At 37.5% G+C, this 57671-nt stretch carries 53 protein-coding genes and 2 pseudogenes (2 of these 55 only partly in view); 36 read left to right on the top strand and 19 right to left on the bottom strand.

Annotation, left to right across the window (positions count from 1 at the left end):
* The 5 genes from CVT17_RS01690 to CVT17_RS01710 form a co-directional block, all read right to left on the bottom strand.
* A protein-coding gene (locus tag CVT17_RS01690) for an ABC transporter substrate-binding protein (protein ID WP_107858458.1) crosses the window boundary here: on the bottom strand, positions 1–126 show its 5' end (the start). It extends 840 nt beyond the left edge of the window; only the first 126 of its 966 coding nucleotides appear in the window; it begins with the start codon at positions 124–126; its stop codon lies off the left edge, out of view.
* A gap of 11 nt (positions 127–137) precedes the next feature.
* On the bottom strand, positions 138–1988 hold the full coding sequence (locus CVT17_RS01695) for a TonB-dependent receptor domain-containing protein (protein WP_107858459.1): 1851 nt from the start codon (positions 1986–1988) through the stop codon (positions 138–140).
* 241 nt (positions 1989–2229) lie between these two features.
* Entirely contained in the window at positions 2230–2691 is a 462-nt protein-coding gene (locus tag CVT17_RS01700) for a molybdate transport repressor (protein WP_107769764.1), read from the bottom strand.
* An 11-nt stretch (positions 2692–2702) separates the two neighbouring features.
* Entirely contained in the window at positions 2703–3137 is a 435-nt protein-coding gene (locus CVT17_RS01705; RefSeq protein WP_072593913.1) for a molybdopterin synthase catalytic subunit, read from the bottom strand.
* A gap of 1 nt (position 3138) precedes the next feature.
* Complete coding sequence (locus tag CVT17_RS01710) at positions 3139–3360, bottom strand: MoaD/ThiS family protein (protein WP_103588836.1); 222 nt, start codon at positions 3358–3360, stop codon at positions 3139–3141.
* An 83-nt stretch (positions 3361–3443) separates the two neighbouring features.
* Here CVT17_RS01710 and nspC point away from each other — a divergent pair, with 83 nt between their 5' ends.
* Positions 3444–4583 carry a carboxynorspermidine decarboxylase gene (gene nspC / locus CVT17_RS01715; protein ID WP_107775836.1) on the top strand — a complete coding sequence of 380 codons (1140 nt, stop codon included), beginning with the start codon at positions 3444–3446 and terminating at the stop codon, positions 4581–4583.
* 67 nt (positions 4584–4650) lie between these two features.
* On the opposite strand, the gene CVT17_RS09310 is transcribed toward nspC, so the two are convergent.
* Both CVT17_RS09310 and CVT17_RS09425 read right to left on the bottom strand, forming a co-directional pair.
* Complete coding sequence (locus CVT17_RS09310) at positions 4651–4794, bottom strand: hypothetical protein (RefSeq protein ID WP_230853306.1); 144 nt, start codon at positions 4792–4794, stop codon at positions 4651–4653.
* 140 nt (positions 4795–4934) lie between these two features.
* A complete protein-coding gene (locus CVT17_RS09425) occupies positions 4935–5066 on the bottom strand; it encodes a hypothetical protein (protein ID WP_265094455.1) in 132 nt (43 codons plus the stop codon).
* A 290-nt stretch (positions 5067–5356) separates the two neighbouring features.
* Between CVT17_RS09425 and CVT17_RS01725 the strand changes: the two genes are divergently transcribed.
* The 9 genes from CVT17_RS01725 to CVT17_RS01765 all read left to right on the top strand — a co-directional run bounded on the left by CVT17_RS01725 (position 5357) and on the right by CVT17_RS01765 (position 16138).
* Complete coding sequence (locus CVT17_RS01725; RefSeq protein ID WP_021090567.1) at positions 5357–6304, top strand: formate dehydrogenase subunit gamma; 948 nt, start codon at positions 5357–5359, stop codon at positions 6302–6304.
* 151 nt (positions 6305–6455) lie between these two features.
* Positions 6456–7055 (top strand): sulfurtransferase-like selenium metabolism protein YedF, encoded by a 600-nt coding sequence (yedF, locus tag CVT17_RS01730; protein ID WP_084041655.1) that lies wholly within the window; start codon positions 6456–6458, stop codon positions 7053–7055.
* Entirely contained in the window at positions 7052–8074 is a 1023-nt protein-coding gene (gene selD / locus CVT17_RS01735) for a selenide, water dikinase SelD (protein ID WP_431188774.1), read from the top strand. Before yedF ends, selD begins: the two co-directional genes overlap by 4 nt.
* Positions 8075–8166: 92 nt before the next feature.
* On the top strand, positions 8167–8796 hold the full coding sequence (locus CVT17_RS01740; RefSeq protein ID WP_107858460.1) for an NAD(P)H-dependent oxidoreductase: 630 nt from the start codon (positions 8167–8169) through the stop codon (positions 8794–8796).
* 146 nt (positions 8797–8942) lie between these two features.
* Positions 8943–13037, top strand: coding sequence for a diguanylate cyclase domain-containing protein (locus tag CVT17_RS01745; protein WP_107858461.1), 4095 nt, complete (start codon positions 8943–8945; stop codon positions 13035–13037).
* Complete coding sequence (locus CVT17_RS01750; protein WP_107858462.1) at positions 13037–13903, top strand: ATP phosphoribosyltransferase regulatory subunit; 867 nt, start codon at positions 13037–13039, stop codon at positions 13901–13903. Before CVT17_RS01745 ends, CVT17_RS01750 begins: the two co-directional genes overlap by 1 nt.
* Before the next feature lie 2 nt (positions 13904–13905).
* A complete protein-coding gene (locus CVT17_RS01755; protein ID WP_084041659.1) occupies positions 13906–15156 on the top strand; it encodes an adenylosuccinate synthase in 1251 nt (416 codons plus the stop codon).
* A complete protein-coding gene (locus tag CVT17_RS01760) occupies positions 15153–15575 on the top strand; it encodes a flagellar export protein FliJ (RefSeq protein WP_107858463.1) in 423 nt (140 codons plus the stop codon). The genes CVT17_RS01755 and CVT17_RS01760 overlap by 4 nt, the downstream gene beginning before the upstream one ends.
* Positions 15575–16138, top strand: coding sequence for a MotE family protein (locus CVT17_RS01765; RefSeq protein WP_107858464.1), 564 nt, complete (start codon positions 15575–15577; stop codon positions 16136–16138). The genes CVT17_RS01760 and CVT17_RS01765 overlap by 1 nt, the downstream gene beginning before the upstream one ends.
* 119 nt (positions 16139–16257) lie before the next feature.
* Here the strand turns inward: CVT17_RS01765 and CVT17_RS01770 are convergent, their stop codons facing one another.
* Positions 16258–17259 carry a TerC/Alx family metal homeostasis membrane protein gene (locus tag CVT17_RS01770; protein ID WP_107858465.1) on the bottom strand — a complete coding sequence of 334 codons (1002 nt, stop codon included), beginning with the start codon at positions 17257–17259 and terminating at the stop codon, positions 16258–16260.
* A gap of 17 nt (positions 17260–17276) precedes the next feature.
* The gene (locus CVT17_RS01775; protein WP_107858466.1) at positions 17277–18476 is read right to left on the bottom strand and encodes a molybdopterin molybdotransferase MoeA; all 1200 of its coding nucleotides are present in this window, start codon (positions 18474–18476) and stop codon (positions 17277–17279) included.
* A 134-nt stretch (positions 18477–18610) separates the two neighbouring features.
* Between CVT17_RS01775 and yedE the strand changes: the two genes are divergently transcribed.
* Both yedE and CVT17_RS01785 read left to right on the top strand, forming a co-directional pair.
* A complete protein-coding gene (gene yedE, locus CVT17_RS01780; protein WP_103600221.1) occupies positions 18611–19669 on the top strand; it encodes a YedE family putative selenium transporter in 1059 nt (352 codons plus the stop codon).
* Positions 19670–19963: 294 nt separating this feature from the next.
* Positions 19964–22060, top strand: a complete 2097-nt coding sequence (locus CVT17_RS01785; RefSeq protein ID WP_107858467.1) for a TonB-dependent receptor — start codon at positions 19964–19966, stop codon at positions 22058–22060.
* A gap of 95 nt (positions 22061–22155) precedes the next feature.
* On the opposite strand, the gene CVT17_RS01790 is transcribed toward CVT17_RS01785, so the two are convergent.
* On the bottom strand, positions 22156–22986 hold the full coding sequence (locus tag CVT17_RS01790; RefSeq protein WP_107858468.1) for a peptidylprolyl isomerase: 831 nt from the start codon (positions 22984–22986) through the stop codon (positions 22156–22158).
* Positions 22987–23056: 70 nt separating this feature from the next.
* On the opposite strand from CVT17_RS01790, the gene gltX reads away from it, so the two are divergent.
* From gltX to CVT17_RS01820, 6 genes are all read left to right on the top strand, one after another.
* Positions 23057–24436 carry a glutamate--tRNA ligase gene (gene gltX, locus CVT17_RS01795; RefSeq protein ID WP_021090970.1) on the top strand — a complete coding sequence of 460 codons (1380 nt, stop codon included), beginning with the start codon at positions 23057–23059 and terminating at the stop codon, positions 24434–24436.
* A complete protein-coding gene (locus CVT17_RS01800) occupies positions 24433–25686 on the top strand; it encodes a malic enzyme-like NAD(P)-binding protein (RefSeq protein WP_107858469.1) in 1254 nt (417 codons plus the stop codon). The genes gltX and CVT17_RS01800 overlap by 4 nt, the downstream gene beginning before the upstream one ends.
* Before the next feature lie 83 nt (positions 25687–25769).
* On the top strand, positions 25770–26396 hold the full coding sequence (gene upp / locus CVT17_RS01805) for a uracil phosphoribosyltransferase (protein WP_107858470.1): 627 nt from the start codon (positions 25770–25772) through the stop codon (positions 26394–26396).
* A 9-nt stretch (positions 26397–26405) separates the two neighbouring features.
* The gene (locus tag CVT17_RS01810; RefSeq protein WP_107858471.1) at positions 26406–26912 is read left to right on the top strand and encodes a ribonuclease domain-containing protein; all 507 of its coding nucleotides are present in this window, start codon (positions 26406–26408) and stop codon (positions 26910–26912) included.
* Positions 26909–27181, top strand: coding sequence for a barstar family protein (locus CVT17_RS01815; protein ID WP_107858472.1), 273 nt, complete (start codon positions 26909–26911; stop codon positions 27179–27181). Before CVT17_RS01810 ends, CVT17_RS01815 begins: the two co-directional genes overlap by 4 nt.
* On the top strand, positions 27178–27858 hold the full coding sequence (locus tag CVT17_RS01820; RefSeq protein ID WP_107858473.1) for an MqnA/MqnD/SBP family protein: 681 nt from the start codon (positions 27178–27180) through the stop codon (positions 27856–27858). Before CVT17_RS01815 ends, CVT17_RS01820 begins: the two co-directional genes overlap by 4 nt.
* Positions 27859–27899: 41 nt before the next feature.
* On the opposite strand, the gene CVT17_RS01825 is transcribed toward CVT17_RS01820, so the two are convergent.
* The 3 genes from CVT17_RS01825 to CVT17_RS01835 all read right to left on the bottom strand — a co-directional run bounded on the left by CVT17_RS01825 (position 27900) and on the right by CVT17_RS01835 (position 30702).
* Positions 27900–28223 (bottom strand): DUF6803 family protein, encoded by a 324-nt coding sequence (locus CVT17_RS01825; RefSeq protein ID WP_346765812.1) that lies wholly within the window; start codon positions 28221–28223, stop codon positions 27900–27902.
* Positions 28224–28322: 99 nt separating this feature from the next.
* Entirely contained in the window at positions 28323–29036 is a 714-nt protein-coding gene (locus CVT17_RS01830) for a TorD/DmsD family molecular chaperone (protein ID WP_107858474.1), read from the bottom strand.
* The gene (locus CVT17_RS01835) at positions 29029–30702 is read right to left on the bottom strand and encodes a 4Fe-4S binding protein (protein ID WP_107858475.1); all 1674 of its coding nucleotides are present in this window, start codon (positions 30700–30702) and stop codon (positions 29029–29031) included. Before CVT17_RS01835 ends, CVT17_RS01830 begins: the two co-directional genes overlap by 8 nt.
* Before the next feature lie 154 nt (positions 30703–30856).
* Between CVT17_RS01835 and selA the strand changes: the two genes are divergently transcribed.
* The 16 genes and pseudogenes from selA (at position 30857) to CVT17_RS01915 (ending at position 48507) form a co-directional block, all read left to right on the top strand.
* Positions 30857–32182: an L-seryl-tRNA(Sec) selenium transferase gene (gene selA / locus CVT17_RS01840; protein WP_107858476.1), complete on the top strand. Its 1326-nt coding sequence runs from the start codon at positions 30857–30859 to the stop codon at positions 32180–32182.
* Positions 32179–33999 (top strand): selenocysteine-specific translation elongation factor, encoded by a 1821-nt coding sequence (gene selB / locus CVT17_RS01845; protein WP_107769752.1) that lies wholly within the window; start codon positions 32179–32181, stop codon positions 33997–33999. The genes selA and selB overlap by 4 nt, the downstream gene beginning before the upstream one ends.
* A gap of 53 nt (positions 34000–34052) precedes the next feature.
* Positions 34053–34793, top strand: a complete 741-nt coding sequence (locus CVT17_RS01850; RefSeq protein WP_103624582.1) for a thioredoxin domain-containing protein — start codon at positions 34053–34055, stop codon at positions 34791–34793.
* 302 nt (positions 34794–35095) lie between these two features.
* Positions 35096–35302 carry a twin-arginine translocation signal domain-containing protein gene (locus tag CVT17_RS01855; RefSeq protein ID WP_009294906.1) on the top strand — a complete coding sequence of 69 codons (207 nt, stop codon included), beginning with the start codon at positions 35096–35098 and terminating at the stop codon, positions 35300–35302.
* A gap of 77 nt (positions 35303–35379) precedes the next feature.
* Positions 35380–35574 (top strand): annotated as a pseudogene (locus tag CVT17_RS09505) (hypothetical protein); the annotation flags it as partial.
* A gap of 60 nt (positions 35575–35634) precedes the next feature.
* Positions 35635–38289 carry a formate dehydrogenase subunit alpha gene (locus CVT17_RS01865; protein ID WP_230853322.1) on the top strand — a complete coding sequence of 885 codons (2655 nt, stop codon included), beginning with the start codon at positions 35635–35637 and terminating at the stop codon, positions 38287–38289.
* Between the two features lie 11 nt (positions 38290–38300).
* On the top strand, positions 38301–38861 hold the full coding sequence (gene fdh3B, locus CVT17_RS01870) for a formate dehydrogenase FDH3 subunit beta (protein WP_021090689.1): 561 nt from the start codon (positions 38301–38303) through the stop codon (positions 38859–38861).
* A gap of 267 nt (positions 38862–39128) precedes the next feature.
* Positions 39129–41069 carry an FTR1 family iron permease gene (locus CVT17_RS01875; protein WP_107858477.1) on the top strand — a complete coding sequence of 647 codons (1941 nt, stop codon included), beginning with the start codon at positions 39129–39131 and terminating at the stop codon, positions 41067–41069.
* Between the two features lie 20 nt (positions 41070–41089).
* A complete protein-coding gene (locus tag CVT17_RS01880) occupies positions 41090–41611 on the top strand; it encodes an iron transporter (RefSeq protein WP_107769750.1) in 522 nt (173 codons plus the stop codon).
* A 50-nt stretch (positions 41612–41661) separates the two neighbouring features.
* A complete protein-coding gene (locus CVT17_RS01885; protein WP_107769749.1) occupies positions 41662–43041 on the top strand; it encodes a Fe-S-containing protein in 1380 nt (459 codons plus the stop codon).
* The gene (locus tag CVT17_RS01890; RefSeq protein ID WP_107858478.1) at positions 43038–44330 is read left to right on the top strand and encodes an ABC transporter permease; all 1293 of its coding nucleotides are present in this window, start codon (positions 43038–43040) and stop codon (positions 44328–44330) included. The genes CVT17_RS01885 and CVT17_RS01890 overlap by 4 nt, the downstream gene beginning before the upstream one ends.
* A complete protein-coding gene (locus CVT17_RS01895) occupies positions 44317–45459 on the top strand; it encodes an ABC transporter permease (protein ID WP_084108994.1) in 1143 nt (380 codons plus the stop codon). The genes CVT17_RS01890 and CVT17_RS01895 overlap by 14 nt, the downstream gene beginning before the upstream one ends.
* A gap of 1 nt (position 45460) precedes the next feature.
* Entirely contained in the window at positions 45461–46150 is a 690-nt protein-coding gene (locus tag CVT17_RS01900) for an ABC transporter ATP-binding protein (RefSeq protein WP_054196145.1), read from the top strand.
* On the top strand, positions 46140–46634 hold the full coding sequence (locus tag CVT17_RS01905; protein WP_107858479.1) for a TlpA family protein disulfide reductase: 495 nt from the start codon (positions 46140–46142) through the stop codon (positions 46632–46634). The genes CVT17_RS01900 and CVT17_RS01905 overlap by 11 nt, the downstream gene beginning before the upstream one ends.
* An 8-nt stretch (positions 46635–46642) precedes the next feature.
* On the top strand, positions 46643–47224 hold the full coding sequence (locus tag CVT17_RS01910; RefSeq protein WP_107858480.1) for a hypothetical protein: 582 nt from the start codon (positions 46643–46645) through the stop codon (positions 47222–47224).
* Positions 47225–47254: 30 nt separating this feature from the next.
* Positions 47255–48507: pseudogene (locus CVT17_RS01915) on the top strand (DUF2920 family protein).
* Positions 48508–48568: 61 nt separating this feature from the next.
* Here CVT17_RS01915 and CVT17_RS01920 read toward each other — a convergent pair.
* The 6 genes from CVT17_RS01920 to der all read right to left on the bottom strand — a co-directional run bounded on the left by CVT17_RS01920 (position 48569) and on the right by der (position 56025).
* Positions 48569–50935 (bottom strand): tetratricopeptide repeat protein, encoded by a 2367-nt coding sequence (locus CVT17_RS01920; RefSeq protein WP_107858481.1) that lies wholly within the window; start codon positions 50933–50935, stop codon positions 48569–48571.
* Positions 50935–52179: a serine--tRNA ligase gene (serS, locus tag CVT17_RS01925; protein ID WP_107858482.1), complete on the bottom strand. Its 1245-nt coding sequence runs from the start codon at positions 52177–52179 to the stop codon at positions 50935–50937. Before serS ends, CVT17_RS01920 begins: the two co-directional genes overlap by 1 nt.
* Positions 52180–52188: 9 nt before the next feature.
* Positions 52189–52629 (bottom strand): hypothetical protein, encoded by a 441-nt coding sequence (locus CVT17_RS01930; protein ID WP_021090475.1) that lies wholly within the window; start codon positions 52627–52629, stop codon positions 52189–52191.
* A 12-nt stretch (positions 52630–52641) separates the two neighbouring features.
* Positions 52642–53604 carry a tryptophan--tRNA ligase gene (gene trpS / locus CVT17_RS01935; protein ID WP_107858483.1) on the bottom strand — a complete coding sequence of 321 codons (963 nt, stop codon included), beginning with the start codon at positions 53602–53604 and terminating at the stop codon, positions 52642–52644.
* Positions 53605–54134: 530 nt separating this feature from the next.
* Positions 54135–54656: a shikimate kinase gene (locus tag CVT17_RS01940; RefSeq protein WP_107769744.1), complete on the bottom strand. Its 522-nt coding sequence runs from the start codon at positions 54654–54656 to the stop codon at positions 54135–54137.
* The gene (der, locus tag CVT17_RS01945) at positions 54637–56025 is read right to left on the bottom strand and encodes a ribosome biogenesis GTPase Der (protein WP_107769743.1); all 1389 of its coding nucleotides are present in this window, start codon (positions 56023–56025) and stop codon (positions 54637–54639) included. The genes CVT17_RS01940 and der overlap by 20 nt, the downstream gene beginning before the upstream one ends.
* Positions 56026–56177: 152 nt before the next feature.
* Here der and CVT17_RS01950 point away from each other — a divergent pair, with 152 nt between their 5' ends.
* Complete coding sequence (locus tag CVT17_RS01950; RefSeq protein WP_072593874.1) at positions 56178–57068, top strand: DMT family transporter; 891 nt, start codon at positions 56178–56180, stop codon at positions 57066–57068.
* 10 nt (positions 57069–57078) lie between these two features.
* Positions 57079–57671: the 5' portion of a 3-deoxy-8-phosphooctulonate synthase gene (gene kdsA / locus CVT17_RS01955; protein ID WP_107769742.1), read on the top strand. 214 nt of this gene lie beyond the right edge of the window; only the first 593 of its 807 coding nucleotides appear in the window; its start codon is at positions 57079–57081; the stop codon falls past the right edge of the window.

A 57671-nucleotide genomic window follows, 5' to 3' on the forward strand; every position in this document is an offset into this window, starting at 1 on the left:
CATGATAACGCTTGGGATCGCTGGTGCGCCCCACATAGTAAAGCTCTCTTTTGCAAATAAATTTGGCGCAAATGCGCTAACGCCTAAAGCTGTGCTAAGTCCTAAAAATTTTCTTCTATCTAACATCTTTTTCTCCTTTAAAAACTGCTGTGAAAGCTAATGAAAAATGTCCTGCCAGGGGCATGAACGACTACTGGATCAAGTGCTGCTACGTGATCACCACTAATAAATTCTGCATAATCTTTGTCAAATAAATTTGCTACACCAAATCTTATGCCAACTTTATTTTTAAACTCTACGCCACCATAAAGATCAAGCAAACCAAATCCTTTTGCGGCCTCTTTTTTGTCGATACCTAGGCCATTTTGCTTGCTAAAATCGCCTCTAGTTTGCTTTGAAACTAGCCTTAGTGCAGTGCCAAGATTATAGCTACCAAAGCTTGCATAGTCTTTGTAGTCAAATGCAAAATTTACCTCAAAAGGCCTTATTTGATAAAGCGGCCTGCCGTCGGTTTTGTTTTGTCCGTAGTTGTAGTAAAGTGAGCTTTTTAAGCCAAAATGCCTTGCAAAGCTATATTCTGAGTTTAAATTTACACTATAAAGTGTTGCATCAACGTTTCTTGAGATGACTGCGTTTTTATTTAGTTGCATCGCAGCTTTTGAGTGGCGTCTATCAAAAATAATCAAATTTTTAACGCTATCAGCGATGAAATGTCCACTAAGACTAAATGCATCTTTGTTTTGAAGCGAGTTTAGATACTCTTTGTAAAACTCGCTACCAAATTTAAAGCCAAGAACCGCTCTATTGTGTCTTTCTGGCTCTAAATTTGGATTTGCTATCCAGCCGTTATCGCCTGCGCCATAAAGTGCGTTAAAACGCTCCATATTACTTGGCAAGCGAGATAAGCTTTCAAGCTTTGCAAAGTAGCTATCCTTGTCGTTTGGTGTAAATTTATATTTTAGGCTTGCACTAAAAGCGTCTTTTTTGATCTTATCGCTTACGTCCTCACCATAAATTTGACGAAGCAGTCCGCGAGTCGTGCTAATAGCTGGATTTGGTGCAAAAAATTTAGTATCAAGTCCGTTAAGCTTACTTCTTTGCTCTTCATATTTTAAGGCAAGTGAGGCTTCATTTGCTTCATTAAATTTATAAGCAAGTGTGTCAAAAAGCATAAATTTATCATTTCTAACATCGGCAAATCTGTATCCGTTAAAGATCCAGCTGTTGCCTTGCTTCATGTATCTTTTGCCGTCATGTTTATCTTTTTCAAAGCCAGCGCCTATTTGATTGTGAAAGCTTGCAAAGTCAGCGTCATATTTTAAATTTGCCTCAAATATATTTCTCTTTAAATCCACTTTCACATTTGGAGTGGCATCTCTTAGATGAAAATTATCAGCTTTTCGCTCAACTTTTTTTAGGATAAATTCGAAATTTAGCGTATTTGAAAGATCTTCCTCGCCTAATCTAATATTTAGCTTGCCGACTTTTCTTGTCGTTTTAAAGGCATCCATCACGTGCTCTGGCTGCTTGTCTTTATCGATATTATCCCTTAAAAACGTAAGCCTAAGCTCGCTAAGATCATTTGGCACGAAGCCTAAGATAGCGCTTTGGCCTTGCCTATTGTAGCCATAGTCCCATCTTTTGCCACTTCCATCTTTATAATTATTTGCTTTGGTGAAATTTGCATTTAAAATGGTATAAAAATTTGCGCCACGATATTTAAAAAGCGATGAGTTGTAAAAGCTTTTGCCATACATTCCAGCCGAAATATGAAACATATCAGCTGAGTTATCAAGCAAATTTGTAACAAATGGATATTCGCTTCTTTGAGTGCGGTCAAATTGATTTTCCACAAAGGCGCTTTGTGCAACGTTTGGCGTGATGACTGGCGGCGGAGCAAATTCTCTAATAGGCTTTATAATGTCTAAATTTGCTTCATTTGCTAGAAGCAGTGATGAAAGAACTGCTAGGCTTAAAATGGGCCTCATGTAAACTCCTTTTAAAGATATAATTATGATTTCTTTTATCAGAATTGTAGTAGTAAAAGCCTTTATAAAAGTTGATGTAAGTCATCTTTTAAATTTTTAATCCATAATTACGAGCTTATTGTAGATAAAATGCTTAATTTTATTTTTGTAAGAGTAGCTAAATGGTGTAAATTTAATGTGAAAAATGTATAAAATTTTGATAATTGTTATATAAAAATTTTTAGATCATAGGTTGATTTAATTATGCTCTAAAATTATTAAGCCTATCTCTTAGCTCTTTTGAAATGGTAAATTTTGAGAGTTCATATTTATCAAAAATGATGATCAAATCATCACCTAGTGGTTGCACTAACCCAAAGCAAGCATCTCTATCAAGACGGTTTTTCTTAAATTTTACACTCAAAGTTTCAACTTTTTTCTTATCGCCAAAGCTTTTAATGGCGATTTCGTCGATATCCTTAAAGTAAAATTTTATGCTTTTTGAGCCTTTAGTGATGATAAATCCATCATCTTCAATACGTAAAAAGTTATTTTGTAAAATTTTTCTGATACAAAAGAACGCTGAGAGAGCGCCAATGATGATGCCAAAGAGAGACGCTGCGCCAAGAGCTAGATAAAGGTAGCCAACGATGCTAAAGGCAAAAAGTCCAAGCCCAAATGTTAGCGCCCAAAAAACATCTTTTTTACTCTCTTTTGTTATCATCATTTTTCCTTTTAAGCTAAAATTCCAGCACCATTTATCGCTTGGCTGCGCTCTTTTGCATAAATTCTCTCGCCATTTATCACGTCATATTTCCAGATCGGCGCATTTGCCTTAAAGTCCTCGACAAACTCGTTTATAAGCCTTAGCGCGACCTTTCTTTGAGGGCTCACAACGCCTGCAACATAAGAGCTCGTATGCACGGCCACATCGCCTTTTGAGTGAGCAAAGAGTACGTAGGCATTTTCTTTTTTGGCTCGCTCCTGCCAAGCATCTAGCCATTTTTTAAGTATTGGCTCATAGATATCAAAGCTAAGCGCCGAAATACCACCTTCTTCTCTTACGATTCCAACAAAAGTGATGAGCGCACCGCAGTTTTTATCCTTAAAGCGTTCATACCACTCGTTTGTGATGCTTTGAACATCCAAACTTCCATTATAAATTTGCATCTTAGCCCCCACAAACTGGCGGCAAGATAGAAATTTTATCGCCTGATTTAAGAGCGAAATTTATATCGCTTACGATCTCATCATTTACAGCCACAGCACAGATGTTTAGCCATTTTTTAAGCTCTTCTTTCTCGCTTAAAGCCTCTTTTACTTCACCTAAATTTTTTGCCTCTACTTTTATATTTTCAAGCCCGATAGGCCCAAGAAATTCGATCTCTATCACGTTTTATCCTTTGAGATTTTTGCTGATTTTACTTAAAAATAAATTTAGATATACTTATTTAAAAATTTAAAAAGCGAGCAAAAATGAACGAAATTTTAAAGAGTATAAAAACCCCAGCCTACGTCTGCGAAGAGGCAAGAGTACGTAAAAATTTAGAGCTTTTAAAATATGTCAAAGAGCAAAGCGGAGCTAAAATTTTAGTAGCACTTAAGGGCTTTGCATTTAGCGGAGTGATGGATATGGTGGGCTCGTATCTTGACGGCGCGACTTGTAGTGGGCTTCATGAGGCAAAATTTGCAAACGAATACGTAAAAGGCGAGATCCACACGTATAGCCCAGCGTTTAAAGAGGAGGATTTTGATGAAATTTTAAAAATTTCAAAGCACATTACATTTAACTCTTTTGCACAGTGGCAAAAATTTAAGGGTATTGCCCTGCAAAATGGCATTATCTGCGGCCTGCGCGTAAATCCAGAGGTCTCGCTAGCTCCAACTGATAGCTACAATCCATGCGGTAAATTTAGCAGGCTTGGCATTACAAGGGCAAATTTTAAGTCTGAGCTTCTTGATGGTATTAGTGGGCTTCATTTTCACGCACTTTGCGAGGAGAGTGCAAGTAGCTTACAGGTCGTGCTGGAGGCATTTGAGGAGAAATTTGGCGAGTTTATCCCAAAGATGAAATGGATAAATATGGGCGGCGGCCACCACATCACGAGGGCTGATTACGATGTGGAGCTGCTTATAAAAATAGTTAGGCGCTTTCGCGAGAAGTACGACGTAGAGATCTATCTGGAGCCTGGTGAGGCTGTGGGCTGGCAGACTGGCTTTTTGATAAGTAGCGTGCTTGACATCGTGCATAACGAAAAAGATATCGCCATCCTTGACACCTCAGCCGAGGCTCACATGCCTGATACTGTGCTGATGCCTTACCGCCCAGCCGTTAGGGGTGAGAGTGAGAATGGTAAATTTACTTATAGATTTGGCGGTAATACCTGCTTAGCTGGCGATATAGTGGGTCTTGAAGCGGACGATGCGGAGTATAAATTTGATAGCGAGCTACAAATAGGCGACCGCGTCATCTTTGAAGATCAAATTCACTACACCATCGTTAAAAACACGACATTTAATGGCATTAAGTTGCCTGACCTTGTCCTTTTAAAAGAAAATGGCGAAGTTAAAATGATCCGCGAATTCGGATATGAAGAGTATAAACGCAGAAACTAATCACTGGTGTTTTAGCGGCTAAATACTAAAAGTTCATTTGTATGTATGTCTATAAAATTTTTATAGATTAATATCCATAAATTTTGGCAAATTTATCTATCTTTGCACTCTTTTGCCAGTTGTATTCGGTTTCATTTGCGATACTTTGAGCTAATTCTTTACCGAAATGATCACTGATAAAGCCAATGGCCATATCCATGCCAGCAGCCACGCCTGAAGCCGTGTAAAATTTATCATCTTTTGCCTAGTTGGCATGCTCTTGTTACTCTACTGCCTCGCCTTATCCTTTCATCGACCCAAGTGATCTTTTATTTGAGGTAGCCTTTAAGCCGTCAAGCACTCCAGTGCGAGCTAGCAAGGCTGAGCCAGTGTAGAGACTAAGGCAAAAATTTGAAGCCAGAATATACTTTTTAAGATACGATATAAACTCGTTGCCATTAGATCAAGCGCCTCATAATCATTAAAAAGATAAAAGAGGTTCATTTCTCTGCTTTTTGGATAGAAATTTTAAAAATCTTTGGTGTTCTCGTTTAAATTTTAAAAGCAAAATCTGAAATAATTTTTAACTATAAAATAGGATGAATTTAGATTTAATATTCTTATAAAAATTAACAAAGCTTAAATATTTTTTATAAATTTTTTAGTAATCTTTTTTGCTAAGGTTTGCTTGTGATTAGCTCTGATATAATAGCGATCAAAATAGCGTAGCTATGCGATTTAACGTATTTAACCAATACTTAAATTGTTTAAGCTCAAACTCATAAAGGACTACAATGACGAGAATTCTTACTCTGCTTTTTACATTATTTGTAACAGCAATGGCAACTCAAGGACCAACTGGCGTCAATCAATATAATAGTGCCATTTGGGCGGCTGAAAGGATAGAAAATATCAAGCCATACGAACAAGGTTTGGGGCCGATATTTACTTTTATCCAAGGTAATGACTACTTTGCAATAGCAGCACTTTCTATCATTTTGGCTGTTATTGGAGCATTTGCATTACACTTTTTAATCATTGGACCAAAACATTTTAGTCATGATGGTAAAAAGGTGTTTGCTTTTTCATTGATCATACGTATAGCTCATGGTTTGGCAGCGATCTCATGGATCATTTTAGTGCCAACTGGTATCATCATTATGTGGGGTGCAGAGCTTGGCGGTGGAACATTTGTGCGTTTCTGTAGATACTTGCACGATACAGCAACTGTGATCTTTGCTGTTTCTGTGCTTCCTATGTTATTTACCTGGACAAAGAGAATGCTTCCGGCAATTTATGATATTAGATGGATGATGATAGTTGGTGGCTATTTATCAAAGAAAAAGAGACCTGTTCCAGCTGGTAAATTTAATGCTGGTCAAAAAGCATGGTACTGGATCGCTATCCCTGGTGGTATCGTTATGATAATTACTGGCGCGATTATGTATTTTACGGACTTCAAAGAGCCAGCGGTTGCTTCTTGGTTTGGTCTTACACAAATTGATCTTTTAAGATACAGCGTAATTATCCATAACTGTCTTGGCATCGCATGTGCAGTATTTTTCTTAGTTCATATTTATATGGCAGCTATTGCTATTCATGGTGCTATTTGGTCGATGATTACTGGATATAAAGAGGAAGAAGAAGTTTATGTTCTTCATCACTACTGGTATCAAGAGCTTGTTAGAGAGAATAAAATTCCAGTATCTGATTATGAAAAGTCTTATACAAATTTAAAATAATTAACTTTACTTTGACCTTGCTAGTAAGCGAGGTCAAAGCCCTCTTTTATCTCAAATTTATACATTAAAATTTTTAAAATAATTAATATTTTTTTGGCTATAATCCAAACTAGTTTCAAGGTTTGAAATACTAATTGCAAAAGGAAAAATCATGACAACAATTGATTGTAGAAATTTAGAGTGTCCAAAACCAGTCATAATGACAAAAAATGCACTTGATAGTTTAAGCGAAGGCGAAAGCTTAGAAATTTTGGTAAATGCACTAGCCCCAAAAGAAAATATTTCAAGATTTTTAAAAAATCAAAATATAAACTTTAGCCTAGAAAGCAATGGCAATGAGACTAAAATTTTAGCTACAAAAGGCAAAAATGCGCTTGAGCTTACAAATTTTGATGAGTTTGTCTGCGACATAACACCAAAAAATAATAAAGTACTCTATCTGAATGAAGAGCGCGCGGGAAGTGGCGAAGTAGGAATAAATTTACTATCAAAATTCTTAGGAGCATTTCTTCAAGTTGAGAAAAAGCCAAAGATAATAATCTGCGTAAATAACGCTGTAAAGATGACTACAAACCGCTCACACCCAAGTTTTAAGCCGCTTAAAGATCTTGAAGCTGCTGGTGTTAAAATTTTAAGCTGCGGAAGCTGCTTGGAGGCTTATAAGCTAGTAAGCGATCTTGCGATTGGCGAAATTTCAAATGCTTATGAGATCATCGATATACTCTCAACTCACGAGCAAATCAAATTATGATCTATCACGACAAAAAGCTTACGCAGTTCGTTAGAGCCGCTGGTTGAGCTGCTAAGCTTGACCCGTCGGGTCTAAACAAAACGATTAGTAGTTTAAATTTATCTCATCCAAATCTGCTCTCAAGCACCAATTCTAATGAGGATGCGAGTGTCTTTAAAATTTCAAGTGATCTTGCACTTGTTCAAACGCTTGATTTTATAACGCCTGTGGTAAACGATCCATTTATCTACGGACAAATCGCTGCCGCAAATAGCCTAAGCGACGTCTTTGCAATGGGTGGTGAGGCGATAAATGCTCTAAATATCGTAGGCTTTGATAGTTGTAACTTGGCACCTGAAATTTTAGGCGAAATTTTACAAGGTGGAGCCGATAAAGTAAAAGAGTGTGGCGGTATAATCGTTGGCGGGCATACGATTGAGACACAGCAGATGTATTATGGGCTTAGCGTTACTGGAAGGGTACATCCTGATAAATTTTGGGCAAATAATACAGCCATAAATGGCAATGTTTTAATCCTTACAAAGCCCCTTGGAAGCGGCATTTTAAGCACAGCAATAAAGGCTGATTTATTAAGCATGGAGCAGATAAAAGAGGCTGCAACTATCATGGCACAGCTAAATTTTTATGCATTAAAGGCACTTGATGGTATCAAAGTCTACGGCGCTACTGATGTGACTGGATTTGGCTTTTTGGGGCATTTAAGCGAAATGCTAAATGAAAAGATCAGTTTTGAAATTTATGAAAAAAACGTGCCAATCATTGCAAGCGCAAAGGAATTTGCCGATATGGGCATTATTCCAGAAGGAAGCTATAAAAACCGCGAATTTGCAAAGCATTTTATAGACAAAGAAGCTGACATTTTACTATTTGACGCACAAACTTCAGGCGGACTTTTGCTTGCAGTTGGTGAAAAGGATGCGATGCTTGCAGTAAAGCGCTTAAAAGAAGTAGGTTATGAAAGCTCGGCTATCGTTGGCTCTGCGGTGTCAAAGAGCGAGTTTGGTATATTTTTAAGATAAATTTTTAAAAATAGCATGCTATCCATTGTGTTAGTGAAATCTTTTAATTTACTTAACCATTCTATAATTTCAAAAACTACAAAGGAGAGATGATGAATTATCTTGAAATTTTAAAATTTCGTCATGCTTGCAAGGTTTTTGACGAAAGCAAAAAAATCGGTGCTGGAGAGTTTGATTTTATACTAGAGGCTGGCAGGTTAAGCCCTAGTTCAACTGGCCTTGAGCAGTGGGATATCTTAGTCGTTCAAAATAAAGAGCTTAGAGAAAAAATAAAAGCTCTTTCATGGAATCAAGCGCAAATCACATCTTGCTCACATTTAGTTGTCGTTTTAGCTAAGATCAAAGAGGTAAAATTTGGAAGCACATACGTTAATAAAATGATCGCTAGAAATAGCAATAAAGATCCTGAAGCCATTGCTGCAAGGCAAAAATTTTATCATGACTTTTTGCTTGCAAATTTTAAAAATGATGATGAGCTAACATTTCAGTGGTCGCATGAGCAGTGCATGATAATCGCCACAAATATGATGAATGCAGCTGCAAGTTTGGGCATTGATAGTTGCCCGATAGAAGGCTTTGATAGACATGCTTTAAATGAACTTTTGGGGCTTGATGAGAGCTTTCAAAGAGTGGCTATTATGGTGCCATTTGGCTACCGCCTAAATCCACAACCAAAAAAACTTCGCAGAGAAATTTCTGATATCGTTACTTGGGTTTATTAAGATATTTGAGCCAAATTTTAAATAAATTTTTGGCTCAATTTTAAATAAATCAATAAATTCTAAATAAATACTTATCTTTATAAACCCAAATCAAGTAAAAATGGGATAAAATCAGAGCCAAAACCTAAACTAACGAGGTGTCTATCGTGCTTGAGAAACAAAAAACCAGCCTTCAAATAGTAAAAATGTTTTATACAAAGGCTATTTTACTTCTACTCTCATTTATATTTTTAGCATTATTTGTAGTTTGTGCCGGCACGAACGATATAAAGTATGATCTTAGCTCAACTAATTCAAATATAAAATCATCAATCTCAAATGGTTTTTTTATAATAAAAAACGATCTATTTTTAAAATCAAAAATGGTTGAAGCAGGTCTTAGCGATATGCTATTTGATAAAAATTCAACAAAAAACGATCTTTATATATCTTTTTATGTTTTTGATAAAAATAGAAATTTACTCTATTCAAAGAGATTTTTAGGTGCTGATGACATAGCCGAAAAGGATCTATCTCAGCTAAGTTTAAACGAGACAGATGCCGGGAAATTTACAGTATCAGATCGAGTTTATAAAAACAATCGTTTTAGAGACATTTATGCATCTTATGGACTAAAAAATGGAGGCAGCATTTTAGTTCAAATTGATATAAAATTTTTGCAAAACTACACCAATGTAGGTTATGATGATAAAAGCAAAACTTATGCTTATCTGGTAGATAAATATGGAAATTTATCAAGAGATGAGTTTTATAAAAAATTTGATGAATCGATGTTTTTGCCTTATGTGAGTCTTGGCGATGAGTTTAAAGAGGATAAAATAATATTTTCTTTAAGCCATATGAGCTTTTATCTCATAAGCTATATGCCAGAGTATAAAATTTTTGTTATTACTGCTTCAACGAAGCATTTTCATATCTTTATGCAGTTTGTGTTATTTTGGCTATCGATCTTTTGTTTTATATCTTCTTTAATTTTATGGGTTAGAGATGTAAAATTTGTAAAAAATAGAATAATGCCAGCTTTAAAAGAGGTAAGAGATACTTTAGATGGTGATGAATACGAGATAAAACGAAGCCTTAATGTAACAGAATTTGAAGATATAAAAAATGGAATAAACAAGCTAAAGATAGAAGCCAAAAAAGCAACTGATGGGCTAGAAGAATACAAAAGTAGATTTGGCTATATTTTTGAACAAAGCTTTTTGAAAATAGTAGTTTATGATGCTTATAGCGGCGATATTATTGATGCTAGTAATGCATTTTTATCATCCGTTGGCTACACAAAAGATGAGATTATAGAGCTAAATTTAAATGATTTAATAGATGGCGATTTTGCATTGTTTATGCAAATGAAACAAGACGCTCAAAATAGCGATATGAGCTTTAAAATCGAGCTAAAAACAAAAGATGGCGGCACTAAAGAGGGATTTTTACAAGAGTCGCAGATCGAGCTAAGGGATTCTAGGCTAAATTTTATGCTTATACACGAGCTTGATGATGGAAAATTTACGAAAAAGGATAACGAAGCAATAAATGATTATTCGTTTTTATCGCCAAATGTAATAGCAGAAGCATTAAATAGCGATCCATTTTCTATCGTAAGAAGTACGCAAAATATCGATAGTGTCTTTAAAGTCGCACAAGATAAGAAGCTTATAAATTTAAAAGATCTAATAAGTCCTGAAAGTTTAGATGAGTTTGCTGTAAATGTTTCTAATGAATCTAAAAAATTCTTTGAAAAAGGCGGCAAAAATAGCGAAATAAATCTCGTAGCCAATATGCAAACAAATGAAAACAACAAAACGCCATTTAAGATAAAAGTAAAATTTATAGATAATGGTGCTGACAAAGAGCAAAAAATCATCTACTTTTTTAATGACTTAAGTGATATAGCAAAGTTGCAAGAAAAGTACGATGCTGAATTAAAATATTTTCAAAGCATACTTTGGGCAAGCCAAGCGCTTGTCTTTTCATGGGATAAAAAAAGCGACACCCTTTATATCCCAAATGCTATTGCCAAGTCGCTCGGATATGCATTAAATGGGGATATGAGTATAAATTTTGAACGTGCAAAAACTATATTTGTAGATGAATTTGTAAGCTTTAAGGACTTTTTTGACCTTATAAAAAAAGGTGAAGTATATGATGGCGAAGTGCGTTTTTATAGGGCTGATAAAGAGATTATTTATGTAAGGATTAGAGCAAAAGCAATAGCTTTTTATGATGGTGAAGTAAGCGTCATAAAAGGCACAATGCAAGATCTTAGTGTGCAAAATAGCTTTTTTTCTTATCAAGACCTTTTAGCAAAAATTTTCTCATACGCAAAAGAGCAAATTATTATGCTTGATGATGAGTTTAGGATCATAGATGCTAATGACGCTTTTTTCGATACGCTTGATATTTCTAGAGATAAAAATTTTATAGAGAAAATTTACTCAAAAGATATAATAAATTTTAAAAACGGACTAAAAGATATTAAAGATGAAATTTTAAATTCACTTAAAATAACTGGCTTTTGGCAAGGTCTTATTCATGATGTTCGAAGCAAAAATAGACTCGAAGTCATAAGTATAAGCAAGCTTTTAAACGCGTTTGGCGATCAAGAGGGATATATTTTGTTAGCTTCAAGCGCAAATGATGACTGCTACAATAAAGAGTACCTCGAATTTATCGCGTATCACGATACACTAACTGGGCTGCCAAATAGATTTTTACTTTTTAATAAGCTAGAAAATCTACTAAAACAAGCAAAAAAAAGCTTAAAAATAGCAGCCTTTTATGTTGATTTTGATAATTTTAAATCGATAAATGACGGATACGGACATCAAGTAGGCGATAAAATCCTAATAGAAATTTCAAAAAAAATAGATGAAATTTTTCCAAAACAAGGAATATTTGCAAGAATAGGCGGGGACGAGTTTATAGGTGCTATGCCTTATGAAAATTTGGGAGAAATTTACGAGACTGCTGAGAACATCTTAAGAGTGGGCCAGAGTAAAATTTCTATTGATGATGATGAAAAAAAACTTAGCGTAAGTATTGGTATTAGTTTAAGTAGCGATGCACTTAGCGTTGATGATCTAATTGAAAGAGCCGATTGGGCCATGTATCAAGCAAAGCTTAATGGAAAAAATAAATATTATGTATTTAATTCGAAAAAAGATACGTACTTTAAAAATGAATATAGAGACGACTCAAAGATTATTGAAGCTATCGATGCTGGCGAGATGTTCTTACTATATCAGCCTGAGATTGATATAAAAAGTGGGGAAGTTAGCAGCTTTGAGGCATTTATTAGATGGAAAAATGGCGATAAGATATTAAGGCCATCAGACTTCTTACCGCTTGCAAAAGGCTCAAAAGCAGTTGTTGCTATCGCATTATTTACACTAAAAGATGCTTTAAAAGCTAGGGCTGTATGGCTAAAAGAGGGAATAAATGCAAAAGTTAGAGTAAATTTATGCATTAAAAAGCTAATGACATCTGAGTTTTTTGAGAAATTTAAAAAGCTTTTGAAAGATGAGCAACTAGACGCTAATGGGCTAATCATAGATATCGTTGACTCTGCAAGTGGCGTAAATTTAGATGATGTTGTTAGATATATTGATGCTTATAAGGAGCTAGGCGTTAGCTTTTCGCTTGATGATTTTGCGTCTTATTCAGGCTCGGTAGAAGCGTTAGGTATGTTAAAAACAAACAGATTTAATATAGATAAAAGATTTTGTAAACAGATTTTTGATTCAGTAGAAGCACTAAAGACCATACGCATGATAAAGTATGTATCAGATACTTTTAATTTTGATGTCATGATAAAAAATTTAGAAGATAAAAGCATGCTTGAAATTTTTGTTGGATTTGGCTTTAGTAGATTTCAAGGACGGCTTTTTGCGCCAGAGCTTAGCCTGGATGATGTGCTCAAATTTAAATTCACTCTATCATCTCCGCTAAATGTAAGAAATTTTCAAGATGATGAGAATTACAATATGCTTTGCAAAATAGTAGGCGTAAAAGAGCTTATGACTCGTTTGATAAATTTACTTAAATGCGATGAAAAAATAAGTGAAAAATTAAAAAGCGAAATAGCAAATCAAGTAGATGATATCAGAACAATAAATGAAAAATTAGCTGAAATTTTAGATACGATCCTTGTAAAAATAGATAAAGAGAACGTAATAAATTTAGCTAATGAGGCAATTTTATTATGCGATAATGATCTAAATTTGAGTGGAGCGAATAAATAATGAATGAAAATGTTTTAAATGTTTATGAGCATGAAATCCCAAATGGAAGCAAGCTATACTTTGCCAGTAGCGCAAAGCTAAAGAGACAGATCGAACAAAAAGCTAGTGAAATTTTAGAAAATGAAGGCTTTAGCGAGATCGTAACGCCATTTTTCTCATATCACCAGCATTTAAGTGTAGATGCGACAAATCTTTTACGTTTTAGCGATAGCCTAAATCACGAAATAAGCCTAAGAGCTGATAGCACGGTAGATACTGTAAGGATCGTGCTTAGAAGACTAAAGGCAAACGAATCAAAAAGATGGTTTTATATCCAGCCAGTCTTTCGCTATCCAAGCCAAGAAATTTATCAAATCGGAGCCGAACTAATCGGTGAAAATGATGTTTTAAAAAGCATAAATATCGTAGCAAAGCTTCTTAATGAGCTAAAAATGGATACATTTTTACAAGTGAGCAATATACAAATTCCAAGAGTGATTTGTGAAATTTTAAGCGTGCCTATTGAAATTTTTGAAAATGGACAAATGGAGAAAATTTTATCTCAAAATGTTCCATGGCTAAGCGCTCTTGCTCTTTTAAAGTCAGTTGATGAACTGGATGAGGTGATTAAAATTTCTCCAAGCAAACTAAAAGAACCGCTTGAAAATTTGAGAAATTTAGCCAGCGCTTTAGAATATAAAAATTTAAGAATAGTTCCGCTATATTACTCGAAAATGAGATATTATGATAGTTTATTTTTTAGATTTTTAAGAAATAACAGCATAATAGCAAGTGGCGGTAGCTACGAAATAGACGGAAAAATAAATAGTGGTTTTGCTGTTTATACGGATGCATTGATAGAAGAAAAAATTAATTTAAGGAAGTAAGAATGAGAAAGGCTGATTTAGTAGTTGGAGTTCAATGGGGTGATGAGGGTAAAGGCAAGATAGTTGATATGCTAGGACTAAACTATGATATGATCTGTCGCTCACAGGGTGGCCATAATGCCGGCCATACGATCTGGGTTGATGGCGTTAGATACGCGCTTCACCTTGTTCCAAGTGGAATTTTACATAAAAATATCATAAATATTATTGGCAATGGTGTTGTTGTTTGCCCAGAAGTATTAATCACTGAAATGGCTCAGTTTGAAAATTTGGAAGGAAGGCTTTATATTAGCGATAAAGCACATTTAAATCTAAGCTACCATAGTCAAATCGATCAAGCAAAAGAGAGACTAAAAGGCGAAAAAGCAATCGGTACGACTGGAAAAGGCATCGGACCAACTTATGCTGATAAAATAAGCAGAAGTGGTCATAGAGTAGGCGAGCTACTTGAGCCAGAGCGTTTGTGCGATGCTTTGATGCATGATTTTGAGACAAACAAATGTGTATTTGACGCACTTGGTGTAAAAATTCCTAATGAGAACGAATTGCTTGAAGAGCTAAAAAGATATAAAGAGGTTTTAGCTCCATTTATCGCAAATACTACAAACCTAGTGTGGAAGGCACTTGATGAAAATAAAAAGGTATTACTTGAAGGCGCTCAGGGCACGCTTTTAGATATCGACCATGGCACATATCCATACGTAACTAGCTCAAATACCATAAGTGCAGGTGCTTGCACAGGTCTTGGACTAAATCCAAAGGAAATCGGTGAAGTAATAGGCGTCATAAAGGCATATACAACTCGTGTTGGCTTTGGTCCTTTCCCAACAGAAGATAAAGGTACGAGTGGCGATAAGATGTGCGATATCGGCAAGGAATTTGGCACAACAACAGGTCGCCGCAGACGTTGTGGATGGTTTGATGCTGTGAGTGTAAAATATGCTTCAAGGCTTGACGGTGTCGATACTTATGCGCTTATGAAGCTTGATGTACTTGATGGATTTGAAGTGGTAAAAATTTGCAAAGCTTATCAATATAATGGTGAAACGATTGATTATATGCCGACAGATCTTGAAAATGCAACTCCTATCTATGAAGAACTTGCAGGCTGGGATAGCGTAAAAGGCATAAGCAAATATGAAGACTTGCCAGCAAATGCAAGAGCCTATATCGAAAGAATAGAAGAGCTAACTGGCGTAAAGATCGGCTACATCTCAACAAGCCCTGAAAGAAGCGATACGATCATTAGATGAAAAGCAAATTTACCTCTATCGTCCGTGTAAAAAAACAAGAGATGGATAAGGTAGAGGCAAAGCTTGCCGTTGCTAGGCTTAATGTAAGAAATTTTGAAGAAAATTTAGTGCATTTAAGAGCAAGGCTTGAGGAGTTTTGCTTGCCAAAAAGTGGCAATATAGGCGAGTTAAAGGAAAATTTAGAGCTTATAAAGATAGCAAGGCAAGAGTTAAATGCCTGCAAAGAGAGCCTTGAGATAGCCAAAAAAGAGGTTTCGCATTACGAACATAAATATAAAAATGCAAATTTAGAGTACGAAAAGATGAAATATCTAGAAAAAGAAGAGTTTAAAAAAGAGATAAAACGCATACAAAAGGCTGAAGCACTTGCACTTGATGAGTTTGCGGTGATGAAATTTACAGCTAAGAGCGAGTTGTGATGAGAGCGGTTTTATTACTCTTAACTATTTTAAATTTTGCATTTTGTTTTGAAGTACCAGTTGATTGTACGCAAATTTTTGAAGCTAGAAAAGAAGAAATTTCAAAGGAACTTGAGATCATAGATGAGCAGCGCCAAGCTTTAGAAGTATTTCGTGCAAGCTCGGCAGCAGCCTATGAAGAAAATAATAAAAAGCTTGCCAAAAAAGAAGCGGACCTAAATGCAACAATGAAAGTGATCGAGCAAAAACGTAAAGAGATCGATGAAGTGGTCGCCAAAAATGAAAAAATTTTAAAAGAACTTCGCACAATGACTAGTGATAAAGTCAATGAGTCGTATTCTAAGATGAAAGATGGTGTGGCAGCTGAGGTGCTCTCTAAAATGCCTAGATCAAACGCAGCCACCATACTTTATGCCCTTGATGCCAAAAAGATATCTACTATCATGGCAAAAATGGATCCAAAAGTAGCATCTGAGATCACCACTTTGCTTCAAAAAGGGCCACCATTTGCTGATGAAAAAGGCGATATGCCAACTCCAGCCGGTAGCATAAATATACAGTAATAAATTTTTGCACAAGCAAGCAAAATTTTAAAGAATTTAGACACCAAACATAAAGCTCTATGCTTATAAATTTTTAATTTTAAGCTCGCCTAACTTTAGCTTGTATACTTTTGTGGTAGCTATTTTTTAACCAAACTTGCTACGACCCCAACTCCAAGGATGGCTAGAATGATAAAAAGGCTAATTTGTGCAGAAATTTCAAAACCATGATGAAAGATATGAGAGGTCGCATTTATAGCTAGCTTTGCTGCGATAAAAAATAAAAGCACTATCACAGAAATTTCTAAATACTTTAAAAAATTTTTGAGTGCTTCAAGCACAAAATAAAGCGTTCTTAGCCCAAGTATCGCAAATATCATCGCTGAATAAACAATCACAGGATCTTTGCTCACAGCAATGACAGCTGGAACGCTATCAAAAGCAAATATCACATCGCTTAGCTCAATCACGCAAAGACACAAGAATAATGGTGTTGCTATCCAAGTAGCTTTTAGCCTTAAAATCTGATCGTTAAGAGTAGTTTTTTGACTATCTGAAATTTGCTTAGAAATTTCGCTAAATCTAACAAAAAAACTATGTCCAAAAAGCTGTGGTAAAACCGGAAAGAAGCGGTAAACTGCCCTATAAGCTATGTGGTTTGAATAATCTTTTATATCCTCATCACACTTATCTTTTTTTATCATCATTACAGCACTATATGCGACTATTGCTGCAAATATTAGCTCCATCCAAGGCGAGATGGCAAAAAGCATCGTACCTACGGCTACAAAGATGAGTCTAAATACCATAGCTCCTATAACGCCAAAATAAAGCACTCTGTGGCGATAAATTTCAGGTATATTAAACCATGAAAAAATCGCCATCATCACAAAAAGATTATCTACCGAGAGCGACTTTTCTAGCGCATATCCTGCAAAATAAAGGCTTGCTATTTCGCTGCCTAGCTCAAAATATAGATATATGCCAAAAAGTACCGAAACTCCTATCCAAAAGATAGACCAAATACCGGCTTGTTTTAGTGAAATTTTCTCATCATGTTTATGAGCAAAAAGATCTATTCCAAAGGCAAGTGATGCCATTATAAGAAAAACTATAATTGTTTGAATTTCTGACGTGTTCAACTTTTATCCTTAAAATTTTAGCAAGGCATCATCAAGACTTCTACTATCTCGCCTTTTTTAAGAATTTCTTTATCCATCGGAATCATTAAAAGTGCAGCCTTGTTTGTCAAGTTATTTACGATCGCTGAACTGCCAAGCTTTTTGCCATTTAGATTTACAAAATTTTTTCCTTCACGATTTTCTAAATTTACAGCCGTAAATTCTAAAAATGGTGAGCGTTTTTTATAGTCTTCGTCCATTATAGCCGTGATCTTTGGCTCTTCTTGACCAAACCACGCATTTATTAAGACCCTTACGTAAAGCACACACATAACCATTGCCGAGTACGGAAATCCTGGCAGTGCAAAGATATATTTATCGCCTGACTTTGCCACTCTGATGTGACGGCCCGGTTTTATCGCAGCACCCTCGATGATAAGGCTAAAATTTTCATTTAAAGCGCCTTTTACAAAGTCATAGTCCCCCATGCTTATGCCACCAGTCGTCACTAATATATCAGCTGATTTTAGTGCGTTTATGATCGCTTTTTCGACAAGTTCAGCCTTATCTCTTACGATCTCGCAAAGGATCGGCTCCGCACCCATTTTGCGTATCTGCATAGCGATGCCTACGTGATTTGAGCTGTGAATTTGTGCTGGATTTTCTAATGGCTCGCCAAGGTCTTTTATCTCGCTACCAGTTGCTAGTATCGCCACTCTTGGGCGTATGAAAACGCTTACGTGAAAGACACCAAGCTCAGCAAGAAGTGCTATCTCAGCGTAGCTTAGACGAGTGCCTTTTTTGATCAAAATTTCACCTTTTTTGTAGCTTTCCCCCACTTCGCGCACAGCAAAGCCCTTTGGCACACTCTTTTTGATGATTATTTTTGATCCGACAACCTCGACATTTTCTACCGGTACAAGAGTATCAGTACCTTCGCTCATTAGTGAGCCAGTAAAAGTTTTTACACATTTACTACCCTCTATGACTAATCCTTTGTCGCTTCCAGCAGGCAGGTCTGTGATGAGCTCAAGCTCGCTTAGACCATCTTTAAAGGCAAAAGCGTATCCATCCATCGCTGAAACCGGCTTTGCTGGGTAATTTTCAGCGGCTGTCACGTCGTAGGAGATATTTCTATCAAGTGCGTCCGTGATGGCTACTTTTTCGACCTTTTCCCACGCATTGATTGTATCTTTTAGAATTTTTAGGCTATCTGCGTAACTCATAAAATCTTTCATTTTTATCCTTTTTATGAAATTTTTGCATATTCTATCCATTTCGCTCTTAAAAAATTAATCTTTGTTTTATTTAATGATTATTAAAATGCCATTTAAGAAATCAGTTTGATTTTACCCTATACATAGGAAAATTCATGAATAAAACAGTGCTTTACATTATCGCAGGTGCAAGCCTTGGCATTCTTGGCCCAGTGCTTGTTTATTTTGGCAATCCAGCAAACATGGGCGTTTGTGCGGCTTGCTTTTTAAGGGATAGCGTAGGTGCTCTTGGCTTTCACCAAGCCAAGGTCGTGCAGTATCTAAGGCCTGAAATTTTAGGTCTTATCATCGGAGGCTTTCTAGCAAGTATGCTTTGGAGTAGAAATTTCACTCCAGTATCAGGCAGTGCGGCATTTTCTAGATTTTTCTTAGGCGTGTTTGCTATGATTGGTTGCCTTATCTTTTTGGGCTGCCCATGGAGAGCATTTTTACGTCTTGGCGGAGGAGATATGACCGCTATTGCTGGTCTTGTCGGTCTATTTGCTGGCGTTTTTGTTGGACGATTTTTCAAGAAAAATGGTTACGTCATACCTGAAAATGATGCCACTACAAAACCAGTTGCGTTTTTGCCATTAATCATTGCTATTTTGCTTTTAATAGCCCTTGTTTTTGGTTTAAAACTTGGCGATAATGGTGCTTTATTTAGCTCAGAAAAAGGTCCAGGCTCACAGCACGCAAATATCTTTATCTCACTTATTTGCGCCATTGTTATTGGCATTTTTATGCAAAGAAGTAAATTTTGCTCGGTTGGTGCGATTAGCAAAGTTTTTGAGCGTGATCTTTCAATGTTTTATGGCATTGTATCTATCATCGTTTTTGCAAGTATCACAAATTTAGCTCTTGGACAATATAAATTTGGCTTTGAAGCTCAACCTATCGCTCATAATGACGTCCTTTGGAATTTTCTTGGCATGAGCTTGGCTGGTCTTTGCTTTAGCCTAAGTTATGGCTGCCCAGGCAAACATTTAGTGCAAATGGGAGCTGGAAATTTAAGCTCGGCTGTATTTGTCTTAGGCATGGGAGCAGGCGCTGCGATAAGCCATAACTTCATACTTGCAAGCTCAGGAGCTGGCATCACTCCTTACGCTCCATATGCCGTAGCGATCGGCTTTATCTATGCTATTTATGTCGGAGTTTTTACTAAAAAAGCATAATACAAATTTGGCTGCCTTTGCAGTCAAATTTACTCACTTTTTATATCTATCACCTCATCAAAAAGTCCAAAAAGCTCACATTGATGTGTGATCATTGAAATACTAGCCTTAATCTTAAAATTTTTTAGCAGCAATAGTAATTGCATTTTGTTTTAAGATATGGCAAACGATAATTCTAAATCGAACTAAATTTTAACAATAAATTAGCAAAGTTTAATAAGTATCAATATAAAGTAAATATTTTAAGCTATTTTGATATAGAATATCGATTTTAATTTTATCTAAAGGAATTCTATGAAATTTAGCATACTTGCTTCATCACTGATCTTTAGCTCGCTGTGGGCTTTAGATACAAATAACAGTGATTATTCAGTTGTTTTACCAACTATCGAGGTGGAAGGTATCTCGGAGCAAAATACCCTAAAAGGTTATATCGCGTATGATAGTGCGGATATCAATAGAAATGGACTCAGTAACAAAGAGACGCCACAAACTATCGAAAATATAGATATACAAAAGAACAGAAGCTACGGCACAAATGATCTCTCAAGTATCCTAGAAGGAAATGCTGGTATTGATGCAGGCTATGATATGAGAGGCGAGAGCATCAAGATAAGAGGCTTTAGTGTTGATGGTGGCGATATATATAGAGATGGTGTTAGAGATTCTGGCCAGATAAGACGCAGTACAGCAAATGTTGAGAGAGTTGAAATTTTAAAAGGACCAGCTTCGATCTTATATGGAAGAAGCGATGGCGGTGCGGTTGTAAATCTAGTTAGTAAGAAGGCAAATTTTATGCCTGTTTATAAGCTCTCAGGAAGAGTTGGCAGCTGGAGTAGATATGGTGGTGGTATCGATATAAATCACGTAGTAAATAATCAATTAGCTGCAAGATTAACGACTGATATGGAGCGTGGAAAATCATGGAGAGAGGGCGTAAAATATAAAAATTTTATGGTAAGTCCAAGCATTATTGTGACAAATGATGGCGGAACGGTAAGCTTTGAGGCGCAATACACATATGATAATGCTTGGCGTGTACCTGATAGAATGCCAACAAAAAGTGTCTATGACAAGCTTGGTATCGACTATACAAAGGGATTTTCTCATGATGGAGACTTTGTTGAAGACAAGCTTCATTTCTTTCGTACCGAGCTAAATGCAGAGTTAATAAAGGATATGAATTTAAAATGGGTTTTTGGTTATAGAAAAGCTAGTCAAAATTTTGACCATTATTTTAGTGGCACCATAATGCCTGGAAATAGACTAAAGCAAAACTATGCTAAACAACAAACTGATAATGACACACTCTCAAATGCTATAACACTTACAAAGGAGCTTGAATTTACAAGATTTAAGCATAATCTTACTTTTGGATATGACAACAGCGTAGAAACTCGCCATCCAAGGCTTTGGTTTGATAGTGCAAAAAATGTAACTATAAATCCATATGCATCAAGATCAAGTTGGGGTAGTGTTGGCTACATACCACTTAATACTGATAATAAGCATAAAGCCATAAATAATGGAGTATTTCTCGAGGATCTAATAAGCTTAGACGACAAATATAGGCTACTGATTGGTGGAAGGCTTGACTTTTATAAGTTTAAAACAAGAAATATTGCAGATATGACAAATAGCTACAAAGGGCACTCTTTTAGTCCAAGAGTAGGCTTACTGTGGGACTTTTTTCCAGAACATACCGCATACGCCTCATACTCAAAGAGCTTTGCACCTTATGGTGGTCGCGGGAATATAGGTATAAGTATAGGCGATACAACGATGCTTGATCTAAAACCGCAGAATAATGAGCAATATGAAATCGGCTTAAAAAGCACATGGGCTGATAATAGATTTAGCTCAAACTTAGCGATATTTCAGATCGAGCATAACAATATAAGATATAGACCAGATCCTATAAATGATCCATATACTTGGGCGCAACGTGGTAAAGAGCGAAGTCGTGGTATAGAGCTAAATATCTTGGGTAAAATTTATGAAAATTTATATCTAAGAAGCTCTCTTGGATATATGAGGGCCATTATCGCAAGTGATAAATCAAATCCATTAAACGAAAGACTTAGTCTAAACAATACAACCAACTGGCAGGGCAATGTTTTTTTAAGATATGCTAAAAACGATAAATGGTATGTCGAAAGTGGAGTAACAGGATACTCTAAACGATATAGCTACCGCATAAGTAATGGCAGAGTCATAGACGAACATCTCCTTGGTTTTGCTAGATTTGATGCAAGTGCTGGATATAACTTTAACGAACACGCTCAAATAACACTAGCGATAAATAATATCTTAAATAAAAAATACTGGCGTTCTGATTCAAGACCGGGTGATGAGAGATCGTTTATGCTAAATATGCACTACACTTTTTAACTAAAATTTACACCGCCTTCTCTTTGGCGGTGTAATCTTTTACTGTGTGAAATGAAGTAGGAATTTTAGCCACAAAAAGATGGCTAAAACTGAGTTTATCTTAAAATTTGAATCTTTGCTTTTGCGCGGAGTTTATCAAAATAATCAGCCATAAGTTTTTCTTGCTCACCTTGATAAAGCTCATTTATAACATTATCCTTAACGTCTGCAAAGCTTGGAGTGTATGAGCCGATCTTCTCTTTTACTAAAAACATATCAAAGCTGTCAGGCCCTTGCAAAGGCTGTGTGTAGTCACCGTTATTTGTGCTTGAGATGATCGCAGCAAGCCTTGGATCTATGCTTTGATAGTCCAAACTAACCTCTTGTGTTTGCACGCCGTCTAGCAGCTTCGGACTTGTCTTTTGAGCCTCAAGTAGCTCAGGATCTTTTGCTCTATAAACTACGACTCTAGCGGTGCTAAAGACCTTAAATTTATCAGGATTAGCATCAAAATACATCTTTGCTTTTTGCTCATTTACATTTTTGCCAGCTTCAGCCAAAATGCTTTTATAAAGCTTTTCTTGAAGCATCTTTTTTTCTATGTTGTTTTTAAACTCCAAAAAGTCCATGCCTTGAGCTTGGATAGAGCTTCTAAACTGCGAATTTGTCATACCATTTTGCTTTGCGATTGATTCGATCCTGTCGTTTAGCTCAAATGGTGTTACGCTAATGTTTAAATTTTTTATCTGAGCATCTTCGAGTCTATCTCTTATGAGTAAATTTAAAGCATCTTGTTCGCTAGCTCTTAGCTGCTCTTTTAAGCTATAAACTTCATAAAGCGTGATTGGTTCGTTCTCTACAATAGCTGCGATACCGTTTATCATCTGAGCCGAATATAAATTTAAAGCACTTAGCATGCCAGTAGCCAAAAAGAGCAATTTTTTCATAATAAAACCTTTATTTAAGTATTTAGTAAATATAATTTTGGGCAATTATAACATAAAAATAAGGCACAAAATGATAGTTACTAGATTTGCTCCTTCGCCTACTGGATACCTACATATAGGCGGACTTAGGACAGCCCTTTATAATTATTTATACGCAAGAGCTAATAATGGAAAATTTTTACTTCGCATCGAAGATACTGATTTAAAACGAAACTCAGAAGAGGCCACGCAAGCCATAAAAGAAGCGTTTGCTTGGTGCAAGCTAGATCACGACGGCGAAGTAACATATCAGTCAAAGAGATTTGATCTTTACAAAGAGTATGTTAAAAAATTACTTGAAGAAGGCAAGGCATATAAATGCTATATGAGTAAGGATGAGCTTGAAGAGCTTAGAGCTAGCCAAGAGGCAAGAAAAGAGCGTCCAAAATATGACAACAGATATAGAGATTTTACTGGCACGCCTCCAGCCGGCATCGAGCCAGTCATCCGTATAAAAGCCCCATTAAGTGGCGAAATCGTCATACATGATGGCATAAAGGGCGAGGTTAAATTTAAGGTTGAAGATATCTTAGATGACTTCATCATCGCTAGAAGCGACGGCACACCGACCTATAACTTCACAGTTGTGATAGATGACGCATTAATGGGCGTAACAGACGTCATCCGTGGCGATGATCACCTCTCAAATACCCCAAAACAGATTGTTCTTTACGAAGCACTTGGCTTTAAGGTACCAAAATTTTATCACGTAGCGATGATAAACGGCGAGGACGGCAAAAAGCTTAGCAAGAGGCACGGCGCAACTGACGTTATGGAGTATAAAAAGATGGGTTACTTGCCTGAAGCGCTCTTAAATTTTCTCGTTCGTCTTGGCTGGAGCCACGGCGATGATGAGATTTTTACTATCGAGGATATGCTTAAATACTTCAATCCAAACGATATCAACAAAAGCTCAAGCACCTACAACGCTCAAAAGCTTGACTGGCTAAATTCTCACTACATTAAGACTTTACCTTACGAGAGGCTAGCGCACGATATGCTTGAGTTTGGCGTAGATTTTAAGGCTTTGGTAAAGGGCGAGCTACTGCTAAATTCGCTCCGTGAGAGATCAAAGACACTAATAGAAATGGCAAATAGCGCAAATGCGATCATCAACGCTCCAAAAAGCTACGATGAGAAAGCATGGGCCAAATTTATAAATGAAAATAGCAAAGAAATTTTGGCTAAATTTGCTCAAATTTTAGACCGCGACCTTGACGCGAAGGGCTATGAGGAGCTAACTAATAAATTTTTAGAGCAAAATGGCTTAAAGCTAAAAGACCTAGCTCAGGCTCTAAGAATAGCGCTAACTGGCTCAAGCGTGAGCCCAAGCATCTTTGAAGTGCTTGAAGTAGTGGGCAGTAGCGAGACGAAAAATAGAATACAAAATTTATTAAAGGAAGAAAAATGACACATGTAACTAAAGAAGAAGCATTAAACTACCATATAGGCGGTAAGATCGAGATAAAGGTAAAGACGCCTTGCGAGACGTCAAGAGACCTTTCAATGGCCTATACACCAGGCGTTGCAGAACCTTGCAAAGAGATAGAAGCTGATAATGAACTAGCTTATAAATATACAAATAAAGCAAATCTGGTAGCTGTTATTACCGATGGCACAGCTGTTCTTGGGCTTGGCGACATCGGTGCGATCGCTGGCAAGCCAGTTATGGAAGGAAAGTCAGTTTTATTTAAAAAATTTGCAAACGTAGATGCCTTTGACATCGAGCTAGACGAGCATGATCCAGATAAGATCGTTGAGATTTGCAAGGCCCTTGCTCCGACATTTGGTGGTATAAATTTAGAAGATATCCGTGCTCCAAAGTGCTTTGAGATCGAGAGAAAGCTTCAAGAAGCAGTCGATATCCCAGTCATGCATGACGATCAGCACGGCACGGCGATGATAACAAGTGCTGGCATGATAAATGCGATGGAAATTTCTGGCAAAGATATCTCAAAGATAAAGATCGTAGTTAGTGGCGCAGGTGCAGCTGGTATCGCTTGCGCGAAGATGTATAAAGCGCTTGGTGCAAAACACATCGTGATGATAGATAGTAAAGGCGTCATCCACTCAAAAAGAACAGATCTTACACCTGAAAAGGTAGAGTTCGCGCTTGAAACTGAGGATAGAACTTTGGCTGATGCGATGAGGGGCGCTGATATGTTTTTAGGCCTTTCTAAGCCTGGCGTACTTACAAAAGAGATGGTTGCTTCAATGAATAAAGAGCCTATCATCTTTGCTTTGGCAAACCCAGTGCCTGAAATTTATCCAGAGGATGTTGAGGCTGTAAGAAGTGACGTTATGATGGGCACAGGCAGAAGCGACTATCCTAACCAAGTAAATAACGTTTTGGGCTTTCCTTTTATCTTTAGAGGTGCGCTTGATGTTAGAGCTAAAAAGATCACTGAAAATATGAAAATGGCAGCAGCTAAAGCGCTTGCACAGCTTGCAAAAGAGCCAGTGCCAGCTGAAGTTTTAAAAGCAAGTGGCGTTAGCGAGCTAAAATTTGGCAAAGAGTACATCATCCCAAAACCATTTGACAAGCGCGTACTAACAGCGGTCGCTCCAGCAGTTGCAAAAGCTGCAGTTGAAGATGGCGTAGCTAGAGTAAAAGATTTTGATGTTGAGGCTTATAGAGCCAAACTTGCAAAAGGATTTTAAAATTTAGCCCAAATTTTGGGCTAAACTCTTTTGGCATTTTGTAAAGATAAACCCTGTAAAAACAGTAAATTTAAGGATAAAAAATGCAAAACGTTAAACTCATCTCGCACCCACTGATCGAGCATAAATTAACTATTCTACGTGATAAAAACACCCAACCTTTTCAGTTTCGCATGCTAGTTGATGAGATCAGCTATCTTATGATCTTTGAGGCGACTAGAAATTTAAAAGTAAAAGATGTCAAAGTCCAAACTCCAGTTGCGGTGGCAGATGCAAAGAGGCTTACTACAAAAGTGATGATATGCCCCATCTTAAGGGCTGCTCTTGGTATGCTTGATAGCGTTTTTACCATCATTCCAGATTCAAGTGTGGGCTTTTTGGGTTTTCAGCGAAACGAAGAGACAGCACAGGCTGAGTTTTTCTACGCAAAGCTTCCAAAAGACGCAAAAGAGCGCATGGCGATTATCATCGATCCTATGTTTGCAACTGGTGGCACGGCGATAGATGCGGTCAAATTCTTGCGTGAAAAGGGCGTTAAGGAGATCAAATTTATCTCTATCATCTCTGCTCCTGAGGGGCTAAAGAGATTTAGTGAAATTTACCCAGACGTTGAGGTCTATACAGCATCGATTGATGAAAAGCTAAATGAGAAAAACTACATCGTACCAGGTCTTGGTGATGCTGGCGATAGAGTTTTTAACACGCTTTAAGGGCAAAATTTGAATAAAAGACTTTTGCCAGCCTTAGTTGCCTTTGTCATTGCTATCATCGTTGGCACCTTCTTTTTTTCAAAAGAGGGCGGCGAAGCAAACAAAAACGCTCAAATTTTACTTGAGCAGCTAAACAAAGAGGGACAAAGGAGCCAAAGTCTTGCAGAAAATGGCTCATACACCTCAAAAGATGAGGTTGCTCTTTATATCTATAAATTTAACAAACTGCCAAAAAATTTCATAACCAAAAAAGAGGCACTTGAACTTGGCTGGGACGCAAAAAGCGGAAATTTATGGCAGATAAGCGGTGGCAAAAGTATCGGCGGAGATAGATTTTCAAACAGAGAAAAGAGGCTGCCAGAAGCTGATGGTAGAAAGTGGTTTGAGTGCGATGTGAATTATAATGGCGGCAGGCGCGGCGCTGAGAGAATTTTATACTCAAACGACGGCCTTATCTACTACACGCCCGATCACTACGAGCATTTTTATCTGCTTTATGAAAAGAGGATGCAATGAAAATCGTGATCTTGGATGCTAAAAAGATGCTCGAAAAAGAGAAGATGCATGAGTATTTTGCTAATAAATTTGACTTACCAGAGTACTACGGCAAAAATTTAGACGCGCTCTTTGACTGTCTTTGCGAGATAAATGAGCCAACGCTTATAAAGCTAAAAAATGAAAGTGCTTTGGATAGTGCCACAAACGTGAGCTTGATTCGGCTATTTTGCGATGTTTGCAACGAAAATGAGCTAGTTAAATTTGAGCTTGTAAAAGATGAAAAATGATATTTGGAAAGATTGATTATCTAAATTTACTCCCATTTCACGTATTTTTAAAATCAGCTCCACTAAGTTCTCAGATAAAAAAGGCGATCGAGTTTAAAAAGGGTGTGCCAAGCAAGTTAAATAGGGCGCTAAATGCCAGAAAAATCGATGCTGCGGTGATCTCAAGCATAGCTAGCAAAAAGGCAAATTTAAAGAAGCTAAATTTTGGAATAGTCGCCAAAAAAGATGTAAAAAGCGTGCTTGTGCGCAAGAACTCAGCCTCAAAGCCAGATCCTGCCTCAGCCAGCTCAAACGCCCTAGCCAAGGTGCTTAAGCTAAATGGCGAGGTGATCATAGGCGACAGGGCGCTAAAGGCATACTTAAGAGAGGGTAAAGAGTGCTTTTACGACCTTGGTAAAATTTGGTACGAAAAGACAAATTTGCCATTTGTTTTTGGTAGATTTTCTTACGTAAAAAATGGCTCGTTTTACAAAAAACTGGTCGCAAAATTTCTACAAAAAAATGTAAAGATCCCAAACTATATCTTAGCCCAGTATGCCAAAAGCCGCGACATAAGCGAGCAAGATATCAAGTGGTATCTTAAATTTATAAGCTACAAAATAGGTCCAAAAGAGCAAAAATCACTTCGAAAATTTTTTAAAGAAAATAGATTATTAAAAGCAGCAAAAAAGAATTAAATTTTTATAGCTTCTTAGCAGTTGCCAAGAAGCTATAAAATTTAGTGGCGCATATGCATATTAGTTGAGTTATCATAGCTCATATTTTGCATCATTATCTTTTGGTGATCATGCATCGGCATATCTGCTGGCATGTTCATTGGTATATTCATCTGCATATTCATCGCGCCCTCATTAGCCTTGTAGCCTGTTGTGGTAGGATCAATCATGCTAAATATCATAGCGACGTGTCCGACAATCAAAAAGAAGATGAGCAGGCAAAAGTGAAGCTTTAGTTTTGCTCTTTCGTTTGCGCTTTTATAGATCAAATTTAGCTCTAAAAGTGCGATGCCAAGAAGCGGGATGACGCCGATAAGATAAAAAATTTACACATAGATGACCAAAATAGCTAAAAACGCCAAAAATAACTACAAAATTTAAGAAGATATAAATTTACTCCTAGCCAGGCTAAGAGTAAATTTAAGCTAGTCTTTAAACTCGTGTGAGATGACTGGGGAGAATTCCTCCCAGTGAAGCTTGGTTTTAATAGTTGGCATCTTGCTTTGAAATGGCTCTTTTTTAAGTGCTGCCATAGCGACACTATCGCCTTTTGGTTTAGCTGGTGCTTCTACGTTTAAGACCGCTCTTTCAAGCTCGATGAAGTCTTTTAAGATGATCGCATACGAACGAAAGAAATTTGCCTCTTTGTGAGCTAAAAGTAGCGAGCCAAACTCATCTACAAATAAATTTAAAGTTTCAGAAAATAGCTTGTTGCTAATATTTTTTGCATCATTAAACTCATCTTTTAAAAATGTAGCCATCGCTAAAAATATAAATCCAACGTAGTCCTCGCTATCTTTGCAAAGCTCGCTATCACGTCTATATGGGCTTAGTTTTAAACATTCAATAACCCTAAGCCTAGCTGCTCCGTTATCTCTGCCCTCTTCATAAAATGAAGCACTTAAGGGGATATTTGTAAAGCCAAAAAGAACGTCATTTTGTTCTTTTGAAAATTCTTCAAAGCTAAATTTATCTAAATTTTTAAATGCAGCATCACTATCCTTGCTTAAAGGATTTGCGCTTAAGTATTTTAGCTGCTCTTTCCACCTTGAAAATTTCTCATCATTTGTGTAAAAAAACATAGGATATGCTAGAAATTCGTAAAAATATGATCTTGCTTTTATAATGTTTTTATCCATTTAATAAATCCTCTTTCATTGCGTTTATTTGGGCTTGAACCATTAGTTTGGCCTTACAGTCAGCACAGCAGTAAAGTGCTTTTATCTTAACCCTATCGTTGCCAAATCTTGGTTGCATTATAGTTGCGATCTTTTCGACCGCTTTTTTAGTCGCAAACTCTTTTCCGCACTCAACACAGGCAAAAAGCTCATCTCGTGCTAGCTCATTATAGGTAAAAAACTCAGGCTTAAGAGAAATTTTCCCAACTTCAAGGCTTATGGTATCTTTTTCAGCACAGCTTAGTTCGCAGTATCCGCAAGCTGTACAGACGCTTGGATTAAATAAAATCGAATTTGTCTTTTTATCAGCCACTAGCGCACTTACGTTACAAGCACCAACGCAACTTAGACAAAGTGTACAGCTATCAGTATTTATCTTAACATCGCCGTATCTTATCATCTCACCGCTTTTTACAACGCCAAGATCTTCGCTACCTACTAAAAACTCAAGTCTTTTTGCAAAAATTTCTCTTTTTGGCAAGGCATATTCGTTTATCGTGTGCTGTGAGTCAGCTATAAATTTTGCTTTTTTGAGCGCATCTTCAAGCTCATTTTTATCTTTAGCGTGATAGATCGCCGTCTCTTTAAATTTAAGCTCATAAATTTGATTTAAGATGCTAATGGCGTCTTTTTCGCCTTTGCCAAGAGTTTTGCTAAATAAAATCACACTCGCACCACTTTCTTGAAGCAATGTAAGTAGATGAGCTTGATTTAACATATGTGGTGCTAATATGAAAAAAGGTAGGACATTTTCAGGTAGACTTATATTTAGCTCGTCTAAATTTGTTTCATTAGAGATTATTAGTGGAATTTTACCTTTGTAAAGTTTGGCAATAGTAGCAAATGAGTTTTGTGGCATAAGTGTAGAGTCAAGAGATCCGCTAGGGCAGACGCTAATGCAGTTACCACAATTTACACAATCGATTTGTGAAAAAACAAGATGCTTTGTCTCGTCTTCTTTTAAAATGGCTACAGTTGGACAAACATCAACACAGCGTCCACAAATTTCATTTCGTCGTTCGTGATATTGGCAAATCGAAGAGTCGTATTGAGTTAGGCTTTTGTACTTAAATTTTGGAGTTTTTTCATTTAAAATTTTAAGCACAGCTTCATCTTCTAGCCCAGCTATTTCGTAACAGCCGCTTTGTTTTAGCATATAATCCCTTGCATTTTCAACCAAGAAAAAGTCACAATCGACCTCAAATTCGTCATTTGCTCTAAGTATCAAAACACTAAGCTCGCCAGCTGCGCCATAAATAAATTTCACTTCAAAATGCGTTAATTCAATGACTTTATAGCCATTTTCTTTTAATAAATTTGCTAGCTCCTCACGGCCTGAGTTGCTTACTATTACGACGTTTTTTCCGACTTCTTTTTCGTAATCAACATCCTTTGCCATGTCAAATGCAGTTGCTCTTGCTTCATAAAGCAAAAGTGTATTTTTAGCTTTTTCTAAGACGCTTGCGGTTGTATTTTTTAGATAAAAATTTATCTCAGGTGCGGTAATGTTTGCTTTAAGCTTTGGTGAGTTAGAAACTAAATATTCTTCCTTTTCGTTATTTATTTCTATCTGTTCATTTAACATCAAAGTATCGTCAAAATCGTTATAAAAGCCAAATTCTTTCATAATTTCTCCTATTATCAAAAACAGGCTTATTTTAATATTAATGGGATTAATAGACTCTGAATTTTATATGTTCCTTTTTGCTCTAAGGTTTAATTTATAATATTTTTTATGTTAAAATCACGGCTTGGTAAAACTAACTTACTAGGAGCACAAATTGAGCGATTTAAGAGATATCCCACAAGTTGATAAGATCATAAAAAACGAAGCATTTTCAGGATTTGATATAAATTTAGTCACATTGCTTGCGAGGCAAATTTTAAATGAAGTTAGAGCTAAAATTTTAAATGAAAATGCAAATTTTGGGTTGCAAGAAATAATAGATTTAATCCTAAACGAATATCATAAATTTAATGAATCAAGCCTTCAAAGAGTGCTAAATTTAACTGGTGTAACCATTCACACAAACCTTGCTAGAAGTGTCATCGATAAGGAAATTTTAAACCGAGCGACGCCTGTTATCACAGGATACTCAAACCTTGAATACGACCTAAAAACAGGCAGTCGTGGCAATAGATACGACTATATCGGTGAGATGATCGCAAGAGCATTTGGTTTTGAAGACGCTATCGTTGTAAATAATAACGCAAGTGCTGTATTTTTGGTGCTAAATACCTTTGCAAAAGGCAGAGAAGTCGTCGTTAGCAGAGGCGAACTAGTCGAGATCGGCGGTAGTTTTAGAGTGCCTGAGGTGATGGTAAATGCGGGCTGCTTTTTGAAAGAGGTTGGCACGACAAACAAAACTAAGCTAAAAGACTACGAAGAGGTAATTAATGAAAATACGGCGATGCTTGTAAAGGTTCATCGCTCAAATTTTGACATCGTGGGCTTTAGTGAAGAGGTTACAGCAAATGAACTAAGTAAATTGGCATGTGAGCAAAATTTGATAGATTATTTTGATCTTGGCAGTGGATTTTACGGAAATTTGCCCTTCAACTTAGACAAAAATGAGCCAGATCTAAAAAATTTAAAAGATGTTTCGCTAGTTAGCTTTAGCGGTGATAAGCTGCTTGGTGCGGTGCAGTGCGGAATCATTGTTGGCAAAAAAGAGCTCATTGCAAAGCTTAGAAAAAACCAGCTTTTAAGAATGCTTCGCGTAGATAAAGTGATCATCTCGCTTTTGGCTGAGAGCATGAAAGCTTATTTAAACAAAGAATTTGAGCTAATCACAACACAAAAACTACTTCACAAAAGCGTAAAAGAGCTTGAAAGCTTAGCAAATTTTATAAATAAAAATCTAAAAACCCCGCTTGAGATAGTTCGTACACAAACCTTTGTAGGAGGCGGTGCGATGCCAAATAAAAAAATTCCAAGCGTGGCTTTGGCAGTTAGTGGAGATGCAGTTTTAAATGAGCAAAAATTTAGGCAAAAAAAGGTGATCGGCCGCATAGAAAATGATAAATTTTTGCTTGATTTAAGAACGCTTTTAGATGAAGATGTAAATGAACTAATAAAAATAATAAATGAAACGGAAGAAAAATGAGTTTAATAATAGGAACAGCAGGGCATATAGACCACGGAAAAACCGCGCTTATAAAGGAGCTAAACGGCTTTGAGGGGGACAATCTTGAAGAGGAGAAAAAGCGTGGCATAACGATCGATCTAAGCTTTTCAAATTTAAGCAAAAATGATGAAAATATCGCATTTATCGACGTGCCAGGACATGAAAATCTCATAAAAACGATGATAAGTGGCGCGTATGGCTTTGACGCGTGTTTATTTGTGGTGGCGGCAAATGACGGCCTTATGCCTCAAAGCTTGGAGCACCTTGAAATTTTAAATCTCCTTGGTGTGAAGTCTTTGATCGTGGCACTTACTAAGTGTGACCTCGTAGATGAAGCGACTATAAATTTAAGAAAAAAAGAGATAAGAGATGAAATTTCTAAATTTAAAAACCTGCAAATTTTAGAAATTTTTGCCGTTAGTATAAAGGATAAGGCAAGCATCAATGAGCTTAGAAACTACCTCTTTACATTAAGAGCTAAAAAGCGCGATGAAGACGGCGTTTTTAGATACTACATCGATAGGGTTTTTAGCCTAAAAGGTATCGGAAATGTCGTAACTGGCACCGTTATAGAGGGAAGCGTTAGTAAAAATGAGAAGCTTTTTAACTATGACGCCGGCAAAGAGGTGCTAGTAAGAAGTGTGCAAAGCCACGATAAATTCGTAGATAGCGCAGGAGTTAGCAGCCGTGTGGCGCTAAATCTAACTGGCATTGAGCTTAGCGAGCTAAAAAAAGGGCAGTTGCTTAGTAAAAAAGGCTTTTTTAGGGGATTTAGAGAGGTTGATGCGGTCGTAACTGCTAAAAATCTCATTCACTCGCAAAGCGTAACCTTTTGCGTAGGAGCTAAAAATGTGCCTGCAAAGGTGCTAATCCTTAGCCAAAAAGATGATAGCTACTTTGTTACCTTTAAATTTCAAAGCGATATGTTTTTGAAATTTGACGAGGCATTTGTGCTTATCTCAGATGCACGCGTGATAGGTGGCGGCAGAGTGCTAAATCCTGTGCTTGAGCCACTAAAAAAAGCTGGCAAAATTCTCTTTTTGGCTGCACTTTTAAAGCATGATTTTGTTGGAGCCTTTTCTATACTTAAAGAAGCCCACAAAAATGGCTTTGGCATCATCTCTTCTTATCAAAGATTTGGTCTAAATCACGAAGAGGCCGTAAATGTAGCCAAAAAAGTCTCAAACGTCTTTGTCGATGAAAAGGCTTTAAACATCTACGATCTAAGCGCGGTTGAGCGGATAAAATCAGCCATTAAATTTATGATAGAAAAGAACGAATTTGCCGTTTTCTCAGCTCAAAGTATAAGCTTAAAACTTGCTTGGGCTAGTCAAAATTTGGCTCAAAAAGCACTTGATGAGCTTGAAAGTATAAACTTAATCTCTAAAAATGATGGCGTCTATACAAAAAAAGGCGTTGATATAAGCAAACTAAAAGTAAGGCTTGAAGAGAAAATTTATGAAATTTTAGAAAGTGGAAAGCTAGCCCCAACGGCACCTTATAATATATATGATGAGCTGGAAATAGATAGGCTAAGTGGTGATAATGCACTTAAAAAACTAACTGCAATGGGCAGAGTTGTAAGGCTGGAGCATAATCTTTTTATCACTAGAAATTCGCTAAAAATGGTACTTGATAAGCTAAGAGAGATCATCAAAAATCAAGGCTTTGTAAATGTCACAAATGCCAAGGATGCACTAAATTTAAGTAGAAAATATGTAATCGCTTATCTTGAGCAACTTGACCTTGAGAGTGACATAATGAAGCAAGGAAATGATAGAGTCTTTCGTGGTTAGTATTCATTTACAAAAAGCAAATATAATCCGCCAAATTTTTAAAAAGGAAAAAAATGAAAAAAGTGGTTTTGGCCTCAATAATAGCGGCAACTAGCCTAATGGCAGCAAGCGATAAGCAAATAGAAGATTTTTACTCAGAAGTTTTTAAAAATCAAAATATCGATGATGTTAATGTAAAAGTCGTAGAACGCACTAAAATTTTAGATGATATAGAAAAAGTAAGCTTAAAATTTAGCAAAGGAGATATGTCTCAAGAAGATGTGACTTTTGTTAAGGGCGATCTTATGTTTCCTGATGTTGTAAATTTAAAGGAGCAAAAGTCTTATTTGGCTGAAGAAAAAAAGGTAATCGCAGAAAAAGCAGCACTTGATTTAGTAAAATCACTAGCTAAAATTTATAAAAATGAAGACAAGGCAAATGTTATAACTCTTGGCAATGATAGCAAAAAGCCAACTCTTATCATGTTTTCAGATCCTGAATGCCCATATTGTAGGGCCGAGCTAGCAAAGATCGAAACGACATTAAAAGACAATAATGTTGAAATCATCCTAACTCCAGTGCATGAACTATCATCTTTGCAAAAAAGTGCTTTGATCTATAAAGATATAAAAAATGCAAAAAGTGATAGCGATAAGGTTAAAATTTTAAGAAAGTATTTCTCTGAAGATTATAACGTGGATGAAAAAAATGTTAGCAAAGAAGAGAGCGACAAGATCGATACTTTACGTAAAAAATATTTCTCAGCTGGCGTTAGATCAGTGCCATTTATAATAAATAAAAGTGATCTAAAATAACATTTTCTAGGGAGCTCTCCCTAGAATTTATACTTTAAATTAGCCTTTCTCTCAAAATTCATAAAAGTTAAAATATTAAATATATTTTCTTATATTTTTAACAATAACTTAACATATTTAATTAAAGCTTTATATTTACTTTGATTATCTTGCAATTATGCTAAATTTGCAGAGTTTAAATCTAGGCTATAAAAAGCCCTGAAATAGGCCTTGCAATATTTTAGAATTTCTAAAGTTGCAAATTGTGAAGACCAATCAAACCAAATTCTCAAATTTTTAAGTTTGAGAGCTAAGGAGAAAAAATGCAAGGATCAAGAAGGGATTTTCTAAAAAAATCTCTAAAAGTCGGTGCTGCCGGCGGTGTACTAGCAGTCTCAGCCGTAGCAAAAGTGACTAGTGACGACTTAGCTCCTGATGACAATGGTGTCGTCGTTGGCAAGTCAAACAAAAAAGAGGTGCTTTATAAAAAAAGCAAGAACTGGGAAACCTACTATAAAATCGCTTACTAAGGGAGAAAACCATGAGTGATGCACGTATAGGAAGACGTTCATTTTTAAAGCTAGCCGCACTTGGTGCTGGAAGCACAATGGCTTTTGGAGAAAATGAAACGATAAGAAAAGCAAGTGATGAGGAGATAAAAAATCCTTTCCCTGGCTCAAAAAAGGTTAGAACGATTTGTTCTATTTGCTCAGCAGGCTGTGGTATCGAGGCTGAGGTAAAAGATGGTGTTTGGGTTCGTCAAGATATGGCGATGCACCATCCGATATCTCAGGGCTCACACTGCTCAAAAGGTATCGATCAGATCGACCTTACACACAGCAAACAACGTATCAAATATCCTATGAAAAAAGTTGATGGTAAATGGCAAAGAATTTCATGGGATCAAGCTGTAAATGAGATCGGCGATAAGATGCTTCAGATCCGCAAAGAAGATGGCCCTGATAGTGTTGTTTTCTTAGGATCGGCTAAATTTAATAACGAGCAAGCATATTACTTTAGAAAATTTTGTGCATTTTGGGGTACAAACAGTAACGATCACGTAGCAAGAATTTGACATAGCGCAACAGTCGCCGGTGTGGCGAATACTTGGGGTTATGGCGCGATGACAAACCACTTTGGAGATATGGCTGCGAACTCAAAATGTATATTTATCATTGGAGCAAATCCAGCTGTGGCAAACCCAGTTGGTGGCATGAAGCACACTTTACAAGCAAAAGATAGAAACAATGCAAAAGTAATTGTAGCTGATCCAAATTTTACAAAGACAGCTGCACATGCTGATCTTTATTTAAGACAAAGATCAGGAACTGATATTGCACTTGTTTATGGTCTTATTCATATCATTCTTAAAAATGGCTGGGAAGATAAAGAATTTATAGAAAATAGAACTTACGGTATTGATGAGATAAGAAAAGAGGCTGAGCACTGGACACCAGAGGTTACATCTGATGTTACTGGAGTACCAGTTGATAAACTACTAAAAGCTGCAGATATCCTAGCTCATACAAAACCGGGTACTGTTGTTTGGGCACTTGGCATTACTCAACACTCAGTTGGTACATCAAATACAAGAATTTTACCTATCCTTCAACTAATTCTAGGAAATATGGGTAAAGCAGGTGGTGGCTGTAATATCATTCGTGGTCACGACAACGTTCAAGGCTCAACTGATATGTGCAACCTTTCAGATAGCTTGCCAATGTATTATGGCTTAACTGATGCAGCATGGAAATATTACTGCAAAGGCTGGGGCGTTGATTATGATGAATTTATTAAACGCTTTGCAGTCTCAACAAAAGAGCCAAAGCAAGGCGGTACTCCTGTTAAAAACACAGTCTTTGAAGAGTATTATTACCACGATCCTAAACATCCAGAAGATAGAAACTGGAGAAACGAAAAAGGCTGGTCACTTTCAAAATGGTGGCAAGGCGTCTTGAAAGAGGAGAATACATTTAGTAGTGGTGCATTAAGAGTTCTTTGGGTTCAAGGAACTGGTCTGACATCTATGGCGCACTTGGCTAAAATCCAAGAAGCAGCTTCAAAACTAGATATGATCGTTGTAGCAGAGCCATTTGTAAATGAAATTTCTATCCTTTCAGACAGAAAAGATGGCGTTTATATCTTGCCAGTAGCAACTGCATTCGAAAATGAAGGTCACCTAAGTGCTACAAACCGCTCAGGACAATGGAGAACAAAAGTTGTTGATCCACTTTATGAGAGCAAGGGCGATCACGAAGTGATGTTCTTGTTTGCTAAGAAATTTGGCTTTTACGATGAATACGTAAAAGGCATGAAAATGGGTATCGTAGATCGTGAAATAAAACAAGTAAAAGATGACTTTGTATGGCCTGATGATGCGACAAATGAGATAGCAAGAATTGGAAATTCTATAGGTTATGGTGGTAGAACAGCCGAGATGTTTAGACGCCATCAAGCAAACTGGGATAAATTTGATCCAGATACGCTAATAGGTATTGGCGGTGAAGTCAAAGGCGAATACTACGGTAAACCATGGCCAGCATGGGATGAAAAACACCCTGGAACACCAATACTATATGATATGAGCAAGCCTTATGTTGAGGGCGGTTCAGGCTTTAGAAATCGCTTTGGTCTAGAGCATAATGGCGTTAGTCAGCTAGCTAGTGAAGAGACAACACTTGTTGGCTCAGCTATAAAAGGTGGCTATCCACAAATCACAAAAGAGAATATAGAAAAAGTCTTAGGCATAACTCTAACTGAAGAAGAGAAAGCTAAGATGGGACCAAGCTGGAGTATGGATTATAGTGGTATTATCTTTGAAAAATGCCGTGAAAAAGGTGTTGTACCTTATGGTAATGCAAGGGCAAGAGCTATCGTTTGGGAATTCCTTGATCCTATTCCAAAACATAGAGAGCCTGTTCACTCACCACGCTGGGATCTTGTTCAAAAGTATCCGACATTTGAAGATCAAGCTAGAAATTTCCGTGTTTCTACTAAGTTTAAGTCAGAGCAACAAGCAAAAGATTGGTCAAAAGAGTTCCCTATCGTGTTTAGCACGCAACGCGTCGTAAACTTAAGTGGTGCAGGAATGATCGAAAGAACTAGTAAATATCTATCAGCTATCACGCCAGAGATGTTTGCTAATGTTAATCCAGAGCTAGCTTTAAAATACGGCATAAAAGACCGCGATATGATGTGGATTCACAGCCCACAAGGCACAAAGATCAAAGTAAGATGCTATCACAGCCAGATGGTAACTCCAGATAGAATTTGTATGCCATACAACTTCGCTGGTATTATGCAAGGTGTTGATCTTTCAGCTCGCTATCCAGAGGGCACTAAGCCTTATGTTATCGGTGAGAGCTTTAACACAGTTACTAACTACGGATTTGACCCAGTTACTCAAATTTCAGAGTTTAACGCAGGTCTTTGCCGTATAGAAAAAGCTGAGGAAAATACATTTAAAACATCGTTTTTCCATGAATATGGCGAGAGAGACGCCATGGGTAAAGAGTAAGGAGGAATAAAATGGCAAGAATGAAATTTTTCGTAGATACTGATAGATGTATTAGTTGTTATGGTTGCCAAGTTGCTTGCTCTTCTGCTCATGAACTTCCAGTAGGAATTTATAGAAGAAAGGTCATTACGCTTCACGATGGCATTGAAGGTAAAGAGGTTTCAACTACTATTGCATGCCAACACTGTACTGATGCACCTTGCGAGCAAGTTTGCCCGGTCGATTGTTTCTACATTAGAGCTGATGGCATCGTGCTTCATGATAAAAATATATGCATAGGCTGTGGTTACTGCTTATATGCTTGTCCGTTTGGTGCACCACAGTTCCCTAAAGATGGAGCATTTGGTGTAAAGGGCGTTATGGATAAATGTACAATGTGTGCAGGCGGTCCAGAGCCAACAAACTCACACGAGGAGAGAGAGCTTTACGGCCAAAATAGAATGGCCGAAGGAAAAGTGCCTATGTGTGCGGCTGTTTGTGCTACAAATGCACTTTTAGTTGGAGATGCGGCTGAAGTATCAAATGTATATCGCAAACGCGTTATGCTAAGAAACACCGGGCTAAATGCCTAACAAGAAGGAGAGCATTTGCTCTCCTTTAAATTCAAAATTTTAAACTTAAAACCTTTTCATTTTTTATAAAGCTACTATTTTTTACTCAAAAGATAAATTTTAAATTTACATTAGAAAATTTCTAAAACCATTTAAAATTGGCTATTTGAAGACAAATTTCTCTTTATTATCTCAATTTGCTCTATTTTATGATAATCGTTTTTATTTTAATCAAAGTAAAGCCTTGGTAATATTCGCTTCAAAAAAATCTCACAGGTGGTTTATTTAATGAATAAATTCTTAAAATTTATACTAATTATGTTGTTGCCTATTTGGCTTATAGCAAAAAATGAGGATTACGAGCAGGTCGCAGCTCAGATAAAAGAGTCGCTACAAAAAGTAATAACAGAGTATAGAGCGGGCAATGTTGAACAAGCGGTCAGTGATACTCAAAATGCTTATTTTGGTTTGTTTGAAGATGTCGAAGCTGGCATCAGAATAAATTTAGGTCAGAAAAAAGCTTACTCTATGGAGAAGCAATTTGGCGAGATCAGAAAAGCGATAAAAGCTGGCGAAGCACCAGATGACGTGCAAAAAAGAATAGACCAGATAAATAGCGAAATCGCTGAAGTTCTACCAGTTATTTTAAACGGACACAAGCTTGTTGGCGAGTATTCAGACACCCCAGCTCAAGCTGCTGCAAGTGGCTATGATACTTCTAAATTTATCCCTGAATGGAAGGTAGCATTTACAAATTTATCAGCTGATATAGATAAAGCAATAGTAAGCTATGAGAGTGATAAACAAGATGATGCTAAAAGTGCTATCCAAGATGCTAAATTTACAGACTACAGAAATACTCAACTTGAAATCGCTATTCGCCAGCATATAGAAAATGGTAAAAGCATAGATGCTGATATCCAAAGAAAGATGGGCGAAGCGATCAGCGGCATCACAAATGGTATAAGCAAAGATGACTTTAAAACTAAGCTAGATGAGATTAAAAAGCTAGCATATGAGGCAATCTCAAAACTCCCAGCTGATACTGCAAAACTTGCAAAAGTTGATATGAGCGATGTAGAAGCAGCTTCTGAAGAAGATAGTGGTGTAGATTATACCAAAGTCGTTCAAAACATAAACGACAAAATTCAAGCTACTATCACACTTTATAAAAATGGTGATGCAAAAAAAGCCATGGGTGATATCCAAGACATCTACTTTGATGAGTTTGAAGGTAGCGGCATGGAGAATAAAGTAGGCGCAATAGATGTAAATTTAAAAACAGCTATTGAAGCTACATTTGGCAATCTTGTAGCCCTTATGAAGTCAGGCGCAGATGAAAAAACTCTTCAAGAAAGTGCAAGCAAAATGTCATCTCAGCTTGCAACTGCACTTGAGAAAACTAGCAGCTCAAGCTCACCTTGGTCTTTATTTGTTTGGGCTTTGACTATTATTTTAAGAGAGGGCTTTGAGGCACTTATCATTGTTGCTGCTGTTGTTGCATATCTTGTAAAAACTGGTAATGCTAAAGCGATGGGCAAAGTTGTTTATAGCTCAGTTGGCGTGGCTGTCATCTTAAGCTTTGTCATGGCTTGGATAATGAATGTCATCTTTGGCGAGGCAGCAGGTCAAAAAAGAGAGCTTATGGAAGGCATCACGATGCTTGTTGCAGTGGGACTTCTATTTTACGTTGGCTTCTGGCTTCTTTCAAATGCTGGCGCTAAAAAATGGAACGACTACATCAAATCACATGTATCTGAGTCTATCTCAAGTGGCTCGAGCACAGCGCTTTGGTGGACTGTATTTTTAGCGGTATTTAGAGAGGGTGCTGAAACTGTACTATTTTATCAGGCACTTATTTTTGGAGCTAAAGATTCAGCTGGTTATTCGATGATCGCTGCTGGCTTTGTGATAGGACTTGTCGTTCTTTTAATAGTCTATTTCTTATTTAAAATTTTTGCTGTTAAAATTCCTATTAAACCATTTTTTATATTTACGTCAGCGATCATCTTTTACATGTCGATCGTCTTTGTTGGCAAGGGCGTTGGCGAGCTAGTTGAAGGCAAAATTTTCATCCCAACTATCATAAAAGGACTTAGCTTCCCTGACTGGACGAGAGATTGGCTAGGACTTCAGCCATATTATGAGAGCTTAGTGCCTCAAATCATTATGGTGCTTGCCCTAGTTATTGGCATCGTTATTATGAAATCAAAACAAAATAAAAATTAATCTTATTTAAAGGAGAGAATATGAATAAAATTCTTGGTTCAGCTCTAGCACTTAGCCTAGCAGCTGGTTTTGCACTTGCTGGAGAGCACCCAATCGGTGAGCCTGTAGAGGCTAATGGAATGGAGATAGCTGCAGTTTATTTGCAACCAATCGACATGGAACCAAAGGGTATTGACCTAGCTCCAAGCCTAGCTGATTTTCACCTAGAAGCTGACATACATGCTATTGCTGGTAATAAAAACGGCTTTGGCGAAGGTGAGTGGATCCCATACCTAAAGATTAACTACGAGCTAAAAAACCTTGATAACGGCAAAGTTAAAAAAGGTACCTTTATGCCAATGGTTGCAAGCGATGGCCCACACTATGGTGCTAACGTAAAAATGGATACAGGCGTAGGCAACTATGAGCTTAAATTCCACATTGATAATCCAGAAAAACAAGGTTTTGGTCGTCACGCTGACAAAGAGAGCGGTGTTGGTAAATGGTTTGAGCCTTTCACAACAACTTATAAATTTCAATGGACAGGTGGTCCTGTTAAATAATCACCAGGGGCGTTCTCGCCCCTTTTAAAAAATTCTCACAGGGTTTAGTTATGTCAATTTATTTCTATCAGGTCTTTTTAGCCCTCCTTGGATTTACGCTTTTTGCTGCCTTAAATAACAAGGATAAAAGTTTAAAAACACTTTTTTTACCGTCACTTTTTGGAGTCGTAGCTGGCGTATTTATTTTTAAAGTCGTTCGTCACGCACTTATAGATGATCAGTTTAAAATTTTCATCGATTCAGTGACGCTAGTTTTTCTACTAATTAGCATTTTATGGATATTTCTTGAGCTTAAGATAGCAAAAATTGTAACGTTTTTTGTTTTAGGCATCGGCTTTGGCTTTGGCTATAGTTCAAGCAGTGTGTTATTTCCACTATTTGGTGGTGAGCTACTAGATACGCTTTCTGTCATTAGCTTCTTTCTAATGATATTTGCAATGATTTTGCTCGTATTTTTATTCTTTTTTATTTCGAATTTAAAATCTAGCATTTCTCCATTAATAGCTAAAATTTTAGCCCTTATCACTTTAGTTTTCTTGCTAATCGATAGGAGCTCTCAGACAGCACTTGAGCTTTTGCGTGCCGGGGCTTTAAAAATAAGTAGTGAGTTAAACTCCCAGATTCTATCTGTCAGTGCAAAAGGTATTTACGTATCAGAATTTGGTACTTATTTTTATATCTTTGTGATCTTACTTTTATGCATCACCGCACTTTTCTTTATGCCAAAAAGTATTGATAAAAATAAATTTGGTTCTATCAAATACCGCTTTACAAAAGCCATTAGAGAAAATATTTCTGATAATGCAAAATTTGCATTTTGTAGTATTTTGATAGCACTTGGATTTTCGCTCTATTATGATCTTTACGCATCTCGTCCACCTGAAATTTCAGAGCCAGTGCTAGTTGAGCCAGTGGGAGATAAATTTATATTTGATGTTGATATGTTAAAAGATAATGAACTTCATAGATTTGCTTATATAACAGATGAGGGCAAGCAGATAAGGTTTTTCTTGTTAAATCGCTTTAGCGACCGTGTATCGCCTGTTATCGTCTTTGATTCTTGTATGATTTGCGGCGATATGGGCTATATAAAGAGAGGCAATGACCTTATTTGTATCTCTTGTAATGTTAGAATTTTCTTGCCATCAGTTGGCAAAGAGGGTGGTTGCAATCCGATACCAATGCCATTTATCTTCGATGGCAAAAATATCATAGTTGATTATAAAACTATTACAGATGGAGCAAATTTCTTTAGTAAGGTTGTCGAAAAAATGGTACTTGACCCAGTTAGTCGCAAAAAAGTGAGCAACCTTGAGTCAAGATCATATTTATACTATGGACGCACATATTTCTTTGAAAATAACGAAACTCAGGCGAAATTTGAAGCAAATCCAGAAAAATATGTAGAAACAAATGGAACGTTAAAATGAAAAATATGCAACTAAGAATGATAAAAAGCTCGATCACGGGCTCAAAGGTGCAAAAGACGATGGCCTTTATCACCATACTACTAGCTGCTCTTTTGATAGCTTGCATGCTAAATATCACGCTAAAAATCGGCGATCAAGTAGCAAGCGAGCTTAGAGGATATGGCTCAAATATCGTTGTTTTGCCACGAGGTGAGAGCTTAAGTATCGAGATCGAGGGTAAAAATTTCACCCCACTAAAATCACAAAATTTACTCTCAGAAGCTGATATTTATAAGATAAAAGAGATCTTTTGGAGAAATAATATCGTTGCTTTTGCGCCGTTTTTAGAAGCAAAAGTTAAAGATGAAAAAGGAATTGAATTTGCCTTTGAAGGAACCTATTTTGATAAAAATATCGGTCTAAAAGATGAGCCAGAATTTAGCACAGGCGTTAAGAGCTTGTATGGATTTTGGGGCGTTGAGGGTGTTTGGCCAAAAGATGAAAGTATGGATGAAATTTTAGTTGGCGAAGAACTTTCTAAGGCTAAAAATTTAAAGGTTGGCGACAAGCTTAGCCTTGCTGGTAAAAACGGTACAAGAGAGGTTAGCGTAGTTGGAATTTTAAAAGGAGCTAGTGACGAGACGCATAAGCTAGTTGGCTCACTAAAGCTTGCTGGCGATCTATCAGGTCACGCTGGATCATATACAAAAGCTGAGGTCTCAGCCATGACGATCCCAGAAAATGACCTATCGCTAAAAGCAAGAAGAAATTTAGACAATCTTGATAGCGCAGAGTACGACAAATGGTACTGCTCAGCCTATGCAGGATCAATCGCATTTCAGATAGAAGAAAATTTACCAAACGTTAGCGCAAAAGCAAGCCTTCAAGTAAGTGATGCAGAGAGCAACATCGTAAAGAAAATCCAAAGCCTAATGGGCATCGTTAGTATCATCGCTCTTGTGGTTTCAGCTATTGGCGTAACGTCGCTAATGACAAGTGAAATTTACCGCCGTAAAAAAGAGATCGGCCTTTTAAAAGCCATAGGTGCTAGTAACTTTGAAATTTACGCCCTTTTTGCTAGCGAGAGCCTTGTGGTAGCCTTTTTTGCAGGCATCACGGGAGCATTTTTAGGATACGCACTAAGCTACGTGATGTCTTACATTATCTTCTCACATGGCATCGGTATAGCTTGGATCGTACTACCAATTAGCGTGGCATTTGCCCTACTTATCTCAGTCGTTGGCTCGCTAATGCCAATGAGAAACGTCATAAATTTACTACCTGCGGAGGTGCTATATGACCGCAAATAGCAAATTCTTTTACAATACAATTTATAAAAGTTTAAAAAACGGCTCATCAAGAGTCATGGTCATCGTGATCTCTATCTTGCTTGGAGCATGCGTGTGTGCTGCGTTTGTTAATGTCTATCTAGACATCGACTCTAAAGTCTCACGCGAGCTAAAAACTTATGGTGCAAATATGATCTTTGCTCCAAAAGATATGGCTACAAGCGATGATATGAGTGAAAAAACTTACAATGAGATGATCGCTAAAGTACCAAAAGATAAGCTTCTTGGTGAGAGCGGTTATCTCTTTGCTCAGGCAAATATCGGTCCAACAAATGCTATCGTCATGGGAACAAAATTTAGCAATCTAAAAAAAGTTAAACCATTTTTAGATGTTAGAGATGGAACGATGATAAATGTCGATTTTGACGATAAAAACGTGCTAATAGGCGTCGATCTAGCTCGTCAGGCTGGCTTTAAAGCAGGTGATGATATAGAAATTCGCGCCATTGGCTCAAATGAGAGCATAAATGTAAAGATAAAAGGCGTAGTCGCAAGTGGCGACAAAGAGGATGCGCTTTTGATCACGTCACTATCTTTGGCTCAAAAAATTTCAAATAAAGCTGGCAAAATAAACTATGCTGAAGCTGTTGTGCTTGGTAACTTTGACGAGATAACATCGCTCGCAAAGACTATAAGTAATGAAGAAATAGCTGCAAAACCAGTGGCAAAGGTCTCAAAGTCTGAGGGCTATATTTTGGAGAAAATAAAGCTATTAATGGCACTTGTTAGCCTTGTTATTTTGCTCATTACTTCAATGTGCGTAAACACAACGCTTAGTGCTATCTTGCTCTCTCGCTCAAAGGAGATCGCACTTCTGAGAGCCATAGGTGCAAGCAAAAAGGATGTATTAAAGCTGTTTGGCTTTGAGACATTTGTGACAGCGCTCATCTCAGCATTAGTTGGTGCATTTTTAGGATATTTACTAGCTCAAATTTTAGGTTATGCGATATTTGATTCTAGTATTGATTTTAGAATTTTAAGCATCCCAGTAGCTGTGATAATATCGCTTTTATTTGCAGCGATCGCAGCATTTTATCCGATCAAACGGGCACTTAATAACAAAATGGCAGATACACTAAGAGGAGAATGATATGCAAAATGCACTAGAATTAAAAAATATTTGTAAAATTTTTGGCGATGTTAAAGCACTTGATGATATAAATTTTGAGGTTAAAAAAGGTGAGTGGGTCAGCGTCATGGGACCAAGTGGTAGTGGTAAGAGTACGCTTGTAAATATCCTTTCTCTAATGGATACTCCAAGTAGTGGCACTTATATGCTCGGTGGCGATGATGCGAGCAATCTAAATGCTGATGATACACTTAAATTTAGACGTGAAAAGATCGGTCTTATTTTTCAGCAGTTTCACTTAGTGCCATATCTTAGCGCACTTGAAAATGTAATGATTGCTCAGTACTATCACAGCTCAGTTGATGAAGAGGACGCTAAAAAGGCACTTGAGGCAGTTGGTCTTTCTCACAGGCTAACACACAGACCAAGTCAGCTAAGTGGTGGTGAGCAACAACGTCTTTGTATCGCACGCTCGCTCATAAATGATCCTGAAATTTTAATAGCAGATGAGCCAACTGGTAACCTTGATGAAGCAAATGAAAGAGTTATACTTGATCTATTTTGCAAGCTAAGAAAAGATGGCAAGACGATACTTCTAGTAACTCACAACCCTGATCTTGGCGAGTATGGCGATAAGATCGTATATCTAAGACACGGCAAATTAGAGAAAATTCGCACTATTGAAAACCCAAAGGTGCCAAATGAGATATAAAATTTTATTTTTATGTCTAGTCTCAGCTCTAGTTATGGGCTGCGTCAAGCAGTATGAAAAGCATCATATCACGCTAAATGACTCAAGTGGCATTGATACGCAGTTTTTTCCAACGGAAAAGAGGCTAAAGATAGGCGATAAGCCATATATGCTATTTTTCTTTGGCACTGACTGCGGAGTATGCAAGGCCGCTATACCTGATCTAAATACGCTTGAAAAAGAGTATGGTAAAGAGGTTCAATTTATTGGTGTTTTAGGGCCTAGCAAGGGTTTTGATAAAGATATTGAGCTTTTAAAAGAGCACAACATTACATTTAAAACTACGAGCGACAAGGTTTCAGTTGATTACTTTAGCAAGGCAGTTGGCGGCGTTATGGGCGTGCCAGTTATCTATTTTTTTGATAAAGATGGTAAGATGCGATCAAAATTTATCGGTCTTACACCAAAAAGTGTGCTTGAAGGTGCTATAAGATCGCTCTTATAGGAGTGAAGATGAGGAATTTCTTTTTATTTGTCTTGGCGTTATTTTTTGTCGGATGTGCTAGTAGCACGCCAAATATCTCGGTAAAAACGAGCGATCCGATATTTTTTACGCTTGGTGAAGCAAACAAAAGCGTCTATGTAAATTTTAAAAATAGCGCGACTGGACAAGATGTAAATGCTCAAATTTTAAGCGAATTTGCAAAGGCTGGCTTTAGAAATGAGCCAAATATCAAAAATGCTGACTTCATCATCCTTGGCGACGTGCAAAGCTTTTCTAGGACAACCAAAAGAGATCCTAGATTTTCAATGGGTATGGGATATGGCTTTGGCAGACCAAGTTTTGGCTTTGGCTACTCGATGTTTTTCCCATTTGGTTATGATGATTATGATGACGACTTTAGCACAAACAGCTATGCTTACTACATGCAAGTAAGCGTACTAGTGCGTCCAAGAGATGGTGGCGAGAAAGCGACAAATATCTCGCTCATGCAAGCTGGCAATGTCTACTCGCCAAGCTATATCTGGCCATTTTTCAAAGAGCGCCTAGCAAAACAGATCGTCGGCTTTTTCTATAATGTCTCACAAAAGTAGGTGGAAGTTAGTAAATTTAAAAGGATTTAAATGCTAGTTGATGGAAGCTATGAAATTTTATCTTGTGATGATGTCGAGCTTGGTATAAAAAGAAGCTCTACTTTATCATTTTATGCCTGTTATGACAATGTTAAAGAGGCAAAAGCGCTTTTGGTTATCATCCCTGGGCTTGGAGAGGACTCTGACTCTAGTTATAGGACTCATCTCATGCGAACCATGGCAGAGTCTTATGATGTGGCGTGCATTAGTGTGGATTATCACTGTATAGGCAACCGCCCGCAGCTTGGAGCTAAATTTGGGCTTGATGATATAGACTGCGCTATCTTAACAAAAGAGCTAGCAAGTATAGGTATAAATTTACCAATTGACCTAAAGAGTATTGATTGCCACGAGAAAGTCGATGCATTGCTTAAATTTCTTAGTCAAGAGATCACGCTGCGAAAAGAGAGCGGGGTTTTGCCAGATGATTTTAAGCTAAAAGCTAGCATTACTATGGTGCCAACTAAAAACGAATACCAAAATTTTTGTGTTATGCAAGCAATGGATGTGCTAAATGCTGTGCTTTATACAAAAAATATATAAATAGTGCCAAATTTGAGCATCTACCTGTCATAATGGTAGGTAGCTCACACGGCGGATATTTGGCGCATATGTGTGCTAAGTTTGCCCCGTGGCTAGTTGATGCCGTGATAGATAATAGCTCTTACGCTATATTCTTATGGCGTCTTATTGGTTTTGGCAAAGAGATCGATTTTACTAGTTATCCTTGTTTTGGCACTGGCACTTTGTATCAAAATTTGTTTCTTTATTTTTTTGATAAGACCTACTGGACGCTTAATGAAAAGTCGCCTAACTATTTTATCGACGCTAGAGAAGAGATAAGAAATATCTTAAATTTAGATCATTTAAATGTTCAAAGCGGTTATAAAAAGCCAATTTACGTGAGCTATCACTGCATTTTTGATGAAGAAACAGCCCCAGCAAAGGATAAAACCGAGCTTTACGAGGCTCTTAAAAAGCTTAAATTTGACGCAACACTTCATATGATAAAAGATGAGAGCGAGGTTGATGGCAAATTTATAAAGTCTCTAACTCACGGCATGGGGATGTCTTATAAACTGCTTTTGCAAAGAGAGCTGCCTAGCGTTATGAAGAAAATCTTGTCTAAAAAAGATAAAAAAGATAAGAACAATGAAAGATGCATAGAGTATAAGTGCGGTGATTTGCTTTATAAATTTAGTGAAGCCTCAGATCAGATAAGGCTTGAGGTTGCTAATATTTAAATTTAGAGCCGTTTTTATCTAAAGCTAGAGGCTAAATTTAAGCTCCTAGCTTTAAATATCTTTAGTTATCTATCATAAAATCATAAAATTCGTTGTTATATCCGACGTTTCCTATCTTGCTGTATTGTATAAGAGCTGCTTTTATGTTATCAATTTGCTGATACATAAAGCCAAGAGCAGCTCTGTTTTCAACAGCGCTTGGATCATTTAGCTTTGTTAGCTCCAAAAGTGCGATCGCATTTGTTATTTTGTTTGCTCCAGTGGCTGCCACAGAGGCCAAAAAGAGCGTTCCAGCGTCATTTATCTTAAACTCATCTATAACCTCATTATAAAGCTTAAAACTCTCGTCAAAGTCGTTTGTAAAGATATCCACATATGCCAAAGTCTGGATCAAATTTGTATTCTTTGGCGCACTCTTTAGCTCCGCTCTTAGTTTGTCGCGCTCCCTTGTTAGCAAGCCTGAGATCTGAAGTAGCTTGATGTACTGCTTTTTGATGATATCAGCGCCGTGATAAAAGGCATTCGAGTCGAGATTTTTATCGTTAAAGTAAATTTGTATCGCTTTTGCGTACTCTTTGATGTTTTGATCTTTGTTTTTAGAGATGAAATTTAAGATATTTGCGATGATATCGTTTGGTAAGATTTTCATGAGCTCATCAGCTTTTTTTGACATTAGCTCATCGTTGTTTGAAATTTTAGCGGTGATGATATCAAAGGCTAAATTTAGCGTCGTAGGCTCTTTTGGCTCTTCAAGCCACCTTATCATCGCACTTTGGTTGCCGCTAATCAGGCTTAGAAGCGAGGCATATAAATTTACAGGCTTTAAACTCTTGTCGTTTTCTAAATTTTCGCCGATCTCTTCAATGAGTTTTGGGTTTAAATTTCTATTTATATCTAGACAAATCGCCCCAAAAATACCTGCAAGATGGTTATTTACATCTTGGTGATAGCTTGCTATGAAGTGCTTTGCTGCAAGGCTAAAATTTCCAAGCTGAGCATAACTTAGGGCGAGGTTGTATTGTAAGATAGAGTGATTTGGATAAGTGCTGGCTAGCTCTTCAAACTCTTTATTTGCTTCTTTTAAGCGGTAGCTTAGTGCTTTTGCAATAGCTTCGCTAAGTTTTGCATTTACTTTTGAAGCAGCCGCACTTTGGCTAAGATAGTCGTTTGCTGCTGAAGTATCGTCTAAAAAGACGCTAACACCGCCTTTTCTTATCTGCTCGATACTCTGTTTTGCATCAAAGACCTTGTAAGGTGCGAAGTAAAAAAGGGTCTCATAGCGCCTTGTTCTATCAAAAAACATATCGTCGCTAAAGTGTGCCTGAGCTAGGCTGACATCAAAAAGATCAGGCTTTAGCATCGTTTTTATCTTGTAAATTTTGCTTGGCAAAGAAGCATTGTAGTCGTAAACATCTTTGATAAATGCTGCTGCATCGCCATAGTCAGAAGTTTTTAGATCAATTAGCGCCTCAGTCATCTTGATAAGATCGATATTTGGCGTATTTTTAGAAGCTTTTGTTAAATAATCCCTTGCCTTGTCATATTTGCCAAGTCTTGCATAGAGCTGTGCTAGCGTGAAGTCGGCCTTAAATGCCTTTTGCCCTTCAAGCTTAGCTATTGCTTTCTCATCATCTCCAAGAAGTGATAAAATTTTTGCACTTAAATACGCATATTCGTTTTTATAATCTGCGGTATTTGGATGAGAAAGTGCTTGAAGCGCCTCGTAATAGTTGCCTTTATAGTAGCTTATAAGCGCGTAGTAATAGCTATAAAGTGGCGAGTTATTTTCATACTGCAAAAATGAGTCAGCAAGTCCTATATAGTAGTTAAAATTTTTAGTGTTATTTAGCTCAAGTGAGCAAACAGCAGCGTTTATGGCACTAACCGCCGTGTTTTCTCTATCGGTTATGGCTTTATTAAAAGATATGATCGCCTCATCACATCTTTCTTGTTTCATCTGCGAAACGCCGAGGTTGTAGTTTGAGAGAGACTGGTTATAAACAGCTATGTTTTCATAAATTTTTAACGCTTCAAATTTATTGCCACGCTCGTAGAGCTGATTGGCCTTATTTATCATCTCATCGATCTTTGAAGCGCCAAAATTTTGCGTTTGGTAGTTGTTTTCTATATTTTTTACGATACTTGCAGTATCTATGTTCTCTTTTTTGACTTTCTTTAGCAAGACAACTAGCAAAACCACTATCAAGATGATAAGTACTAGAGCGACCACGCCTGCTATTATAAAGAGCTTTTTATTGCTCTTTTTTACAGGGATTGGCTCTGGGATGCTCTCATCTTGTAGAACACCCTCACTTGCGATACTCTCAAGTGAGACGATCTCTTCAGGTGCCTCGGCTTTTGCCTCTTCAGGCGCTTGCTCTGCTTGCTCGCCAGGTGGTTTTAAAACTACAACCTCTTCTTCAGCCACTACATATACCTTTTAAGAACTTCTGGAATTTCGATAGTGCCATCTACTTTTTGGTAGTTTTCCATGATAGCAATAAGAGTCCTACCAACAGCTAGACTCGAGCCATTTAGCGTATTTACAAGCATATTTTTCTTGCCATCTTTAAAGCGAATTTTTGCACGCCTTGCTTGAAAATCACGAGTATTGGAAATAGAGCTAATCTCTCTATATTTACCTTGACCAGGTAACCAAACCTCAAGGTCTATCGTCTTTGCCGCGCTAAAGCCAAGATCGCCACTGCAAAGAAGCATATGGCGGTGAGGAAGTCCAAGGCTAGTTAGTAGATCGCTTGCGCACGATACCATCTCATTTAGCACATCTTCGCTTTGATCAGGCTTTGTGATGCTTACCAGCTCGACCTTTTCAAACTGGTGCTGGCGGATCATACCTCTAGTGTCACGTCCTGCTGAGCCTGCCTCTTGGCGGAAGCATGCTGAGTAGCAAGTCATCTTTATAGGAAGCTGCTCAGCTTCAATGATCGTGTCATTGTATAAATTTGTCACAGGCACTTCGCTAGTTGGGATGAGGTAGAGATCCTCGTCGCGTACTTTGTAAAGATCCTCTTCAAATTTAGGCAGCTGACCAGTGCCAAAAAGTGTGTTTGAGCTTACTAGATAAGGGACATTTACAAGCTCAAAGCCACGTGAGCTATTAAAGTCGATCATGTAATTAACAAGCGCTCTACTAAGTCTTGCTCCCATGCCACGAAGCACGGTAAAGCGAGATCCTGAAAGCTTTGCGCCCCTTTCAAAGTCAAGCCAGCCAAGACTCTCACCTAACTCCCAGTGCTCTTTTGGTGTAAAGCTAAATTTAGTTGGCTCAAGCACCGTTTTTATGCAGACATTATCGTCCTCGTCCTTGCCAAATGGCACGTCATCATCGGTGATATTTGGCACGTTAAATGAAATTTGCTCAAGCTTTTCTTCATATTGTTTAACGATCTCATCAGCATCAGCAAGTGCGGCTTTGTTTAAATTTAGCTCATTTTTAAGCTCACTTACGTCTTCACCGGCTCTTGCCTTTATGCCAAGCTCTTTACTCTTTGCGTTTTGGATCGCTTGGAAATTTTCAAGTGCTTTTCTCTTTTGCTTTAGCTCGTTAAAAGTTTGTAAAAGCTCGTCAAGTAGCCCAGCTTTTACATTTTTGCCCTCAAGTTTTTTTACAAATTCATCGTAATTTGTCTCGAGTAGTTTTAAATTTATCATTCCGTATCCTTAAACCATAAACATAACTTTTGCAAAAAGTACGATAAAAACTGCCGCTGTTAGCGCAAATGGGTGAATGTTGCCAAGTGGGCTAGGACGTTTAAATATAAATTTGCAGCTCAAATTTGTTATAACCGCAGCTACGATTAGCATCGCTAAGAAAAATTTGATCATAAAAATGATTTGTAAATTTGTCTCAAAGTAGCCTCCAGCCTTTGATCCGACCCAGTTACTCATCATCATGCCTCCAGTTAATACCAAAAGCAAGATACAAAGTGGCATTATCTTAATGGCAACTGAACCGATAGCTTGTTTTGCCTTTTGAGCAAGCTCAGGTGGCATTTTTTTACAAGCTGCCTTAAAAATGATTACATCAAAAAAGAGGTAACCAACAAAGATGATTGCACAAAAAAGATGAACTATCTGTGCGTATGGATATAAATTTTGCATATTTTTCCTTTATTAATAAATTCCGACTGCTTCACGAACTTTTTTTATTGTTGTTTGAGCAACATTACTTGCCTTTTTGGCTCCTATTTCTAAAATTCCAGACACTTCGTCAGGATTATTTTGATAATGCTCAAATTTCTCTCTCGCATCTTTAAAATAGTCCCAAATAAGATCATTTAGATAAGCTTTAAAGTGCCCATGACCCTCGCCACCACGCTCATATCTAGCTTGAAGCTCTTTTTGCCCACTCTCGTCTAAGAAAAGTTTGGCGATATTATAGACGTTGCAGTTTTGCCACTGTTTTGGCTCTTCAAGCGGTGTGCCGTCTGTCACGATGCTAGAAATTTGCTTTTTAAGCGTCTTGGCGTCTGCGAAAATATCGATCGTGTTGCCGTAGCTTTTGCTCATCTTTTCGCCGTTTGTGCCAGGTACAGTGGCGACATTTTCATCGATCTTTGCCTCAGGCAATGTAAAAATTTCTCCATGCTCGTTGTTAAATTTTATCGCGATATCACGCGCGATCTCTACGTGCTGGATCTGGTCTTTGCCCACAGGTACGACCTGCGCATTATAAAGCAAAATGTCAGCTGCCATCAAAACTGGATAGCTAAAGAGTCCGTGGTGCGAACTAAGACCTTTTGCGACTTTATCTTTATAGCTGTGCGCGCGTTCAAGAAGCCCCATAGGCGTATGCTGGCTTAGCACCCAGTAAAGCTCAAGCACGTCTTTAACGTCACTTTGCACCCAAAATATGCTTTTATTTGGATCGATCCCAAGTGCTAAAAACGCACACGCAGCCTCAAAAGTGTTTTGTTTTAGGGCTTTGGCCTCGCTAAGGCTTGTCATCGCGTGGTAGTTTGCTATAAACATAAACATCTCGTTTTGCTCTTGCATATCAACCATCTGCTTTATCGAGGCAAAATAGTTGCCAAGGTGTAGTTTGCCGGAGGGTTGGAGGCCGGTTAATACTCTCATCTTATCCTTTCAAATTTTGGCTTTTTCTCGTGAGCGCTTTTGATAGAGATTTGAAATTTTAAGCTTTCGGCAGACTATGTGTCTAGCCTCGGCTTAAAATTTCTACACAACTATCAAAATTATCTCGCGATACTTCGCCAAAATGCTTTTTAAATTTTAACGTTACATTAGAGTTTTTGTATCTAATCTAATCTTAAAATTTAACTAGCAGACCATGCGTCTAGCCTTCGCTAAAAAACAAAATTTTGCCTTGCCTAAACAAAATTCTTTACCAAAAGCTTTTAAATTTTAACATCACGTTAGACTTTTTAGTCTAGCTTAATCTTAAAATTTTTATCACACAACTCTCGTCGCTTTAGCGTTGCGAATAAAGTGAAGCAAAAAATCATCTTACGATACTTTGCCAAAATTTCTAACTACAAAACGTTAAATTTAGCTCAAAGACTCGAAATTTCAACACCACGCCAGATAGCCATCTAGCCTGATCTTAAAAATTTATCGTTGCAAGCAGCAATCACGCTACTTTACAACTAAATTTTTAAAAGCATCCTTATTTCTTTTACGATCTGCTTTGGAGTTTTACCCTCGACTTCAACGATGTAATCAGCCTTTTTCTCATAAAGCTCCTCGCGCTCCAGATGCAATGCCTCAGCTCTTTTTAGATCACTTAAAAGCGGACGTTTGGCGAGCTTTTTCTCGCTATTTTTGCTATTTTTTAGTCTTTGCATGATCGCATTAAAACTAGCTTTTAGATAGATCACGGTGCCAATTTTCTTTAAATTTTTAACCTTGGCAAAGCCTCCACCTGTCGAGATGATTGCATTTTTGACATTTGTGGCTAGAAATTTGGCAAGGTCTTTTTCAAGCTGTCTAAAATGCTCTTCTCCAAATTCATCAAAGATAGCTTTTATCTTCATATTTTGTGAGCTCTCTAGCAGGTCGTCGCAGTCAAGATTCATCGTCTTTAGTGCCTTGCTTAGCGCCCTTGCAGTCGTGCCCTTGCCAACGCCCATAAACCCTATCAAAACGATATTATTGTTCTTTGTTTTCATCACTCTCTCCACGTTTTTTAGGGATTAGCACGATAGGCACGCCAGTTAGATTAAAGCTCTCTCTAAGTTTGTTTGTTAGGTAGCGTTTGTAGCTAAAGTGCAGGCATTTTGGGCGGTTCATTATGAGGGCTATCATGATAGGTGCGGTTTTAAACTGCACTGCGTAGTAAATTTTCACAACTCTGCCTTTATCTCGTGGCAGTGGATGCGCCTTGGTCGCTTCACCGATCACTTCATTTAGCTTTGAAGTTTGGATTTTTTGGGTGTAGTTTTTATAAATTTCAACTATAAGTGGATAAATTTTATGCACTCTTTTGCCGCCAAGCGCTGAGACACTGATGATCGGCGCGTATGCTAGAAATTTAAACCTATCTTTTATCTCTTTGCAAAGCTCGTCAAATTCTTCGCTACTTTTGTCCCATTTGTTTAGCACGATGATAACGCCAAGCTCAAATTTAGAGGCGATGCCAGCGATACGCTCATCAAGCTCAGTTAGTGGCTCAGAGCTATCAAGCACGAGTAGAGCCACGTCTGTCTCTTCTAAAATTTTCTCAGTTCTATTTAGTGCGTATCTCTCAATACCCTCGATCTTACCACGCTTTCTAATACCAGCAGTATCAACAAACTCAAAAACCCTGCCATCATGCTCGTAAATTTCATTAACCGGATCGATCGTAGTGCCTGCTACGTCGCTAACAACGGCACGACTCTCTTTTACAAGAGCATTTAGAAGTGAGCTTTTGCCGACATTTACGCGGCCTATGATACCAACTCTTATATTTTTGCTCTCATAGTCTATCTCGTCGCTTAGCTCGCCCTCGTCGTTATAGTTTTCTAAAAAATCATCAAAATCTTCGCTTGTATCGGCCTTTATCTGCACTTTGTTTTCTAAGTGCTTTGCTAGCCACATGCTAAGCTCATCTATGCCTGTGTTGTGGCTTACAGAAATTCCAAATGAGTTTTTTGCGCCAAAGCTTACAAATTCCCACTCCCTTTGCTCATCTTTTTTGCTGTCTATTTTATTGATGACTAGAGCGATTGGTAAATTTAGCTTGCTAAGCTCGTAAAAAATGGCTCTATCCTCGTCATCTGGCATCATTTTGCCATCGACCATGTATAAAATGACGTCTGAATTTCTAGCCTCTGCCAAGGTCTTTGCTTTTACATTTTTAAAAAGCTCGCTACTATCATCAAGGCCACCACTATCGATTAAAATACACTCTTTACCCTCAATCTCTATCTTAGCTTTGTTCGTATCTCTTGTCGTGCCGCTAACATCGCTTGTTATAGCGATACGACGACCAGCTAAGCGGTTAAAAAGTGAGCTTTTGCCGACATTTGGCTTGCCTACTAATATTACTTTTTGCAAATTTTGTCCTTTTCGTGATGGCTGATTATACAAATTTTTGACTTATATAAAGTATAAAAATTTGCTTAAAGGCGCCAAAATAAAAGAAAAAATCAACCAAAATTTAAGCCACTTTTCATTAAAATGGCTACTTTAAATTTAAAGGTTATATGATGTTAAAAAGATTTTATATTTCGCATCTTGGCATTTTTTATATGCTCTTTGCTTGCTTTATGTTTGCCGTTACTGGCGCATTTGCAAAGTATCTTAGCAAAGATATGCCATCTATCGAAGTTGTATTTTTTAGAAATTTAATAGGCCTTTTTATTGTTATTTATGCCATTTATAGATTTCCATTTAAGCAAGCTGGCGGACACTTTTTCTTGCTGATGTTTCGCGGTTTTGTCGGCACAGTGGCACTTTTTGCTTTTTTTTATAATGTCGCTCATGTAAATTTGGCCACAGCTTTTACATTTCAAAAGACAAATCCAATCTTTACAGCTATCCTTGCAGCTTTTATTTTTAAAGAGCGTCTAAGCTCACTTGGCTGGTTTGCTGTATTTTTGGGATTTGGTGGAATTTTGCTTGTTATCCAGCCAAATTTAGGCATAAGCAAGACTGATATTATCGGTGTTTGGAGTGGCCTTGGTGCGGCGATCGCATACACGAGTGTTAAGGAGCTAAACAAGAGCTACGGTACAAATGTTATCGTACTAAGTTTTATGCTTTGGGGCTCGTTTTTGCCACTTATTTGCATGGGTTTGGCAGAATTTTTCACCTACGAGCCACTTGATTTTTTGTTTTCAAAATTTAGCATGCCAAGCTGGTATAACGTTGTTTTTATCTTGCTAATGGGACTTAGTGGATATTTTTTTCAGTCGTACATGACAAAGGCGTTTGCGGTTGGTAAAAAGGCTGGAGTGATCGCTGCAGTTAGCTACGCAGACGTTATTTTTACACTTATAATTGGCTATTTTATGGGCGATGTATTGCCAAATCAAACGGCACTTTTAGGTATCTTGCTAGTAATAGTGAGTGGAATTTTAGTTGTTAAAGAAAAATAAAGGAGAAAAAATGATACTAATAGCAGGACCTTGCGTCATAGAAAGCGAGCAGCTCGTTTTTGACGTGGCAAAAAGGCTGGTTAAATTTAACGAAGATAAGCGGATAGATTTTTATTTCAAATCAAGCTTTGATAAGGCGAATCGCACGAGTATAAGCTCGTTTCGCGGGCCCGGACTTGAAAAAGGGTGCGAAATTTTAGCTAAGGTAAAAAAGGAATTCGGCTTTAAAATTTTAACCGATATCCACGAGAGCTACCAGGCCGCGCCTGTTGGCGAAGTGGCCGACGTGCTGCAAATCCCCGCGTTTTTATGCCGTCAGACCGATCTGCTCGTAGCTGCGGCTAAGACAAAGGCGGTCGTAAATATCAAAAAAGGGCAGTTTTTAGCAGCCTCTGCGATGAAACACTCGGTCAAAAAAGTGCTAGAAACGCGCGGCGTAAAGGGCGAGGGATACGAGGTCGCTAAACAAAACGGCGTGTGGCTAACGGAGCGAGGCAGCACCTTTGGCTACGGAAATTTAGTAGTAGATATGCGAAATTTGGTGCTGATGAGGGAGTTTGCGCCGGTGATTTTCGACGCGACGCATAGCGTGCAGATGCCGTC

The organism is Campylobacter concisus (assembly GCF_003048775.2).
Taxonomy (GTDB): Bacteria; Campylobacterota; Campylobacteria; order Campylobacterales; family Campylobacteraceae; genus Campylobacter_A; species Campylobacter_A concisus_I.

Excerpts from the sequence above, each read along its gene's own strand:
- CVT17_RS01705 (WP_072593913.1), bottom strand. The coding sequence starts at position 3,137 with ATGCAAATTTATAATGGAAGTTTGGATGTTCAAAGCATCACAAACGAG.
- CVT17_RS01880 (WP_107769750.1), top strand. The coding sequence starts at position 41,090 with ATGAATAAAATTCTTGGTTCAGCTCTAGCACTTAGCCTAGCAGCTGGT.
- CVT17_RS01695 (WP_107858459.1), bottom strand. The coding sequence starts at position 1,988 with ATGAGGCCCATTTTAAGCCTAGCAGTTCTTTCATCACTGCTTCTAGCA.
- gltX (WP_021090970.1), top strand. The coding sequence starts at position 23,057 with ATGATAGTTACTAGATTTGCTCCTTCGCCTACTGGATACCTACATATA.
- CVT17_RS01800 (WP_107858469.1), top strand. The coding sequence starts at position 24,433 with ATGACACATGTAACTAAAGAAGAAGCATTAAACTACCATATAGGCGGT.
- CVT17_RS01750 (WP_107858462.1), top strand. The coding sequence starts at position 13,037 with ATGAATGAAAATGTTTTAAATGTTTATGAGCATGAAATCCCAAATGGA.
- CVT17_RS01890 (WP_107858478.1), top strand. The coding sequence starts at position 43,038 with ATGAAAAATATGCAACTAAGAATGATAAAAAGCTCGATCACGGGCTCA.
- CVT17_RS01905 (WP_107858479.1), top strand. The coding sequence starts at position 46,140 with ATGAGATATAAAATTTTATTTTTATGTCTAGTCTCAGCTCTAGTTATG.
- CVT17_RS01940 (WP_107769744.1), bottom strand. The coding sequence starts at position 54,656 with ATGAAAACAAAGAACAATAATATCGTTTTGATAGGGTTTATGGGCGTT.
- CVT17_RS01785 (WP_107858467.1), top strand. The coding sequence starts at position 19,964 with ATGAAATTTAGCATACTTGCTTCATCACTGATCTTTAGCTCGCTGTGG.
- CVT17_RS01835 (WP_107858475.1), bottom strand. The coding sequence starts at position 30,702 with ATGAAAGAATTTGGCTTTTATAACGATTTTGACGATACTTTGATGTTA.
- CVT17_RS01760 (WP_107858463.1), top strand. The coding sequence starts at position 15,153 with ATGAAAAGCAAATTTACCTCTATCGTCCGTGTAAAAAAACAAGAGATG.
- CVT17_RS01900 (WP_054196145.1), top strand. The coding sequence starts at position 45,461 with ATGCAAAATGCACTAGAATTAAAAAATATTTGTAAAATTTTTGGCGAT.
- CVT17_RS01910 (WP_107858480.1), top strand. The coding sequence starts at position 46,643 with ATGAGGAATTTCTTTTTATTTGTCTTGGCGTTATTTTTTGTCGGATGT.
- yedE (WP_103600221.1), top strand. The coding sequence starts at position 18,611 with ATGAATAAAACAGTGCTTTACATTATCGCAGGTGCAAGCCTTGGCATT.
- upp (WP_107858470.1), top strand. The coding sequence starts at position 25,770 with ATGCAAAACGTTAAACTCATCTCGCACCCACTGATCGAGCATAAATTA.
- CVT17_RS01885 (WP_107769749.1), top strand. The coding sequence starts at position 41,662 with ATGTCAATTTATTTCTATCAGGTCTTTTTAGCCCTCCTTGGATTTACG.
- serS (WP_107858482.1), bottom strand. The coding sequence starts at position 52,179 with ATGATAAATTTAAAACTACTCGAGACAAATTACGATGAATTTGTAAAA.
- CVT17_RS01830 (WP_107858474.1), bottom strand. The coding sequence starts at position 29,036 with ATGGATAAAAACATTATAAAAGCAAGATCATATTTTTACGAATTTCTA.
- CVT17_RS09425 (WP_265094455.1), bottom strand. The coding sequence starts at position 5,066 with ATGAACCTCTTTTATCTTTTTAATGATTATGAGGCGCTTGATCTAATG.
- CVT17_RS01790 (WP_107858468.1), bottom strand. The coding sequence starts at position 22,986 with ATGAAAAAATTGCTCTTTTTGGCTACTGGCATGCTAAGTGCTTTAAAT.
- CVT17_RS01850 (WP_103624582.1), top strand. The coding sequence starts at position 34,053 with ATGAAAAAAGTGGTTTTGGCCTCAATAATAGCGGCAACTAGCCTAATG.
- CVT17_RS01725 (WP_021090567.1), top strand. The coding sequence starts at position 5,357 with ATGACGAGAATTCTTACTCTGCTTTTTACATTATTTGTAACAGCAATG.
- CVT17_RS01775 (WP_107858466.1), bottom strand. The coding sequence starts at position 18,476 with ATGAAAGATTTTATGAGTTACGCAGATAGCCTAAAAATTCTAAAAGAT.
- CVT17_RS01875 (WP_107858477.1), top strand. The coding sequence starts at position 39,129 with ATGAATAAATTCTTAAAATTTATACTAATTATGTTGTTGCCTATTTGG.
- CVT17_RS01950 (WP_072593874.1), top strand. The coding sequence starts at position 56,178 with ATGTTAAAAAGATTTTATATTTCGCATCTTGGCATTTTTTATATGCTC.
- CVT17_RS01755 (WP_084041659.1), top strand. The coding sequence starts at position 13,906 with ATGAGAAAGGCTGATTTAGTAGTTGGAGTTCAATGGGGTGATGAGGGT.
- CVT17_RS01700 (WP_107769764.1), bottom strand. The coding sequence starts at position 2,691 with ATGATAACAAAAGAGAGTAAAAAAGATGTTTTTTGGGCGCTAACATTT.
- CVT17_RS01765 (WP_107858464.1), top strand. The coding sequence starts at position 15,575 with ATGAGAGCGGTTTTATTACTCTTAACTATTTTAAATTTTGCATTTTGT.
- nspC (WP_107775836.1), top strand. The coding sequence starts at position 3,444 with ATGAACGAAATTTTAAAGAGTATAAAAACCCCAGCCTACGTCTGCGAA.
- CVT17_RS01855 (WP_009294906.1), top strand. The coding sequence starts at position 35,096 with ATGCAAGGATCAAGAAGGGATTTTCTAAAAAAATCTCTAAAAGTCGGT.
- selB (WP_107769752.1), top strand. The coding sequence starts at position 32,179 with ATGAGTTTAATAATAGGAACAGCAGGGCATATAGACCACGGAAAAACC.
- fdh3B (WP_021090689.1), top strand. The coding sequence starts at position 38,301 with ATGGCAAGAATGAAATTTTTCGTAGATACTGATAGATGTATTAGTTGT.
- CVT17_RS01930 (WP_021090475.1), bottom strand. The coding sequence starts at position 52,629 with ATGCAAAATTTATATCCATACGCACAGATAGTTCATCTTTTTTGTGCA.
- yedF (WP_084041655.1), top strand. The coding sequence starts at position 6,456 with ATGACAACAATTGATTGTAGAAATTTAGAGTGTCCAAAACCAGTCATA.
- CVT17_RS01740 (WP_107858460.1), top strand. The coding sequence starts at position 8,167 with ATGAATTATCTTGAAATTTTAAAATTTCGTCATGCTTGCAAGGTTTTT.
- CVT17_RS01820 (WP_107858473.1), top strand. The coding sequence starts at position 27,178 with ATGATATTTGGAAAGATTGATTATCTAAATTTACTCCCATTTCACGTA.
- CVT17_RS01815 (WP_107858472.1), top strand. The coding sequence starts at position 26,909 with ATGAAAATCGTGATCTTGGATGCTAAAAAGATGCTCGAAAAAGAGAAG.
- trpS (WP_107858483.1), bottom strand. The coding sequence starts at position 53,604 with ATGAGAGTATTAACCGGCCTCCAACCCTCCGGCAAACTACACCTTGGC.
- CVT17_RS01895 (WP_084108994.1), top strand. The coding sequence starts at position 44,317 with ATGACCGCAAATAGCAAATTCTTTTACAATACAATTTATAAAAGTTTA.